A 57671-nucleotide genomic window follows, 5' to 3' on the forward strand; every position below is an offset into this window, starting at 1 on the left:
ATTGACTTGATGATGTTACTACACCAAGATCTTTTTTCGGGAAGCTTTCTTGTAACGCTAATGTTAATGTTGGCATAACAAGACCCATTCCTAAACCGATAACCATCATGTAAGAAGTAGCAGTTAGCTTCGTTGTGTGCATATCCATCGTTGTTAATAACCAGAATCCACCAGCCATAATTAGCATTCCTGTAATAATTTGTGGTTTCACACCAACTTTTAATACAAGTTGACCACCAATAATACTCATCACAATCATTGTAATCATCATCGGTGTCATAATCGTTCCTGATTCAGCAGCACTTACTCCTACAATACCTTGCATAAAGAATGGCACGAACATAATAGCACCGAACATTCCGATACTCATAAAGAATCCAATCGCATTTAGTAATGTAAATGTGCGATTTTTAAAGAAATGTATCGGTAAAATTGGCTCTTCAGCTTTCGTTTCAACAATAACAAAACTAACGATACCAATTACTGATAGTGCAAATAAACCGATAATTTGCCAAGAATCCCACGCATAATCTTTTCCGCCAAACGTTAATGCCAGTAATAAACTTACGACACCGAGAATCATCGTAAAGATTCCAGCGATATCAATTTTAATTGGTCCTGTTTGTTTATGTGATTTTAATCCCATTGCGATAAAGATTGTTGCTAAAATACCAACTGGTAAGTTAATGTAGAATACCCATCTCCAGTTCACTGCGTCTACAATCCAACCACCAACTTGTGGTCCAATTACAGAAGCAAGACCATATAACGCACCAAAAATACCTTGCCATTTCGCACGTTCTTTTCCCGTAAACATATCTCCGATAATAATCATAGCCATTGGCATCATAATACCGCCACCAAGACCTTGAATACCACGGAAAATAATTAATTCTGTCATACCATTTGCCATACCACATAACGCCGAACCAATCATAAAGATAACTAGCCCTGTTATATATACGTTACGACGACCAAGTAAATCCGCTAATTTACCTGCAATTGGTACAACTGTCGTTGATGTTAACATATAAGCTGTTGTTAACCACGTCATTAAGCTTAATCCGCCTAGTTCACCGACGATACGTGGCATTGCTGTACCGACGATTGTTCCATCTAATGCAGCAAATAGCATCGCGATTACTAAACCGACTAACAACAACTTTCTATTCTGATTTTCTTGTTGCTCCATGTAATCTCCTCAATTCCTCTTAGTTTTTCTCTTTTTTCTTTGGTATCTCGCAAATAATTGTTTCTAGCTTCTCAAAAAGGCGTAACAAATCTTCTCGTTCTTGTAATTCTAATTGTGAGAAGTATTTGGCGATATGCTCATTACGAGCCGCCATAGCCTCTTCTACTGTAGCTTTCCCCTTTTTCGTTAGCTCAATGACGACAACGCGGCGATCATTATTGTCGTGATAACGCTCTACTAGCCCATGATCGATTAAACGATCAATCATTACTGTAATCGCGCTCGGTTTCACGTACATTTTCTCCGCCAATTTTGTCGCTCTTGAGGCTCCGTGATGATCTAAAATCTTCAAAATATAAAACTGTGGTGGTGTAAGTCCTGATGCTTGCATTTGTTCCAATAGCTCTGTTTGCATTTTCTTTCCTATAGCGAATGTAAGAGCTTGAATCTTATCAATATGAGTCATGTCATTTGGCATATTATCCACCTCTTATTTAAACACTAAAATATTTAACGTATTTAAATATTAATCGCACGAACAAATTCCGTCAATACCTTTTATCCATAAAAACGTTTACATTTCTGACACAAAGTTGTATACTTTTCGTCGAAGTTAATATTGACAGTCACGGTGAATCGGAGTATAGGGCTATGAATCATAAAAAAGGAAACTTTTTTATATTTCATGGCCTTTTTATATTCTCTATGACTTACAACACTTCGAATTAATTAGGGGAGGATTTTCATTTTATGTTTTTCACACAATTATTTAAACCTGCGCCCCACGCAGAACGCTTACCAGCTGATCACGTCGATAGCGAATACCGTAAATTACGCTTACAAGTATTTTTAGGTATCTTCATCGGTTATGCAGGGTATTACTTTGTTCGAAAAAACTTTTCACTGGCAATGCCATATTTAATCGAACAAGGATTTAGTAAAGGAGAACTTGGAGTTATCCTTTCAGCGGTATCTATCGCTTACGGATTAAGTAAATTTCTTATGGGGATTGTATCCGATCGTTGTAATCCTCGCTACTTTTTAGCAGCTGGGCTATTTTTATCAGGTATCATTAATATTATTTTCGGTTCATTCTCTTTTATTACAACGAGCATTATACTTATGTTTGTACTTCAATTTTTAAATGGATGGGTACAAGGTATGGGATGGCCTCCTTGTGGTCGTACGATGGTTCACTGGTTCTCCATTAGTGAGCGTGGTACAAAAATGTCTATTTGGAACGTCGCTCATAACGTCGGCGGCGCACTTATGCCTTCACTCGTTACATTAGGCCTATATTTCTTTGCAAATGACTGGAAAAGTATATTTTACTTCCCAGGTATCCTTTCAATTCTAGTTGGGATTTATGTATTAATTACGATGAGAGATACACCTCAATCTTGCGGATTACCTTCTATTGAAGAACATACTGGGGAATACCCGTCAGATGAAAAAGTAAAAGATCGTGAACGCGAGCTTTCGGTAAAGGAAATTTTATTTACATACGTACTAAACAATAAGTTTTTATGGTACATCGCTATCGCGAATGTTTTCGTATATTTCGTACGTTACGGCGTTGTAGACTGGGCTCCTACTTATTTAGTAGAGGAAAAAAGCTTTACTCATAGTAGCTCACGTACAGCTTATGCGCTATATGAATGGGCTGGTATTCCAGGTACACTTCTTTGCGGGTGGATGAGTGATAAACTGTTTAAAGGGCGCCGTGCACCTGCTGGTATTTTATTTATGGTCGGTGTATTCATTGCCGTTCTCGTTTACTGGCTAAATCCTGCTGGTCACCCAATCATTGATAGTATTGCTCTTGTTTCCATTGGATTTTTAATTTACGGACCTGTTATGTTAATTGGGCTACATGCTCTGGACTTAGCACCTAAAAAAGCTGCCGGAACTGCAGCAGGATTAACTGGCTTCTTCGGTTACCTAGGCGGGGCTACTTTTGCTAGCGCAGCTATGGGCTTTATCGTGGATGCATTCGGATGGGATGGCGGATTCATTTTGTTACTTGTATCTTGCGTACTTGCAATGTTCTTCCTTGCCCTCACTTTAAATACAGGATCGGCAAAGTCAAAACAAGCTTAAACAAAATATAATATGTAAAAAAAACATAAAAATAGCTCTTAGCGTTTACATACATGCTAAGAGCTATTCTTTATTTACAGCACTTTTCTTACTAGTTATGACAATCAATTCCTTCCCTACTATAAAATTAAAATATTTGATGAAACACCTTTATTAAAACAGCCAACATAACAGATCCTGCAAATCCACCTAAACAAATAAGGCTTACTCCTTGACTATACGACAAATTTTGAAATGATTTCATACCTTCCATCCTCCCTATCTCCCCTTTGATACTCTTATTTTATCAATGGGAAAAATTTCATAACATCGATTTCTCTAACAACTAACTTACAAATTTGTAAGTTAACTTCTTTTTAACTTATATATCTAGTATTTCCACAAATGAGAGTTATTTATACATAAAGTGAAACTTTAATCAGTGGGGGTTTTGTTCATCCCCCACTGATTATTAGCCTTCACCAATCGGGCATTTACGGGAAGTTGATCTCCCACCTAACTTCTTTGCACCAGCCGAATTTTGAGGTGGGAGTTTTACTGCCCGCAAATAGAGGGATAAAAAAAAGACCACGGCTATTTCAAGGTCTTTTTTACATTCTATTTCGTTTTATTTTATAATCATTACTGGACATTTCACTCGTTTTGCTATTTTATGACTTACGCTACCAAGCACCATTTCTTGCAATGTATTTAATCCTCTACTACCAGCAATAACAAGATCTATATCTCCTGTATTTACATATTGAACGAGCGTATCCCCAGGATCACCATGTAATATCGTAAATTCATAAGAAATCTTCTCTTTCTTTAATAGTCCTTCAATTTCTTTTAATTTATCTTTTCGACTAGCTGATATTGTTTCTAAATCTGTTTGTCCATGTATAATATCTGATTTTGCTGTCCTATTATCTACGACATATACCACTTCAACATTTACTTCCTCGCTAAATTTCGCAATATGTATTGCATGCTCCGCTGCCCGAAGTGCATGTTCAGAACCATCACATGCTAATAGAATTTGTTTGTACATATGTTGAATCCCCTTTTCGTTATCCTACTCGTATTATATAATAAAGCCTCCTAAAAAGGAGGCTTCTAACCAGCAATTCTTTTATTATAAATAGCTAAATTTGTAACGAGTTTCGAGCTACGTTCATTTAATCCTGTTATCCTTACTTTCACACCACTTCGTTCATACTTCATGATAACTTTATCAATTTCCGCTACTGCTGAATCATCCCATACATGTGCGTGAGTAAAATTCATCTCAATTTCTTTCACATTTTCATCGAAAGAAAAATTCTTTATAAAATCGGCCGTAGATGCAAAAAAGAGTTGACCATGAATTTCGTATATTTTCTTATTTTCAATATATAAATGTTTCACGTGAATCTTTGCCATATTGAATGCAAATAAAACAGCACTAATTACCGTTCCAATAATTACACCTAATCCTAAATTGTGAGTAATCAAAACAACGACAACTGTTACGATCATAACAAAGGCATTCCCTTTTGGCACTTTATGAATCGTCGCTACAGAGTTCCAATCAAATGTTCCGATTGAAACCATGATCATAACAGCAACTAAAGCACCCATCGGAATATGAACAACGTAATCGCCTAAAACAAATAGCAATACGATTAAAAAACCACCGGCTAGAAACGTCGATAATCTCCCGCGATCACCTGATTTAATATTAATAACAGATTGACCAATCATTTTTTATCTTTTGAAACAAAGTATCACCCTCTACTCTTCTATTGTTTGATTCTCTCCGCAAGAGAATTAAGGCCGACTGCACGAAGGCTATTATATAACGAGCAAAGGATTTTGTACTATGCAAAAATTCCCTAAAGAAAAAGACGCCACTTTAGTAGCGCCTTTTCTCATTTCATTAATGTCCACCATGCCCCTTACCACTTTCTTGAACAATCTCTAATCTATCATCTAATATTCCTTGTGTTTCAAATGAAATATCACTCGTACTGCCTAAAAGGAAACCATGGTTATATGGTCCCAGTGTTGGGTCATCTTTAAACTTCGGCTGGATCGTAGCAAGGAAGTCATAAACTGGTTGTGAAGCTTTACCTTCCTCTAGCAAGACAACAGGTGCATGTTTACCCATATGTGAAAATGGTGCGCCAGCAACTGCTAAATCCGGTGTTGCACTCGAAACAAATGACACACCGTGACCAGGTTTTGTGAATCCCCAACCAAATTTTGTTTTCTCATCTTTAAATTTCGCAAATGCAATTGAATTCTCTGTCGGTGTCCCTCCACTAATGCGAGTTACTTTTCCATATTTACTTAACTCTTTTTCTACTTCTTTTGAAACAATCCTTTCTGGTCCTAATACATATATATTTGCTTTGTCTTTTCTCATTTTTAATGCTTCTATTGTCGCTTCTGGTACTTTATTTTTCTCTGTATATAGAAGCGGTTCTGGCATGTGAGAAATCCAGTTTACCGCTGGTGTTGTATATAAACGCCCTTCTTCTTCAGACGAACCGATAATAACGCTATTTGGATAACTTCCTGTTATATCGGCGTATTCTTTATCAACATCTTTCGCAAATGTAGCTGGATCTGTTTCTTTTATTTGTTTTACTTTATAGTCTTTTAATTGTTCAAGAACAGCTGCACCTACATCACCCATCACCATAATTTGTGTTCCATCTTTCGTTCCGAGCGGATTTAGTCGTTTTATTTCTTTTAACGTCATGTCAGGTACCTGTTCTTTTTCTATAAATAAAATCGGCCCGTTATTCGGATGATGAATAAGATCCGCACTTGCAATACCTAATTGCCACTCGCTTACTGGTACTAAAATAACCGCGCCTGGCTGATTCTCTTTATGAGTTGCTGGCCATATTGTTTGCGAAGCTAATACTGCCATTTTAAGCGGATCATTTGTATTTAATCTCGTTACGTTTTTTAAACTTGTCGTTAATACATCATTCGATGCTCCTTGATTCATTTCTTTCGGCGCAGTTACCCCTTGATTCATTTTCATTTCCTTTTTCTCTGTTTCCTTCTCTTTTGTAGATTCATGCTTTGTATGGTCCATATTCGTTTGTCCACATGCAGCAAGACCCACTGCTGTAATTATCGTTACGCCCAAAATGCGAGTTACTTTTTTCATTATATCGCCTCCGTATTCGTCGTTATCGAGCCAATATCATTCCCTAAAGTAGAAGTTCAACTAAACAATAACAAGCAATTCTGAAGAAATTATGCAGATGCATGATAATCTGCACCATTTCTTCATGATTTTGACTTACAATTTAAGTAACGATTATAAAGATGGGGGGCTCTCTATGATTGATATACTGCTCGTAGACGATGAGCCGAGAATGCTTGAATTATTAACACTTTATCTTACTCCAATCGGATACAACTGCATATGTGCAGTGTCCGGAGAAGAAGCTATTTCACATATAGAGAATCGACACTTTAAGTTTGTTTTACTCGATATTATGATGCCAAAGATGGACGGATGGGAAACATGTAAAAGAATTCGATCATTTAGTAACGTTCCTATCATTATGGTAACTGCTCGTGATCAAACGGTAGATGTCGTCCAAGGATTAAAACTTGGAGCAGATGATTATGTAACGAAACCTTTTCATGAAGAGGAGCTCTTTGCAAGAATTGAAGCTGTTTTACGGCGTACGAATCAACATGCCAAAATCGAATATCACGGCATTTTATGGGATGAAACAAAACATTTCGTGTCTGTCCATGATGAAGAACTTCTTCTCACTCCAATCGAATTCTCTTTGCTCGGGTTATTTTTACGCCATGTGAACTACGTATTAGGCCGTGATCAACTCATTGAACGAATTTGGGGATTCAATACAAATACAGAAGATAGAACAGTCGATTCACATATTCGTAATTTACGTGATAAATTACGGAAAGGAAATTTCCCTATTGATCATCATTTAAAGACTGTATACGGAGTTGGTTATCGGTGGATTGATATGGAAGAGTAAGGAGCAAAGTGATGAAACGAATCTCTATTCAATTCGGATTTTATTTTTTAATTGTTACACTTTTAATCGAAAGCGTCCTCTTTGTTTTGCTCTATTATAGCCTTGTCAACAATAGAGTAAATGAAGAAATGACCGCTTTATTAAAGCGTGGCAATAGTCACCGAGATGTCCTTGAAAAGTATTATGACAGGCAAACAATCTCCCATGTTGCTTTAATGGAATCCGAAGCTGAAACAACTGTCGTTATTACAGATGCGAATAAAGAAGTATTAGCAAAATCCAACGAACTAGATACTACTATAAAGAAACATATTACAGAGATGAATACGCGGACAAATCATAACGGAGCAATTATAGAAAATCATTGGAAAACCTCTAATTATATATGCACAATTAGCCCAATTGTAGTAGCAGGAAAAATAGAAGGCTATGTATATATGTTTCTCGGGACGGAATCAATCGAAGAAATGGTTAACGGGGTGACGAAACAATTTATTATTGCTGGAGTCATTACTTTCCTATTAACAGCCATTACCATTTTTCTATTATCGCGTTTATTAACAAAACCATTGTTACACATGAAACATGCTACCGAAAAAATGAGTAAAGGAGATTTATCAGTATCATTAACGACTACTCGAAATGACGAAATTGGTGAACTAGCATCATCTATTCAAACGCTCGCAAATGATTTACATTATATGAAAACAGAGCGAAGTGAATTTCTAGCAAGTGTTGCTCACGAATTACGAACACCTTTAACGTACGTAAGAGGTTATGCGGACATCGCATTAAAAGAAAGCACATCTCCTGAGCAACGTTTACGATACTTATCCATTATTAAAGATGAATCTGATTATATTACAAACTTAGTTCAAGACTTATTTTTACTTGCACAGATGGAAAAACATAGCTTTTCTATCGAAGTAAAAGAAGTTCAGTTACACTCTTTTCTTACTCGTATAACTGAAAAAGTAAACGCCATGTATAAGGAAAGACACGTTAAAGTTTCTTTTACTTGTCCTCCTTCCCTGCTAGTAAGCTTAGATGAACAGCGATTCGAACAAGTTGTAGTGAACATTTTAAATAACGCTTATAGACATTCAAAGGAGCATTCTCATATCAACATTTCTGTTACAGAAGAAACCAAACGTATTTCCATTACAATTGAAGATGAAGGCGAAGGTATTCCGCCTGAAGACCTCCCTCACATTTTCGACCGTTTTTATCGCGTTGATAAAGCAAGAACACGTGCTACAGGCGGAACCGGTTTAGGACTATCTATCGCGAAAGAAATCATAGAACTACACGGCGGGAATATTACTGTCACAAGTAAAGTTGATCACGGGTCTTGTTTCACCATTTCATTACCATATATAAAGAAACACGACTACCATCAGTAGTCGTGTTTCTTTATCCTTAAGATTTTACTTTATAGTATAAATTTACAAATTGCCCAAAACGTTTCGTATCCGTTAAAGTTAAATGAATTTCCGGATTCTTTTCTTGAAATAATGGAACTCCAGAACCTAATATATGAGGTGTAATCGTAACAACATATTCATCAATTAGATTATTCTTAAAGAACTCTCTCAGTAGATCTCCTCCACCAACCATCCATATTTTAGATCCTTCCTGTGCTTTTATCCTTTTTGTAAACTCCACTATATCTTCATTTACAAACTCCAGATTTCCATTTGAACCTTTTTCGGAACGAGAAAAAACATAACATTTTTTATCTAGGTACGGAAAGGTTTCCGTATGCTCTACCACATAATCATAAGTTCTCTTTCCCATAATTATTGTATCAATTGTTTCGTACATTTCTGTATAGCCGTTGTCTCCCTCTCCTTCCGTTTCCATTAACCACTCTAAATCATCGTCTTCTTTCGCTATATATCCATCTAAACTAGCTGCAATAAATAAAACAATTTCACGTGACATATATCTTCCTCCTTGCATCTCATCTTGATAACAGTATGATGTAAACAATATACTAACAATAAAACATGACAATTTACGTCATGTTAAAAAAGAAAAAAGGTGATGTATTTGTCAAAAGCAAAACGTTTGTTAGATATTCTTATATTTGCTTCTGCGAAAAAAACATTTACAGCTCAAGAAATAGCTGATGAATTTAATATTTCCGTTCGTACTGTCCATAGATACATTTTAGATTTAAGCGATATGGGATTACCGATTTATGCTGAACAAGGTCGCAATGGAGGATATAAAGTATTAACGAATAGAGTAATTCCCCCTATTTTATTTACGGAAGAAGAAGCGGTCTCCATCTTTTTTGCCTTTCAATCTTTAAGCTACTACCGAGACTTGCCTTTTAACACAGAAATCAGTTCTGTTACTCATAAACTGTATAGCTCTCTACAAAATGATGCGAAAGCGAAAGTTGATACAATACGTTCTTATATCGCTTTTTGGAATCCGAAGAGAGCAATTGAGACACCACTTTTAAACGAAGTGTTAACTGCCGCTATTGAAAATAAAAATTTACACTTTCAATACGAATCTAAATCGGGAGTAAAAACAAAACATGTTCATCCTATCGGTGTATATGCTCACGATGGTTTATGGTATTTGCCGTCCTATGACTATGGCAGGAAAAAAGTATTACTGTATCGTGTTGATCGTATTCTTTCTATATTATCAACAGAGGAAAATGAAGATACGTTCATGAATTTAGAAGAATGGTTTGCCTCTAACTCTAACGTAGTACACATTCCTACTCAGCTACATGTTTTATTAACGACTGAAGGCGTGCGCCAATGTAAAAGCGTCCCTTACCTTGAAGAGTTCGTTTTAATAAATGAAGACGGGACAGGATATATACATTCAACAATTGATAAAGCCGAAATCAATTTTATTACGCCTTTATTTTATAGACTTGGAAAAGATGCAAAAGTTTTAGAACCGAAAGAATTGATAGATGGTTTACGTATACGTGCGAAAGAAGTTTTACATATGTATGGGGACGAAAAAAGCTGCTAAATATAAGCAGCTTTTTTCTTCTTCGTTTGCTAATTTACAACCTAAACATTTCATAATACTTCCCCCTCTGTTAAAAACATAAAAACGTGAGCGCCCTACTCTCACGTTTTACGTTTCACTTCACTAATTCAATTGTTTCCGTAACCTTTATACTATCTTTTACAGATTGAACAATTGTGCAATTTTTCACTGCAAGCTGCAACGCCTTGTCCAACTGCTCTTCTGTAATGTTTTCCGCTTTAATTTTATAGTGCAAATGAATACTTTCAACTGGTTTCGATAAAGCTTCACTTCTCCCAATTTCAGTTTCAATTGTAAACGTATCGTATGTAATACGTTTTTTCTCTAAAATTGTGCGAAAGACAATTGCACTGCATCCCGCGATAGAAGAAACGAGTAATTGTAACGGTGAATACCCGTTTTCTTTTCCTATCGCTAATTGACCATACGATAAATCTGCTTCTATATCATCGTGTTTGATTGTTATTTTCATATGTTTTTTCCATCTCCACTTTCATCGGTTTCTTCCGTTTCTTACTCATATAATAATATATGTAGCAGAAAATGATAAATGGAATACCACAATATAACGCCATTCGTTGTTCTGGAATGAACGCTAAACTAATAACAACGATACTATTTGTAACTAAAGCTAAAATTGGAACAATTGGATATAAAGGCGTTTTATACTTTAAATCCTCTAATTTCCCTCCGCCTTTGATATACTGACTTCTAAAGCGTAGTTGCGATAAAGCAATAATGATCCAACTCGATACAGCTGATAAACCAGCTATAGATAATAAATACATATATACTGTATCTTCTGCAAGGAAGCTTGTTAATAAAGATAAAGCAGCTACTGCAATCGTTACAACTAATGCTGTAATTGGAATACCACGTTTATTTACTTTCTTGAAAGAAGTTGGTGCCATTCCTTCATTTGCAAGTGACCATAATATACGAGTTGCCGCATATAATCCTGAATTCGCTACAGATAATAAAGCAGTAATAATAACGAAGTTCATAATATCAGCTGCATATGGAATACCGATTTTATCAAATACAACTACGAATGGACTTTCAATTACTCCTGCTTCTTTCCAAGAAATTAACCCTACTAAAATTGTCATTGTTAAGATGAAGAATATCATAATACGCCATACTGTATTACGAATTGCACGTGGAATTGTTTTTTCAGGCTCCTGACTCTCTCCTGCTGCAATCCCGATTAACTCTGTTCCTTGGAACGAGAAGTTAACTGTAATCATCGTAAGTAATACCGCAGCTAGTCCGTTCGGGAAAAGTCCGCCATCACTTACAAAGTTAGAGAAAAGAGGTGCTGCTTCTTTTCCGTCATATGGTATAAATCCTAATAATGCACTACCACCAAGAACAATAAATGCAAGAATTGTAACTACTTTAATACTAGAGAACCAAAACTCTAATTCAGCATAACTTTTCGCTGATATTGCATTTGAAGCATATAAAATAACTCCGAATACGAGACACCATACCCAAACATCAACATTCGGAAACCATCTTTTCATCATTAAACCAATCGACGTTAATTCTAATCCTACTGTTACTGCCCATCCAATCCAGTATAGCCAGCCGATCATAAACCCTGTTCCCGGTCCAATAAACTTTGTCGCATACTTTTGGAAAGACCCTGAAACCGGCATCGCTACCGTTAGCTCTCCAAGACAAAGCATTGTTAAATACATAATAAATCCGCCCACTAAGTAAGAGAGAATTGCTCCCCCTGGTCCAGCTTGATTAATGGTATAACCTGATCCTAGAAAAAAGCCTGTCCCGATTACACCACCAAGTGCGATCATAAATAAATGTCTACTCTTCATCGTACGATGTAATTTCTCATTCGTTGTTTGCTGCATCTTAATCCTCCCCTACAAATACCCCTATCTCTTTTTAAAATTTTCTGATAATAAAAATATACACGAAAGCGATTACAATTTCCATATAAAATTAACACTTTTCTGATAAAACAATATAAAAATCGAATTATTGCAAGATTTAGATTCTATTTAGAGGAAAATAAGGATAAACAAGGAAAAACCCTTACATATATTGTAAGGGTTACCTAAGTTCTAGTCTTCTCGATAAAATTGATAAACTGTAATTCACTATAAAATACATACAAGCGACTAATATAAACGTTGGAATCATATAGTTTACATTTTGTCCGCTAATAATTTGAGCATTATGCATAAGCTCCGGCAATGATATAACAACCGCTAACGACGTGTCTTTCAGCAATGAAATAAATTGACTGACAAGCGGCGGAACCATTCTTCTTAATGCTTGCGGTAAAATAATATGCCAAAGCGCTTGAACATACGTTAATCCTGAAGATCTCGCGGCCTCAACCTGTCCTTTTTCAATAGACAATAGACCACTTCGAACAATTTCAGATATCATAGCCGCTTCAAATATCGTTAAAGCAACTATTGTAGCGGTTATAATTTCTAACTTCAATCCCGCTTCTGGAAGAGCAAAATAAGTAAAAAATATAATTAAAAGTAGCGGTAAATTTCGAATGACTTCCACAATAAAACCTAATACTTGTGAGACGACAGGTATTTTCGTGTAGCGTAATGTTCCTATTACACTCCCAATAATAAAGCTAAGCACTATCGCTACGAGCGCTACCTCTAACGTTATGAGTAATCCTTTTAATAAAAAAAGGATATGATCACCTGTTATCGCTCCCTTAAAATCCATTTATACCGCCTCCTTTGCCAAGCGTTTTTCTAAATAACGCACTAGCATACTGAGCGGAATTGTTAATACTAAGTAGAGCATCCCGACAAATATATACACATCAAATGTAACAAACGTCTTCGTTGAAATTAAGTCTCCTTGATACATTAAATCAGCCCCAGCAATAATTCCAAGTATAGAAGAGTTTTTGACTAAATTGAGAAATTGATTTCCTAAAGGAGGGATTACGATTTTCATCGCTTGGGGTAAAACGACATGATACATCGCTTGCGTATATGTTAATCCGGAAGAACGTGCCGCTTCCATTTGTCCTTTCGCAACTGATAAAATACCAGCACGAATTACTTCTGCAATGAAAGCCGCCGTATACACCGTCAGTGCAACTGTCCCTGCTACAAAACCATTTAAAGTAATTCCTATTACAGGTAAAGCGAAATAGAATATAAATGCAATTAATACAAGTGGAATATTTCTTACAAACTCTACAATAGCGGATCCCATCCAATTCAAAATACGAATAGGCGCAATGCGCATTACTGCCAAAATTATTCCTAAAATAAAACTTCCTATTAATGCGATTACACTAGACATAACCGTATATTTAAAACCTTCTAAATACATATCAGCGTTATTTGTTAATATAGAAAAATCAGGCACATATTCTCCCCTCTTTCTTTACAAGAAGAGGATGAGCATCCCTCATCCTCTTACTATGTCTCACTGAGCATAAAGCCCCACTTATTTAATTTTCACTTTACTTCTCTTGTTTTTGACCAATCCATTTTTCATATAATTTGTCGTACTCTCCGCTCGCTTTCATATCTTTTAGTAAGCTATTAATCTCTTTCGTTAAATCATCTGCGCCTTTTTGCACTGCGATTCCGTACGGTTCATCCGTAAAAATTTTCCCTACAACTTCATAATTAGAATCTTGTTTTGCCATGCCGTAAAGAATTGCATTATCTGTCGTTAAAACATCACCTTTTCCTGCTTTTAACGCTGTGAATGCCTCACTGTAATTTTCAAATTCTAATACAGTTGCTTCTGGAGACTTTTGACGTATATTATTTGTAGACGTTGAGCCTTTTACAGCCAATACTTTCACACCTTGTTTCACATCATCAATGTTCTTAATGTTGCTTCCTTTTTTCACAAGTAACGATTGCCCTGCTTTGAAATATACGTCTGAAAAATCCACTTCTTTTTTACGCTCTTCCGTAATGGTCATTGTCGCAATAATCGCATCAATATCACCATTTTTCAGCATTGGAATACGTGTTTTAGACGTTACTTCTTTCAGCTCTAATTTCTTTTCATCACCAAGGATTTTTTTCGCTAGCGCCTTTGCGATATCAATATCAAATCCTTCTACCTGCCCTGTTGAAGGATTCTTTAGTCCAAATAAGTTCGTGTCATTCTTCACCCCAACTACTAATTTTCCGCGCTTCTTAATTTGCTCTATAGCTCCGTTCTGCTTCGTATTTGTTTCTTTCGCTTCATCTTTTTTACTTCCACATCCTGCTACAACAAGCACAAATAAACATGAGAATACGATTAAAGTAAACAGCTTTTTCATTTTAAGCATGAAATTCCTCCTTTAATGATTTAACACTCGGCTTAAAAATAGACGCGCTCTTTCTTGTTCAGGGCTTGCAAAAAACTTTGCTGGTGTTGTATCTTCGATAATCTGACCGTTATCCATAAATAAAATCCGATCTGCTACTTCCCGTGCAAATCCCATCTCATGCGTGACGACGACCATCGTCATCCCTTCTTTAGCTAGCGTTTTCATAACATCAAGCACTTCTCCAATCATCTCCGGATCAAGAGCGGACGTCGGCTCATCAAACAGCATAATTTCAGGCTGCATCGCAAGTCCCCTAGCAATTGCTACCCTTTGCTGCTGTCCTCCGGATAATTGGTGTGGGTATACATTAGCCTTTTCCGGGATTCCTACTTTCTCTAAATAAAACATCGCTGTTTTCTCTGCTTCTTCTTTTGAAATTTTATTTACTTTAATTGGTGCTAGTGTAATATTTTGAAGAACCGTTTTATGTGGATATAAATAAAAATGCTGAAAGACCATCCCAATATTTCGGCGTAATTCGTTCATATCCGTCTTCTTATTGTGCACCTCTGTCCCTTGTACAATTAATTCTCCATCTGTAATTATCTCCAATTGGTTTATACACCGAAGCAACGTGCTTTTTCCTGATCCTGAAGGGCCGACAACTACTACTACTTCACCCTTTTGTACTTGAAGATTAATATCTTTTAAAACTTGAAAGTCACCATAATATTTATTTACATTACGAAACTCAATCACCATACTCCCCCCTTCCCCTAACAAAGCATGTACATTCTTTTTATATTCGAAAATAATCAAAAAAATAACTTTCACCTGCATTTTGTCCATAAAAAAGAGCAAAGGAAAATCCCTTTGCTCTTTCATTCCTATTCTATTAAGATACTTCTTCTTTCTTATCTTTTCCGTATTCGTGCTCCCAGAAATCAGCATTTTTAATTCCTAATTCCTGCGGATCAAATACTGGATCTTTTCCTTCTTTTTTCTGCTTTTCATAATCCTTCAATGCAACTAATGCAGGTTTTTGTAATAGTAGAATCGCAATGATATTTACCCAAGCCATAATACCTACACCGATGTCCCCTAAAGCCCACGCTGTTGCTGCCGTCTTTACACAACCGTAGAATACAGCTCCTAAGAATACAAATTTTAATACGATAGATAGCCAAGGACGATCTTTATCTCGGTTTAAATACGCTATATTCGTCTCTGCAATGTAGTAATACGCCATAATTGTTGTAAATGCAAAGAATAATAGCGAGATCGCGACGAAACCGTTTCCAAAACCAGGGAAAACAGATTCTACTGCAGCCTGTGTATATCCAGGCCCTGGCTGAGCTCCATTTAATTTATTAACGATAAAGTTTTTTCCGCTTGCATCAAATACGTTATACATGCCTGTAATAATCATCATAAATGCTGTTGCTGAACAAACAAATAATGTATCAATGTAAACGGAAAATGCTTGCACTAAACCTTGCTTAGCTGGATGTGATACTTCAGCAGCTGCTGCCGCATGTGGTCCAGTTCCTTGTCCTGCTTCATTGGAATAAATACCACGTTTTACTCCCCAAGAAATTGCTAAACCGATAATACCACCAAAAGCAGCTTCTAATGCAAATGCACTTCTTATAATTAACATAAATGCTTCTGGCAATTTTTCAATATTCATAGCAACAATAACGCAAGCTACTGCAATATAACCAACTGCCATAAACGGTACTACAACTTGAGCTACATTAACAATTCGCTTTACTCCGCCGAAAATGATAAGAGCTAATACAACTACTAATACAGCTCCTGATACTGAAGTATTAATTCCAAAAGCCGTTTCTAAACTTACAGCAATACTATTTGCTTGAACACCTGGTAATAAAAGTCCTGTTGCAAGAATTGTTGCTGCAACGAATACTAAAGCGTACCATTTAACACCTAGACCTTTTTCAATGTAATAAGCAGGACCGCCTCGGAACTGCCCTTGATGTTTCGTCTTATATATTTGCGCTAGCGTAGATTCTACATAAGCAGAACCTGCTCCTAAAAAGGCTACTGCCCACATCCAAAATACAGCTCCTGGTCCACCAAATGCAACCGCTGTTGCTACCCCAGCAATATTCCCTGTTCCAACACGTCCTGATAACGAAAGTGCTAACGCCTGGAATGAAGAAACACCAGCCTCTGATTTTTCGCCTTGAAATGTCAGCTTCACCATTTCCCCTACATGCCTTACTTGTAAAAACCTCGTTCGAATGGAAAAATATAAACCTACTCCTAAACATAAATAAACAAGTGCAGGACTCCAAATAATACTATTTAACCAATTTACGAAAGCTTCCAATATTCCCCCCCCTTTTTATAAAGAATATTCAGAATATATAAAAAGTATAAATGCATACCGAATCTATGACAATATTATTTTAATAAAACAAACATATTTTTGTATAAAAAAACAAAGTATATATTTATTTTATATACTTTGTTTCACACTAAATGTATTATATATTCACAATCGCTTCGTTTTTTATAATTCTTTCATATAGCTCTTCTGATAATTTCCGGAAGTTATCTGGCATATCTTTCCCCTTAAACTTCTTTTGGAGCGTGCCGTATAAACCTATATCACGTAAACGTAAAAATAACGGTAACGATTCATACCAACTATCCGCCAACCTGTGTTCATATTCGTATCCTTTTCTTAACACTTGTAACTGTTTACGAGCGAATGTCATCCTCTCCTCCGCTGTCCACGGTGTAAAAAGAACCGAGTAATAAAGAACCATTGCTAAATCGTGGATAAAGTAATTATAGGTTGCATCATCAAAATCAAAGATTGTTAACTCTTTTCCATCGTAATGAAAATTACCTGGATGAATATCACCATGCATAAGCCCGAACGTTCCCTTTTCAATTGGAAGAGTCTTTATTTCATCCATTAATACAGTAGCAATCTCTTTCACTTTCTCATCTTCTAATTCATTAACTATGCTATTTTCATCCTCTTCCCACGTATCACGATAGTCTGTTTTAGGATAATCCCTTGTAAGCCGATGCAGTTGTCCAATCGCCTTTCCCCACGCTTCAAAATAAGTATTTCCCCAATAAAGCGATTCTTCTCCCTTTACTTGCTCTCCTTTTGCATATGTAAATAAGGAAGCAAAAAAGGAAGTCCCCTCCTCTGCTACGATTTCTTCTACAAGATTTTGAGATGGTGAGTAAAGAGGTCCTGCTACCTTTGCCCCGTTTCCCGCAACATATCGTAAAAAATCTAGTTCAGCTTCTACTTCTTTTTTAGAGCGATGAGAAGAATGTGTTAAACGTAATACGTAATCTTCATCATTTTCACCCTTCGCCTTAAAAATATAATTTTCAAAATCACCAATTGGGGTTTCTTCCACTGTCACATGAAATGCCTTTGCTGCTCTCGCTAAAATCCCGTTCGTAAAAACTCGTTCTACAGCTATTTCCATATATATCCCTCCTATATATCCTTTATTTTAATTCGACATGAATGTGAGAAGTACTGCTATGAAATTGAATGATACGAGCATAAATTTCTCACAAACAACAGTTGCGATTGTTTATATGCAAAATTTAGCTAACGATGATCTTGTTACGGAAGTAAAAAGAAGGTTAAAATGGAAGAAAAAATCGGAAGAAAGATTATGCGAAAGTAAAGTTTAAACCAGAAGTAGAAGTAGATATTTTGTATAGTGGCGTCTTAAAATAAAAAGGTTGCATGCCTATGTGGCATACAACCTTTTATTTCGTATATCGCTATACAATTGATTCATATGGTCTTAAGTTAAGATTTGTAATTATAAATCGACGCAGTTGCAATTTCTCTCGTTAATCCTGGAATATATTCCGGTACAAAATGGTTTATATCTAAAATCACTTTTCTCTATTTTTCCAATAAAAGAAAAATATAGGTGAATATTTAATCAATGATACGTGTTTTTATAAATTTTTTTATGTTTTTCTTTTCATTCAAAAAAACATGTAGTATACTAACTTCAAAATCAGAGGAGAAAGGGAGCAAAGAACTATGCTTACTTATACAACTGTAGTTACATTTGCACAAAAACATCATCATCATACTTAACCCTTGAAACCTAGCGGAAAAATTACGCGTAGGTACAAGGGTTATTCCCATTGTACCTACGCTTTGGCAAAGAGCCATGTAGGTATTTTTTATCTACATGGCTCTTTTTTTATTGCCAAAAAGCTAGTAAAAAATGATGTTTAAGCAAAACTTACTACAAAGGAGTTAACAAAATGGAAACGAAAAAATGGGGATTATGGATTTTAACAGCTTTTGTTATCGGAAATATGGTTGGCGGTGGCGTATTTATGCTCCCGGCAAATTTAGCACAAGTATCAGGTCCAATGGGTTCTACACTCGCATGGAGTATTACAGGCCTTGGCGTATTTATGATTGCACTCGTCTTTGGAAATTTAGCAATTCGGAAGCCAGAATTAAAAGCTGGACCACAAAGTTACGCTCAAGCAATGTTTTCTTCAAAAAAAGCAGGTAAAGTTGCAGGATATAGTATGGCATGGGGATATTGGGCTGCTAACTGGGCTGCAACAGCATCTGTTATTATTTCTTTTGCTGGGTATTTATCAACATTCTTTCCCGTTTTACAAAGTAAGCAACCTCTCTTTTCAATAAACGGATTTTCACTTGAACTCGGAAAATGCTTAACTTTTATGGTATGTAGCCTTATGTTATGGGGAATTCAATATATTCTTTCTCAAAATATCGATCGAGCTGGAAATATGAATCTACTTGCTACCATTGCAAAGATTATCGGATTTACCATGTTCATTGTGATCACATTATTTATTTTTAATGCTTCTAATTTTGGGGACGGTCAAACGTTTATGAATGAAGCTGGACAATCTATTTCGTTAGGTGGACAAATAAATTCAGCTGCTATTGCAACACTTTGGGCATTTATCGGCATTGAGTCAGCCGTTATGCTTTCTAACCGCGCAAAATCTCAGCGCGATGTTAAGAAAGCTACGATTTTCGGATTAATTATCGCTCTTCTTATTTACATGGCAATTACTTTACTGACAATGGGTGCTCTTCCACAAGATGCTTTAAAAGAGTCTCAAAAACCATTAGTAGATGCTTTAAATTTAGCGATTGGTACGAAAGGTGCTTATATAATGGCACTACTTGCGCTCGTATCTTTATTTGGATCCACTGTAGGCTGGATCGTTGTTAGCTCAGAAGTTCCTTACCAAGCAGCAAAAAATGGACTTTTCCCTAAGATTTTTGGAAAAACAAATAAAAAAGGAAGTCCGTCAAAATCATTACTGATTACAAATGTGATGACGCAAATTTTCTTATTCTCAACAATTTCTGGCACTGTTTCAGAGGCATATAATTTCGCTATCGTTGTAGCAACATTAGCATATTTAATTCCATACCTTGTTTCTACCCTGTACCAATTAAAATTAGTTATTACAGGCGAAACGTATGATGTACTGCCAGGATCTCGAATAAAAGATGGGATTATTACCGCATTAGCGTTGGTATATTCTATTTGGGTTATCAAAACAGGAACTGCTGATTTAAAAACATTCTTCTTAGGAATTGGATTATTTGTATTAGGTCTTATTCTTTATCCAATATTAATGAAAAACTCACAAAAGATGAACTGAAAAAAGAGGCCGTCTCAAAATGTATTTTGGGACGGCCTTTCTCTTATTAATAGCTTGCGTAGTGAAGTCAATATAATGAACGTTATATTCGATACAATTTCATATACTTCTGTTGCTCAATAATAAAAAAGACTGTCCAAAATTCGATTTTTTGGACAGTACCTTTCTATAAAGTGAAACTTTAATCAGTGGGGGTTTTACAGGCAGCCCGCCCCCCACCTAACTTCTTTGCTCTCGCTGAATTTTGAGGTGGGAGTCTTACTGCCCGTTAATGCGGGATAAAGAATCCGTAATTAACTTTTCTTTTAAATCTCCTACGAATAAAGGTTTTGCATAATAAAATCCTTGTACGTAGTCGCAGCCCATGGATTGTAATAAACTTTCTTGTTCTACTGTTTCTACCCCCTCAGCAACTACTGCTAAATTTAAACTATGGGCAATTTCAATAACAGATTTTACAATCGTTCGCTCTGGTTGTGCGTGATCATAATGAAATTCACGAATAAAATTACGATCAATTTTTACGATATCAAGTGGTAGTTGTTTTAAATAATATAAGGAAGAATAACCCGTCCCAAAATCGTCTAAAGCAATTAAAACACCCATACTCCTTAATTCTTGTAATGTAGCGATAATATAATCAAAATGTTGAACAGCAATACTTTCCGTTATTTCTAAAATTAAGCGATTCGGAGGAAAACCTGTTCTTCTTAAAATACTACGTACAGACAAAATAAAACGCTTTTGCATTAATTGTTGTATCGATAAATTAACAGATAGTCTTAATCCGTCTTCATACTCTGGCAATGTTTTAAACAATCGACATGATTTTTCTAACACCCAGTCGCCTAACTTTATAATAAGCCCACACTCTTCAGCTACAGGAATAAATTCGCTTGGTGAAATAGGACCTTCTTCTGTCGTACAGCGTACTAAAGCCTCAACGCCAGTATATTTCTTCGTTTTCAAATCAATAATAGGCTGCAATGCCACGTCTAATTCTTCATCACGAATTGCCTTTTGCAAAGCAAACTCAATTTTCATTCTACGATTTATTTTTGCACGTAATTCATCCGTAAAGAAACACGCAGCGTTTCTTCCTTGTTCTTTCGCACTATACATAGCTAAATCCGAATTTTTCAATAGTGTTTCCACATCTTGTCCGTCTTGTGGGTATGAACAAAGTCCTAAACTAGCCGAAATGTATACTTCATGACCTTCAAGCATAAATGGTGCCTGAAAACACGACAACACAGATGTCGCTAACTGCCTCATCTCATCTTGTGTATGACTTTTTGTTAACAGCACAAATTCATCACCACCCAGCCTAGCCAGAACATCTGCCTCTCCTAGTACATAATGCAACCGTGAAGCAACTTCGCTTAAAAGTAAATCTCCTATCATATGGCCTAACGTATCATTTACTAATTTAAAACGATCCAAGTCAAAGTAAATCATGCCGAATTCTATTTTCCCTGTAATCAGTTCGTTAACAGTCGTTATTAACTGTAAACGGTTTGGCAAACTCGTTAAAGCATCATGATACGCAAGTTCTCTATAACGACTTTCGCTTAACCGCAACCTCTGTTCGGCTTCTTTTCTACTACTAATATCATTTCGAATCGCGATAAATTGATATGGATCTCCTTTTTCATTCAAAAAAGGAACAATCGTTGTTTTAACCCAATAATATGTACCATCTTTTGCTCGATTTCGAATCTCACCGCTCCATACTTTTCCATTCAAAATACGCTTCCATAAATTTTGAAAAAACGCTTTCGGATGATATCCTGAATTTAAAATACGGTGATCTTTTCCTATTAATTCTTCTCTTGTATATTTAGATATTTCACAAAACTTATCATTTACATATGTAATAAGACCTTTTCGATCTGTAATTGCAACAATTGAAGACTCATCTAATGCTAACTTTAAATCTCGCAATGAAGAGTCATATAATGCATGATCTCTTTGTTCTAGCATGCGCCTCTCTCCTTGCTTCCTATATAACTAAAACGCAACTTGTTTCTCTTCATAGAAATAGAGACATTTCTTTTTCTCATAATAGGCCTTTACATAAACCACATTTTTAAATAGGCCGGTTAAAATAACATAATATTATTTGTAATAAAAAGCAATATTATACCCCTTCAATTATGAGCAGTAGTTCCCTACCTAATTATCTTGCTCTATTATACCGTCTTTTTCTACAGCCCTTTAATTCGTGAAGCGATAGTTTTCTCTTTACAACCACTATTTCTTACTAATTCTATCTTGCCTCTAACCTCTGTACTTGCATGAAATGTTAAGATGTAAATCTAACTGCCAACAAATAGCGAAATAAAAATTAAAACCTACTATATAATTTTCTAAGAATAATAATATAAATTGATATCTACGTTTTTGAATTGCAATAACAAAATATTAACATATTTCCACCTTAATTTTAGAAGTATTTTATAAATAAATACATTATTAAACTAAAAAAGAGGATAACCTCTTTTTTAGTTTAATAATATGAATACGGTATTTGTTGATATGCTGGATATGGACTTGGATAAGGCGCTGGATATGTTACTGGATATGGAGCTGGATAATACCCTCCACTTGCTGCACCTGTTAATGCACCAGCTGTAAGCCCGCCTAACATTCCTCCTGCAAAACTCCCAGGGAAAAACCCGCCGCCCCAGCCCCATCCACCACCGTGATGATTATGGTGATCATAATGATTGTGTCCACCATAATGATTATGTCCGCCGTGATTATGATGCCCTCCATGATGATTACGATAATATACTCCGTTATTTTCTATATAATTCATTATTACCCTCTCCTTTTCCATTTTCTCACTTTAATAATTGTTGTATGAATAATATGGATCTTGTTGATAACCTGTATAGTATGAATAATCCTAGTAATAAGGATAACTATATCCCCCGTGTCCAAATCCTCCAATTGGACGACTATACATTTTATTCAACTCCTCTTTTATATAAAAACGTCACAATATACTGTATGTAGGACAAATGCGGAAAGTATAGGGAAATACCTACATTTTGTAAAAAACACAAAACACTTTATAATAAAGATGTAACATTACATCTCCTATTGAAAAAGTCTATATTTAAGAAAGATTAGAGGAATTATATAAAAATGAAGAAGCCTATCGTTCAATTATTATTAGTATTTACAATTGTATCTATCGTTCTCTTACTTTTAGATATATCGGCTATTTCGTTATATACATTTGCCGGTGTTCTATGGTCTATCACAATCGTAGGGATTTCATTCGTTATTTTTATCGAAAATAGGTCTCCCCAAAGCACATTAGCTTGGTTTTTAGTATTAGCGCTTCTACCTATTATCGGTGTACTTTTATACTCTCTTTTCGGACGTAGCCGTTGGAGAAGAAAAAAGCATCTCCATCGTTCAGAAGAGCAAAGAAAACTATTCCGTGAAATTTTAGAAGGAAGACGACTTGAATTATCACTTACAGTTCCATTACATGAACATTCTATTCATTTAACAGAAGTAGTACAAAAATTTGGAGGCGGTCCCGCCGCAGATAGAACGAATACAAAACTTTTAACAAACGGCGATCAAACATTTTCAGAAATCTTGCAAGCGATCGATCACGCACAACATCATATACATATTCAATACTATATTTATAAATCTGATGAGATTGGTACAAAAGTTCGAGATGCTTTAATAAAAAAAGCAAAATCTGGGGTTATTGTGCGCTTCCTTTATGATGGACTCGGAAGTAATACGTTAAGAAGACGATTTTTACAACCGATGAAAGAAGCTGGAATTGAAATTGTAGAATTTGATCCTATTTTTTCAGCTTGGTTACTTGAAACAGTCAATTATCGTAACCATCGAAAAATCGTTATTGTAGATGGAGAAATTGGTTTTACCGGGGGACTCAACGTCGGTGATGAATATCTTGGCCGTTCAAAAAAATTCCCGGTTTGGCGTGATAGTCATTTAAAAATAGAAGGAAAAGCGTTATATAAATTACAGGCAATTTTTCTAGAAGACTGGCTCTATGCCTCTAGTGGTTTAAATAACTATTCTTGGGACCAATTTATGAATATACAATACTTCCCAGGTAAAGAGATTTCGAATGCAGAAGGTGCTGTTCAAATTGTAGCGAGCGGACCGAGCTCAGATGATAAAAGTATTCGCAATACATTACTAGCTGTTATGGCTTCTGCAAAAAAATCTATTTGGATCGCAACGCCATACTTTATTCCAGATCAAGAAACGTTAACATTATTACGCTTAAGTGCGATTTCTGGAATAGATGTACGAATTTTATATCCAGGTAAAAGTGATAGTATTATTAGTGATCAAGCATCTCAATCCTATTTCACTCCACTTTTAAAAGCTGGTGCTTCCATTTACAGTTATAAAGATGGTTTTATGCATGCAAAAATCGTACTCGTTGATGATAAAATTGCAACAATCGGAACAGCTAATATGGACGTGCGCAGCTTTGAATTAAATTATGAAATTATTAGCGTACTGTATGAATCAGAAACCGTACATGATATTAAGCGCGATTTTGAAGAAGACTTTACACATTCCACTGAAATTAAATGGAACTCGTTCCAAAAAAGAAGTATCAAAAAAAGAATATTAGAGTCCTTTATGCGACTCATTTCTCCTTTACTATAAGCAATCAATGTGATATTGATTGCTTTTTCTTTTCTATTTCCTCCCTCTCCTTTTCTTTGCATACCATATTAAAACGAGTTATCATAAGATGTATTACTTTATGAAAATAATGTTAGGTGGGAAATACATGTTAGAACAATTTCATATACATGCTGATTTAAAACAGCAACTTTCTACAATTCATGAAAAAAATAAACAAGAAGCTGGGGAAAATGCTCATTTAATTGGAACGAAAATATATAAAGCATCTGATAACAGCATTATCGAAGATGCTATTACAGCTCTTCTTCTTGGAAAAAATATTCTATTAAAAGGACCGACTGGTAGTGGTAAAACAGTACTCGCGGAAACTCTTTCTTCTTTATTCCAAAAACCAATGCATAGCATTAACTGTTCTGTCGACTTAGATGTAGAAGGTATTTTAGGATACAACACATTACAGACGAAAGATGGCGCATCTGAAGTTACATTCGTTAACGGTCCTCTTATGAAGGCAATGAAGAACGGTCATTTCCTATATATTGATGAAATCAATATGGCAAAACCTGAAACGTTACCACTACTTCACGGTGCATTAGATTACCGTAAAATGATTACCAACCCATTTACACAAGAAGTTGTATACGGTGATAACGAATATCGCGTAATTGCGGCAATCAATGAAGGTTACGTTGGGACAAGTGAACTAAACGAAGCATTAAAAAACCGTTTTGTTATTATTGAAGTTCCTTACATTCAAGGTGACACATTAAAAGAACTATTACTATCTGAATCAAAATTAAATGATGTTGCAACAATTGAAAAGTTCGTTGCATTTGCAAGTGATCTTATGCCTTTAGCTCGTGACGGACGCGTAAGTGAAGAAGCAGCAAGTATTCGTGGTATTATCGATGCATGTGATTTAGGTGTATACATTCCTGTTATGCGCGCTATTGAGCGAAGCATTATTGCGAAATTAAACGATGAAACAGAACAAATGACTGTCCGTGAATTAGCAGAAAGTTATTTCTTTGAGGGATAATTTATGAGACAAATTTTTAGTGACAAAAAAATTGATGCGTCGCTGTTTCTACAAATGGAAAACTTAATGTATGCCCTTCTAAAGGAAGACGATGCCTACCTTGAATATGGCTATAAAGCATACTACGACGAAATTGAAAAAAAGGTTGTCATTAGTCACTTTTGGGATGATCGAAAAGAAGAAGATACAGTAATCGGATTAAAAAGCGAAGTGTTCTTAAAAGCACTTGGTAATAAACATTACTCGGACATGACTTTAATTCGTTCTTATGCGATTGAATTACAAAAATCGCCCCTAAAAAAGTTCTTAACACAATTATTTGTTCTATTAGAAGATTTACGTGTTGAGGAAATCGTAAAAAACTTACGCCCTGGCACAAAGCATGTTTTTAAACGCCGAAAAGAAATGTACCGCAATTACTTCGGCTCACAAAATGAAATCAATCGCGTTCGTAACTATCATGGTGATCGTCTATTTTGTCTATGTTACCTTTCATTAACGAGCGATAAATATGAAATGTTTAATAATGAATATTTTGAGCACATCGAAACAATTTTGCATGAAACATTCCAAGCACGTAATACGGAAGATATTATGTATATCGTTGAGAAAATTCGCTACCGTTTAGAGGAGCTTCTTGAAAGTGATATGCTTAACAATTATTTCGGCCACGCTCCGCTTTATTTATCTGTCATTGCAGATGAAAAAAACTGCCGCGTCGAAGATCTAGCAAATGATGATACGCAGCTTATAGATGACGATGACAATAAAAACAAAATGGATGAAAGCTTCTCCACGTGGCATCGTGAAAATAAAAATAACGAAAACGAGAACTTTTTACGCTTTGAATTAGAAAGCGGCACAAAAACAAATATGATGGGTGATACTGCTCGCGAATCAGAAGATGGTGATCAAGCTCTTGGTTCTGTACAAGGTACTTCTCAAAAAAGTACACAATCTAACTTTGATGGCGCTGATACAGAAGAAGCAAGAGCTTCACACGCTTCTAGCCAAAACGAGGGTGCATACGGTAAGTATAATGTAGGTGCCTCTCATATATTTAAAGAAGCTCGTAAAGCAAATTCTGATGAGAAAAAACATTACCAAGCTATTAAATCAGTCGTTAATAAAGATGTAAAAGAATTAAAAAAAATTATCGAAAAAACGATTGAAAACAAAACGAATGCACATAGTGATAAATATTACGGAAGACTTCGTAAGAAATTCCTTCGTATTTATACAGAAAAACAGCCACGCATGTTTTATAAAAAAGGACAAGAGTCACAAGAGCTTGACGTTGCATTCCAACTGTTAGTGGACTGCTCTGGTTCTATGTATAACAAAATGGAAGAAACGAAAAAGAGTGTTGTACTATTCCATGAAGCTTTAAAATCTTTAAAAATCCCGCACGCTATTAGCGGATTTTGGGAAGATGCTTCTAGCGCTAAGCCTGAAGATAAACCAAACGTTATCCATGAGGTTGTAAATTACAAAAACTCAACGTTACCAAACGTTGGTCCAGAAATTATGCAACTTCGTGAAGAAGAAGATAACCGCGACGGATATATTATTCGTATCGTTTCTGAAAAGCTTGCGAAAAGACCAGAAAAACATAAATTCCTACTAGTCTTCACAGACGGTGAACCTTCTGCATTAGACTATCAACAAGATGGAATTTTAGATACGCACGAAGCTGTGAAACTCGCGCGTAAAAGTGGTATGGAAGTAATCGGAATCTTCATCGAAGAAGGTGAAGCGAAAGAAGCGACTTATCAATTAATGAAAAACATTTATAATCATCACTTCTTAGTGGCTAATCACGCTGAAGATTTACGATTGAAGATTAAACCATTATTGAAAAAGCTATTACTGAAGACGATTGAATAGAAAACAGGAGCCACGCGGCTCCTGTTTTTTTTCGTTCACTCACTTTGTTTCTGGCTGAAACTTGTATGGAATGGCTACTTCTAATAATGACTCGAATCCTCCATCGTAGTATGGAAAGCGTTCATTTGCGATTTTTCTATCCACCCACTCAATTGCAGAAATTTCATCTTTATCTTCTGCACGAAGTTCACCAGTTACTACATTTGCTCGGAATGTAAAAAATAATGCATGATGTCCTTTCTCCTCAAAAAACTTCTCATTTAATGCAACAAATCCACTGAGTGCGGCAGTTAAACCTGTCTCTTCTTTCACTTCTCTTACTAGTGCTTCCTTTAATGTTTCACCTTTTTCAACAGCCCCGCCTGGTAATGACCAAACATTCTGTTCTATATTATGTACCATTAATATTTTATCTTTTTCTTCATCATGTATTAGTGCATATACGACATCAACTCTTTGCATGTTCTTCTTCTCCCTCACAAAAAGAATGAAGAGCCAATTCCTAAGAATCGGCTCTTCCTATTAATTCATTACTAACTCAGATGCGAGCTTTTTTTTTAACTTCGCCAGCATATCAGTTGTCATTTTGTCTAAATCATATTCAGCTTTAAAGCCCCACTCTTTCATTGCTGCTGTTGCATCAATAGAGTTTGGCCAGCTATCAGCAATTGTTTGACGAGCAGGGTCTACTGCGTAATCCATTGTAAACGTCGGGATGTGTTTACGAATTGACGCTGCGATTTGCTCTGGCTCAAAGCTCATTGCTGTAATGTTAAACGCATTTCTATGCACTAATTTAGTTGGATCAGCTTCCATTAATGAAATGATCGCTTGTAAAGCATCAGGCATATACATCATATCCATGTATGTTCCTTCTGCAATGTATGAGGTGTATGTGCCTTTTTTAATCGCCTCATAATAAATTTCAACTGCATAGTCAGTTGTGCCGCCTCCAGGAGGAGCTACGTAAGAAATTAAGCCTGGGAAACGTACACCGCGCGTATCAACACCAAACTTTTGATGATAATAATCACATAGTAATTCTCCTGCTACTTTGTTTACCCCATACATCGTAGTAGGTCGTTGAATTGTATCTTGTGGTGTATTATCTTTTGGCGTTGATGGGCCGAATGCACCGATAGAGCTTGGCGTGAAGAACTTACAGTTTAATTCACGAGCTGCTTCTAGAGCATTTACAAGTCCGCCCATATTTAAATTCCAAGCAAATAACGGATTTTTTTCCGCTGTTGCTGAAAGTAAAGCTGCTAAATGAATAATTGTATCTACTTCATTACGCTTTGCAATGTCATGTAATTTTTGGCCATCCGTTACATCTAACGTTTCAAATGGACCAGACGTTACTACTTCACTATCTGTTTCACGAATATCTGTTGCAATAACGTTTGATGCCCCATATACATCACGAAGTTTCATTACTAGTTCAGAACCAATTTGCCCTAAAGAACCGGTTACTAGAATTTTTTTCATTTTCCCCACTCCTCATTTGCAAGCTATTCAAAAGATGTCTTTACTTAAATGATACCCATTTCTTTCCCTACTTTTTCATACTTACGAATTGCTTCGTCTAGCATTTCTTTCGTATGAGCTGCTGTAGGCATATTACGAACGCGACCCATTCCTTTTGCTACAGTTGGGAACACGATAGATTTTGCATATACGCCTTCTTCATTTAGACGTTTACTAAATTCTTGCGTTAATACTTCATCACCAATAATACAAGGCGTAATTGGTGTTTCACTTTCTCCAATGTTAAAGCCAAGTTCTTTTAGCCCTTGTTTTAAATAGCGACCATTTTCCCATAGGCGATCGTGTAACTCTGTGCTTTCCATTAAGATTTCAATTGATCTCATGCAAGCTGCTGCATCAGCTGGTGTTAATGCTGTAGAGAATAAGAATGGACGTGAACGAACTTTTAACCAATCAATTAAGTTTTGTTTCCCTGCTACATATCCACCAATTACCCCAATTGCTTTTGACAATGTACCAATTTGGAAGTCAACTTTATCAGAAAGACCGAAGTGTTTTACAGTTCCCGCACCTTTTCCAAGTACACCTGAACCGTGTGCATCATCTACATATGTCATTAAATCTAGCTCTTCTGCAATCTCAACAATTTCTGGTAATTTTGCAATATCTCCATCCATTGAGAAAACACCGTCTGTAATAACCATTAATTTATTGTAAAGACCTGATTCTTTCGCCGCGATTGCTTTTTGGCGTAGATCTTCCATATCAGAATGTTTATAAACAATAATTTTTGCTCTTGATAGACGACTACCATCGATAATAGATGCATGATTTAATTCATCTGAAAGAATCGCATCATTTTTATCCATAACGGCTGAAATCGCTGCCATATTACAGTTAAACCCTGATTGATAAGCAATTGCTGCTTCTGTATGTTTAAACTTTGCAATTGTTTCTTCCAATTTAATATGCAAATCTAAAGTACCGTTAATTGTACGAACAGCTCCTGCACCAACGCCGTACTTATGAATCGCACCAATTGCTGCTTCTTGTAAGCGATTATCAGTCGCTAATCCAAGATAGTTGTTTGAAGATAAGTTAATATATTCTTTTCCGCCAATTGTAATAATCGGTCCATTTGGACTTTCAAGCGGATCAATTACGTTATAAAGTCCCTTTGATTTTAAATCCTCTAAATTTGCTTCCAAAAATTTCGCAAGTGTTTTACTAGACATTGTGAAGCCTCCCATCGTTCATGTAAGCGAATTATTATCTTAATAGTTCTAATAATCCCTCTACTAGCTTAACACGTTTTCAGAATTTATTATAGAAAAATAGTTTAAAGAAACCGCTTACAATTTTAGATTATATATGATTCCTTACAAGAAATCTATCATTTACTTTTCATATTTGATAGAATGAAAAAAATATTCAGGAGGGGTTTCAAACATGGCATTTACAGAATCTGATGTATATAATAACGAAGTATTTTTTGAACAATATATGAAGCGAAGATATCGAGAAAATAGCCCGAATGAATCAATTGAGAAGCCAACATTCTTTCAGCTCATTGGCGATGTAAAAGGAAAACAAATTCTCGATTTAGGTTGTGGTGATGCTAAGTTTGGTGTGGAATTATTAGAAAAGGACTGCCACTCTTACACCGGCATTGAAGGCTCCGAGCTCATGTATGAAAAAGCTAGTAAGCACCTAGAAAATAAAAATGGATCTGTTCATTTTATAAACCTCAAAGACTATACCTATCCTCCTTCGACTTTTGATTTAGTAACATCTAGACTCGCCTTACATTATATTGAACATCTTGATATCATTTTTCAAAATGTGTTTCAAACTTTAAAAACAAACGGGACCTTTATCTTTAGCGTTCAACATCCCGTTATTACCTCTTCGTTTGAAAGCTTACAAACAAGTGGTAAAAGAACTAGCTGGCTCGTCGATGATTATTTCAAAACAGGAAAACGAGTTGAGCCGTGGATTGATCAAGAGGTTATTAAATATCATCGGACAACGGAAGAATATTTTACATTATTACAACAAGCCGGATTTACAATTACAAACTTAAAAGAAGCCACACCAAATCGAAACTGTTTTCAGGGAAAAGAAGAATATGAACGTCGCTTACGTATTCCCCTTTTCCTACTATTTTCTTGCAAAAAATAAAAAAAACGATGAATTATTCATCGTTTTTTTATCTCATCGCCTGAACAGCTTCTTTTCGTACACTTCTTCCTCTTCCATGCGGAATACAGAGCGGTGTTCCAAATAATGGATCAGCGCTTATTTGACACTCCATACGGAATACATCACGAACTAACTTTTGATCAACAACTTCTTCTGGTTTACCTTGCGCATATATTTGTTTATCTTGAATAGCTACAATGTTGTCTGCATAACGGCATGCCAAGTTCAAATCGTGTAATACCATAACAATCGTTCTTTTCTCTGTTTCATTTAATTCGAACAATAAATCTAGCACTTCAATTTGGTGAGTCATATCTAAATATGTAGTTGGCTCATCCAGTAAAATAATGTCTGTATCTTGTGCAAGCGTCATTGCGATCCAAGCTCGCTGACGTTGTCCACCTGAAAGAGCATGCACATCACGCTCTGCAAATTCTGTCATCCCGGTTGCTGCAAGTGCCTTCTGTACCATTTCCTCGTCTTTTTCTGACCATTGCTTCAGCCAAGTTTGATATGGATAACGCCCTTGTTTTACAAGTTGCAATACGGTAAGGCCTTCTGGCGCTTGTGGCCCTTGCGGTAAAATCGCCATTTGACGAGCGATTTGCTTCGTTTGCATATTTTGAATCGCCTTATCGTCTAATAAAATATCACCTGATGTTGGCTTTAACAATCTAGCCAGTGAACGTAATAAAGTTGATTTTCCACACCCGTTAGAGCCGATAAAAATTGTAATTTCACCTTTTGGAATTTCTAAATTCAACTCATCAATAATAATTGTTTCACCATAAGACAACGTTAAGCGTTTCGTTTCCAATGCTTTTTGCATATTCATCTCCCTTTATGAATTCCCACTTTTATAAAGTAAATATATAAAATAAGGTGCACCAATCGCTGATGTAAATACCCCTGCTGGAATTTGGAGTAGAGTAAAGAATGTATACAGCAAGTACCTAATCTACATCTACAATTTACGCCTTAGCAGACGCACCCTGTGAATGATAATCTGTTCATTAAAATAAAAAAATACAGCTAAAGCTTATTTTCAATTCATATTAATACACACGAAAATAACACTTACAAAATACAAGTAAAAACTGCAATGATTCAAAAAATAAACCAACCCATTTTGCTTCATTTTTTATAGTATGCAGCACTTTTCTTTCAATATAATGATACGTTTTTAGTGTATTTCAACTTAATTCTCATTGTCAATGATAATGAGAATTACTTTCATTTGTTCCTATTATAAATTAACCATTAAAGCTTTACTATCGCACTCTTAATCGAACAAATATCCTCAACGTGGAGGGAGTGATATAATACAGGAAAAACTTTAATCAGTTAGGCTTTTACGGACAGCCCCACTCCCACAAATAGTGGGATAAAGTTCATCCAAAAGGAATCGTTTACAGTATTTGTATTCCCCCTGCTTCTAAGTTCCTATGGAAGGTGAAATCGCAATGCAGGAACGACAACAGAAGGCATTGAAAAGTTGATAATTTTAATTGGAATACAGCTAGACGACATTGAAAAACGCTTTGTTAAATAATATTTCTAACCAGCTCCCTCTTTTATGGAGCTGGTTTTTTCATTTCACTGAAGTGTCACATTATTTCATTTTGTATTTTTATTCCCAATATGTTATATTATAAAAGTAAATAAAATATATTTTCTCTATATCAGAATAGATTTTTTAATCTAAATTTTCTGATTAATCATTATTTTACTTTCTTTTAGAATTCAATTACTACATTTGAAAACGCTTATTATCTCGTTTTCAGGGAAAAATACAATAACGGTTGAAGAAAAATAGATTTTTTTAGAAATTTTCTTTCTATTTCCATATAATTCTATTGACTTCTAAATATTTTGTGAATTAAAATAATTACATAAATATCCGTTATACAGGATTAGGGGGAAACAAAAATGGATGCAGCTTTAAAATTAGAAAAAGCTGGAGAGCAACAATCACCAAAAAAACATCCACCAGGATTGTATTTGTTGTTCTTAACAGAAATGTGGGAAAGATTTAGTTATTATGGAATGCGTGGTCTTTTAGTTCTTTATTTAACAACTGCTGCTGTTAGTGGCGGATTAGGATTTGATAAAGCAGTTGCTGTACAAATTTACGGTATTTTCACAATGTTAGTATACTTCACACCGATTATCGGTGGTTGGTTAACTGACCATTTCATTACGAAACGACATGCCATTACTCTCGGCGGAATTATTATGGCAATTGGTAACTTTGTACTATTCTCAATGAATACAAAAACAGGACTATTCCTTGGATTGATATTATTAGTTATTGGTAATGGATTCTTCAAACCAAATATTTCTACACTGTTAGGTGAATTGTATGGAGAAAATGATTCACGTCGTGACAGTGCATTCACTATCTTCTATATGGGTATTAACGTAGGTGCTTTCTTCGCTCCACTTATTTGTGGATTTTTAGCAGAAGATTTCTTTAAAACAAGCGCTGATGGCGTTATGGTTATGGGATATAAATACGGATTCTTAGCAGCTTGTATCGGTATGGTTATCGGACAAATTGTTTTCAACTTATTGGCTCCTCGCTACCTTGGTACAGCAGGAACAACAGTTGTTGGTAAAAAATCAAAAAATCAACCTGCAATCGAAAAGAAACCTTTAACAAAACAAGAAAAAAATCGCACTTGGGCAATTGTAATTTTAACTTGTTTCGTAGTATTCTTCTGGGCAGGATTTGAGCAAGCTGGTAGTTCTTTAACGCTTTATACAAATAATTTTGTTGATCGTACAATTTTCGGTTGGGAAGTTCCAACATCTTGGTTCCAATCAGTTAACCCAGCATTCATCGTAATACTTGCACCATTCGTATCTATGCTATGGTTAAAACTTTCTAAAACAAAACGCGGTGATTTAAAAGTGCCAACAAAAATGGCATTAGGTATGATTTTACTAGGAGTTGGATATTTAATTCTAACTTTAGCTGTTTTAAAAACTGGTAGCGATGAAAGTAACATTACAATAAAAGCAAACTTACTGTTCATTGTGTTCACTTACATGTTCCATACAATTGGTGAGTTATTCTTATCACCAATCGGATTATCTATGGTAAGTGCAATCGCTCCTGTTAAATTAGCATCTTTATTAATGGGTGTATGGTTAGCTGGTACTGGCTGTGCAAACTTATTAGCAGGACAATTAGCTGCTTTCACTCAATCTTTAGGATATTTAGAAGTATTCGCAAGCATCGGTGTTATCGTAATCGTGCTAGGATTAGTACTTCTTATGTTCTCTAAGAAAATTGCACATATGATGGAATAACACAAAAAGACGCTTCTAAAATTAGAAGCGTCTTTTTTATTACTTCTCTTCTAACGCCGTCACGTCCACATGAACGCTCTCACCAGGATTAGATACGTCATATACTTGAGCACTGCCCTTCTGCTCATCACAGCTCTCGATCCATACTGGTACGCCCTCGTATGTAACGTCAATTCTACTTGAAGAAGATAAGATTTGTTTCACACGTTGCACATCCATTATATTATTCCTCCTTTAGCTTACAACACTCCTTTCTATCTTTTCATATCCCTTCAGAATATATTCCATCAATTCAGCACTTCAATCGATAGTTTGTTTCTTTTTCACGCGCTAATATATACGCTCTCAATTCTTCCTATTCTTACTTCCTTTACAAATAAAAAAAGACGTATATTTCACACGCCTTCTTCCATAATATTCAAAAATTAAGAAAATAATGTTTTTACTACTTCACTTACTTTATCGTTATGAATTTGATAGTACACTTCTAACCCACGTCTCTCAAAGCGTACTACTTTATTTTGTTTTAATTTCGTTAAATGCTGTGAAACCGTTGATTGCGGAATTTCTAATACCTCTTGTAATTGTGTTACATTGCATGTTCCACGCTGCATTAGTTCCATTACTAAACGTAGACGTAGCGGATGAGCTAATGCTCTTAACATCTGTACGTCTTCTTCTGAAATACGACAGTCAAATTGGTTTTGGCTCATAAAGTTCCCCTCATTTTCATTTTTTAGTTTCTTTTTATTTATTTATATATCTGTTCTTATATTTCCTGTTACGACATAACTTTATCAACCTATAATGCTGAGAAAATTTTCCGATTTTTATCAGCACACAGTTCAAGAAGAAATCCCCCCTGATTTTGAATATTATACTATATGATATAAGAAAAAAGCAAAACAAAGGGCTAGCAATACTTTGCTTACAAACGTTGTTTTATCAGGCTTTTTGTTATATTTTCACCTTACTGAAATGTACAGTAATGATATTGTAAAATATCGTCCATAATTGATAACCTATCGTAAAGTAATTTGACCATATTTAACCACGTTGGTACGATAACAAGGAAATTTAAGGAAGTCGGATGTAGTATTAAAATGGTTTAATATTGCGGTTGGCTGGACTATTATCGATAACTTCCTATTAGATCAGAAAGGACAGGCAAGTGCCGCATATCCAATCATTAGCATTCCAACATCTTTTATCATCGATACAAACGGTGTCATTCAATATAAGCATGTAGGACCAATGACATATGAGCAAATAATAGAATATGTCATTATTTCAAAAAACATATTCAAATCAATTTGATTACATATTTTGTCTACTTTATGAACAAAATGTTGCTTTTAATACTATTATGGAATAATTATACTTTTTTACGTTGACAATAGTGTTGAAGGCGAATATACTAAGCATGTAAGTTGATTGTGAATAGTTTCACAAATAATGTGAATTTCTTCACATATAATAGATAGGAGTTGTCATTATTATGAGTACTTGGACACAAATTTATGACCCGTTAAACAATATTTGGTTATCTGCACTAATCGCAGCACTGCCAATTTTCTGCTTCATCATTTGTTTAATGGGACTAAAAATGAAAAGTTACATTGCTGGGCTTTATAGTGTGATTGTCGCTATTATTCTTGCTATATTTGTTTATAAAATGCCCGCAACTGTAGCAGTAGCATCTGCCGGATTCGGTGTTTTATCTGGATTTTATCCAATTTGTACTATCGTTATCGCAGCAATTTTCCTTTACAAATTAACTGTTAAAACAGAGCAATTCAACATAATTCGTGATAGTATTTCAAGCATTACAAATGATCAACGTTTACAAGTATTATTGATCGCTTATTCTTTCGGTGCTTTCTTAGAAGGTGCGGCTGGACTAGGTGTACCAGTTGCTATTACAGCTGCATTACTTGTAGGTATGGGCTTTAATCCATTAAAAGCAGCAGGTATTTGTTTAGTAGCGAATATCGCTGGTGGTGCTATGGGTGCTATGGGTATCCCAGTTACAGTACCTGCACAATTAACTCAATTAGATGCATTAACTATAGGTCGTCAAACTGTTATTATTTTACCTTTCATTAGCATTATTTTACCTTTCTTACTTGTTTCAATGGTCGATGGAATGAAAGGTATTAAAGAAACTTGGCAAGGTATTCTTGTAAGTGGTGTTTCTTTCGCAATTACTCAGTTCCTTGTAACTTACTTCTTAGGTGCGGAACTTACTAATATCTTCGCAGCCGTTGTAAGTATGGTATCACTTGCATTCTTCTTACGTGTTTGGCAGCCAAAATCTTCTACTAAAGAAGAAAAGCAAGAAGCACAAGAATCTCATACATTCAATCAAATTTTATATGCTTGGTCTCCATTCGTATTCTTAACTGCATTCGTAACAGTCTTTAATTTAAAACCGATTAAAGCTTTATTTGCTCCGGATGGTCCATTAGCAAACTTAGTATTTAATATTCAGTTCCCTGGTCTTCATAATATGGTTATGAAAACTACACCAATTACAAAGGTCGATACACCTTTCGCAGCAATTTTCAAATTCGATGTATTCTCTTCTACAACTACTGCGATCGTACTAGCAATTATCGTTTCACTTTTCGTGTACCGCGTAAAAGGTAAAATGGTTAAAGAATTACTGATTGAAACAATGAAAGAATTAAAAGCTCCAGTATATACAATTTGTAGTGTTATCGCTCTAGCTTACGTAGAGAACTACTCTGGTATGTCATCTACACTTGGACTTGCATTCTCTTCTACTGGTAATGCATTCCCAGTTCTTTCTCCAATCTTAGGATGGATTGGCGTATTCATTACAGGATCAGTAGTATCAAGTGGTTCATTATTCGCACCACTTCAAGCAGTAACTGCAGATCAATTAAACATCGTTCCTTCTACACTCGTTGCATTAAACGTAGTAGGTGGTACAATGGCGAAAATGGTTTCACCACAATCTGTAGCAGTTGCTTGCGCAGCAGTTGGATTAGTTGGTCAAGAATCTGCACTATTTAAAACAGCAATGAAATATAGCTTAATCTTCTTAGCTGTTATTAGCTTACTCCAATTAAATTCTGTATTTAATATCTTTTAAAAAGAAAACACCGATCCAAATGGATCGGTGTTTTTCACATTACATTTTTTTATCTTTCAATAAAGAAGCTCCCGCAATTTCAGGATGTGTCATTTCGTATGGATCTAAAATAATATCCAATTCTTCAGCTGTCAGCACACCATGTTCTAAACATAGCTCCCTAACAGATTTTCCTGTTTTAATTGCTTCACGTGCAATACGTGATGCTGCTTCATAACCAATATGAGGATTAACCGCTGTAATAACACCAACACTTTTCTCAACATATTGTTTAAGTAACTCTTCATTCGCTGTAATTCCTTTAATACAATACTCACGGAATACACGGAATCCGTTATTCATAATACTTATAGATTGGATTAAATTAAATACAAGTACGGGCTCCATTACGTTTAACTCTAATTGCCCAGCTTCTGACGCTAAACAAATCGTGTGATCATTTCCAATTACTTGGAAAGCAACTTGGTTAATCACTTCTGCCATAACAGGGTTTACTTTCCCTGGCATAATAGATGAACCTGGCTGACGGGATGGTAACTGAATTTCTGCCAATCCAACACGTGGCCCAGACGCCATAATACGAAGATCATTTGCGATTTTAGACATATTCATCATACATACTTTTAAAGCTGCAGATACTTCCGTGTATGCGTCTGTATTTTGCGTTGCATCAACTAAGTGCTCTGCACCAACAAGCGGGAACCCACTAAATGTTCGTAAATGTTTTACCACTTGTTCAATGTACGTAGGATTTGCATTTAATCCCGTTCCAACAGCTGTCGCCCCCATATTCACTTCATATAAATGTTGACGAGACTGTTTAATTCTTTTTATATCACGCGCAAGCACTCGGCTATACGCTTCAAATTCTTGTCCAAGACGAATCGGAACTGCATCTTGTAAATGTGTACGACCCATTTTTATAACATGATCGAACTCTTTTGCCTTTGCACGGAAAGCAGAATGAAGTTCTTCCATTGTAATAAGAAGCTCTTCTAACATCATAAGAGTAGCGATATGAATTCCCGTTGGAAATGCATCATTTGTTGATTGCGCCATGTTCACGTGGGTGTTTGGACTAATTTTCGCATATTCACCTTTTTCATATCCCATACGTTCTAACGCTCTATTAGCAATTACTTCATTTGTATTCATATTGATGGAAGTCCCTGCTCCGCCTTGAATCGGATCCACGATAAATTGATCATGGAACTTTCCGTCAACAATTTCTTGCGCCGCTTCTGCAATTTCTTGTCCAATATCTTTAGCTAAATAACCGGTATCCATATTCGCAAGTGCCGCCGCTTTTTTCACAATTGCCATTGCTGTAATGAGTGACGGATGAATGCGATATCCTGTAATCGGGAAGTTTTCTACAGCACGTAACGTTTGTACACCATAATAAGCTGCACTTGGTACTTCTTTTTCACCTAAAAAATCTTTTTCTATACGTATATCCTTCGTTGCTATCATTTTCATCACCTATACTTTTTCATTCTAAATCCTTTTTTGAAAAATCCACCCTTTCAAAATACGAGTATTATTCAGAAGAATTTTTCAGTATCCACCTTCACTATAAAGCACCTTTTTTGAAAGCGCAAACATTTAGTTTTCTATATATTTATTTTATTAAAATTTACAGAAAATCATTCTTCTATTTTCTTTATTTCCACTCGTTTAATTTGATGCATATCTTTTTTAAGGACTTTAAAATAAAAACCATGTTTCTCCATAACATCGCCTTCAGCAACGACTTGTTTTTGTACCATAATCCAGCCACCGATTGTATCTACATCATCCGCGATCAAATGTATACCAAATAAATCATTTACTTCACTAATAAGTACTTTTCCCTCAACGATTTTATACCCTTCACTTATATGTTCTATCGGTGAATGCTCGTCTTCATCATATTCATCCCGAATTTCTCCAACAATTTCTTCTAAAATATCTTCTAACGTCACAATCCCTGCTGTACCACCATATTCGTCATATAAGACAGCTAGCGGAATATGTCTTCTCTGCATTTGTAATAATAAATCATGAATTGGGATATTTTCTAGCACTTCAATAACAGGCCGTGTATATGGTGTAATCGAACATTCTTCATCCTGATTACCATCCATATAACGAATAAATAAATCCTTCACATTAACCATTCCAATAATTTCATCTTTATCTTCACCAAATACAGGATATCTCGTATATTTCTCTTGCGCGATTACTTTAATATGTGTTTCAAATGGTTCATCCTCATACAATCCTACAACCTCCGTACGCGGTACCATAATTTCCTTTGCAACTCTATTATCAAATTCAAAAATATTATTTACGTATTTAAATTCTCTTTGATTAATCTCTCCGCTTTCATAACTCTCGGATAAGATTAATCTTAGTTCTTCCTCTGAATGAGCTACTTCATGTTCAGAAGCCGGATGTAAACCGAATAAGCCTGTTACAAGCCTTGCAGAACCATTTAAAGCCCAAATGAAGGGATACATAACTCGGTAAAAGTAAATAAGTGGTTTCGATAATAACAAGCTAACCTGCTCTGCCTTTTGTATAGCAAATGTTTTCGGAGCAAGTTCCCCAATAACAACATGTAAAAATGTAATCGTTGCAAAGGCAATAATAAACGAAACTGTACTAGCAATTGTAGGAGATACATGTAATTTTAAGAACAATGGCTCAAGTAAATGTTTAATCGTCGGCTCTCCTAACCACCCAAGCCCTAAAGCAGTAATCGTAATACCTAACTGACAGGCTGATAAATACTCATCTAAATTTGAAGTTACTTTTTTTGCTGCCAATGCTCCTCGTCTTTTTTCACTAACGAGTTGATCAATACGACTGCTACGCACCTTAATGATTGCAAACTCAACAGCCACAAAAAAACCTGTTAGTGCAATAAGGATGGCTACCAACAATAATTTTAAAATATCCACATATATCCTTTAGCTTTCTTAGCTAAAGTTACACCTCCTTTAAAAAAGAAGTTTCACTTTAGTTTCTTCATTTACTTGAAAGCAACCCTATATAAAATTCACCAATTTTCAGCTCTCATACAATTCTAAAGGCAAGCCATCAGGGTCTTGGAAAAAGACGAATTTTTTATCCGTGATTTCATCAATACGTATCGACTCAGTCTCCACACCATATCGATTTAAATGTTTCACAGCTTCTTCTATATTTGTAACAGCAAATGCTAAATGCCTAAGTCCAGCCGCTTCTGGAAAGCTTTTACGCTCTGGTGGATGTGGAAATGAAAATAATTCGATTTGATACTCTTCTCCTACACATAAATCTAACTTATAAGAATCTCGCTCCGCTCTGTATACTTCATTTATCGCTTTAAAACCTAATATTCTAGTATAAAAATACTTTGACACTTCATAATTTGAACAAATAATTGCAACGTGATGCACTCTACATATATTCATGATTTCTCTATTCCTTTCTTTACCAAAGATGCATATTCTCCCTTAAAATGAAAAACATATATAGCAGAATATCTCTTTTAGGGGGCTTATTATGAAATTCATCACTTTTTTCGTCGGACTTATCGTCGTTTTTTTCCTTGCTTATATCGCTAGCAATAATAAGAAACATATTAAATTTAAGCCGATTTTTATTATGCTTATTATACAATTAATTTTAACCTATTTATTATTAAATACAGAGATCGGCCTCATACTTATTAGGATTATTTCTAGCCTGTTTACAAAGCTACTCGCGTATGCTGCTGATGGTATAAACTTCGTATTTGGCGGTCTTGCAAATAAAGGTGAAATGCCATTTTTCCTTACTGTATTATTACCCATTGTCTTTATTTCTGTCTTAATTGGTATATTACAACATTTCAAAATACTACCATTTTTTATTCATTGGATTGGTTATTTTCTTAGTAAAATAAATGGTCTTGGGAAGTTAGAATCTTACAACGCTATCGCATCTGCCATTGTTGGCCAATCAGAAGTATTTATTACAGTAAAAAAACAATTAGCTCAAATTCCAAAACATCGTCTTTATACACTTTGTGCTTCTGCTATGTCCACCGTATCTATGTCTATCGTAGGCGCCTATATGACGATGATTGAACCTAAATATGTCGTAACCGCACTCGTTCTCAATTTATTTAGCGGCTTTATTATCATTCTCATCATTAACCCTTACGACGTTAAAGATGATGAAGATATTTTGGAGATAAAAGGTGAAAAGCAAAGTTTCTTTGAAATGCTTGGAGAATACATTCTTGATGGTTTTCGTGTAGCCATTGTCGTTGGTGCTATGCTCATCGGATTCGTCGCATTAATGAGTTGCATTAATGACCTATTCCTCATTATATTCGGCATTACTTTCCAGCAATTAATCGGCTACGTATTTGCTCCTATTGCATTCCTGATCGGTGTACCAAGTTCTGAAATCGTTGCAGCTGGTAGCATTATGGCAACGAAGCTTGTCACAAATGAATTTGTAGCAATGATGGACCTTAGCAAAATTTCTAATAGCCTTTCTCCTCGTACTGTTGGTATAATTTCTGTCTTCCTCGTTTCTTTTGCCAATTTCTCTTCCATTGGAATTATTTCCGGTGCGGTAAAAGGATTAAACGAAGAACAAGGAAACGTCGTTGCACGATTTGGTTTAAAATTACTATACGGTGCTACTCTCGTTAGTATTTTATCTGCGATTATCGTTAGCATTATGTTGTAATTAGGTAAAATTTTATCATTTTCTTATCCCTGTCTTTTGTATACAATAACGAATAGATGTCTTATAAATAGTTAAGATGTCTATTTTTTATACATGTACAATCTCTTTTATTTAGCGTACAATATTTTTTATGTGTTTGAATACGCTTCTAGATGTATACACTTTGATAGTTTTAAAGGAGAAAAAATGATGAAATCCGACATGAACAACAATACGCGAGCCAAAAAAGGACGCTCAAAGAAAAAACGCCTACTTTGGTTCCTTCTTATTCCATTGCTAATCGTAGCACTCGGAGCTGGAGGATACTCCTTCCATATATACAGTAAAGCAAAATCCGTTTTAAGTAATGCTTATTCTGAGCTAGGCCGCGGAGATAAATCCAGCAAACGTGAAAAAGCTGTTAAACCTATGACTGATAACATTTCCGTACTTATTATGGGTGTTGATGAAAGTGATATTAGGGAAAAAGATTACGGAAAAGCAACCCGTACGGATGCTTTATTACTTGCAACAATTAATAAAAACGATAAATCAGTTAAACTTGTCAGCATACCGCGTGACTCACGCGTCTACATTAAATCACGTGATAAATATGATAAAATTACGCACGCACACGTATTTGGTGGTGTAGACAGCACCATTGATACAGTAGAGAACTTTTTAGATGTCCCAGTCGACTACTATGTAAAATTCAACTTTAAATCCTTTATCAAAATCGTTGATTCCCTCGGCGGTATTACTGTCGATGTTCCAGTTGAGTTCACAGAACAAAATAGTAAAGACGAAGCAAATGCAATTCATCTTGAAAAAGGACGCCAACATTTAAATGGAGAAGAAGCACTTGCACTAGCGAGAACTCGTCATATCGATAGTGATTATATGCGCGGTCAACGACAACAGCTTGTTTTAGAAGCTATTGCCGAAAAAGCATTATCTCTTAATTCCATTAATAAAATCGGTGGCCTACTAGATGCTGTCGATAACGACTTAAAAACTAATTTAACTTTTGATGATATGATGGCAATCGCAAAAAATTCAATGGGTTCAGATTTAAAAATGGAGAAAATGCAAGTAGAAGGTACTGATAAATATATAGGTGGTATTTATTATTACGTTCCAGACGAAAAAAGCGTCAATGATATATCGACAACCCTTCAAGAACATCTCGGTGTTACGAATAAAAATGAACATAAAAAATTATAATAAAAAGGCTNNAGCCTTTTTATTATAATTTTCAACATATTTTTCACACAAATTGTGACAAAAAGAGACAATTATTACAACAATGTAACATTTTTTATAAAAACATTACACGCACAGTGAAAATAATAGTATACTAGTACGTATATATTGTTATTTTCATCATTTTTATACAAAAAATGTAATACATATATTTATACAAAAATTTCTGGGGGGAAATCAATGAAGCTAAGTAAAATACTGATCGGTTCAGCAATTGCTGGTGGCATATTACTTTGTGTAGGAGGTATTGGTGGATATCAATATGTATCCAAATTAAATAATCAATTAGATACCACTGCATTACCAAATACTACGTTTGAAGGTATTTCTCTTGATGGAAAAAACAAAGCAGATATTCAAGCAATCATTAATCAAAAGGTGACTGAATTAGATCAAAAATCCCTTACTTACATATCCCAAGGTAATAAACAAGCTTACACATGGAAAGATTTAGGAATAGATTACAAAGAGGAAGATATTATCAAGAAAATTTTTAACGAACAAGAAGGAAACGTAATAAATCGTTATAAAATGCGAAAACAAGCTGAAAACGGTGAAGTAAAACATGATTACAAATTAACACCTCAATTAAATACAACAACGTACGAATCCTTTATGAAAGATAAATATAATGAAACATTAAAAAATCCTGTTAATGCAGAATTAAGTATTGACGGCACTACCGTAAATATTAGTCAAAGTCAAAATGGAGAAAAAATTGATAAAGAAAAACTGAAAAATTTAACAAACGAAGCTATTACTACAGGTAAATCAGATATTACATTACCCGTTACACTCCTAAAACCAGAACGATCTACGGAAGACGTACAAAAAATGGGGATTAAAGAAGTCATTGCTGAATATTCTACTCCAATGGCTGGTCGTAATGGCAATCAATCTTTTAACGTAAATAAATCAGCTAATACTTTAAGTGGAGTTATTGTAGCACCTGATGAAACGTTTAGTTTTAATGGCCGCGTTGGCGTAACTGATGCTGCACATGGTTATAAGTCCGCAGCAGTATATTCACAAGGTAAAGTTATACAAAGTGCAGGCGGAGGCGTTTGCCAAGTCAGTAGTACGTTATATAGCGCAGCTTTAAGAGCAGATTTAGGAATTGTTTCTCGGAGTAATCATTCTATGCCCGTAAATTACTTACCACTTGGGCAAGATGCAGCAGTGGCAGATTATGGTCCAGATTTAAAATTTAAAAACAATACAGGTAATCATATTTATATTCAAGCATTTTCAAATGGAGGTAGTATTACTACGCGCATTTTCGGTACAAATACTGGTAAAAATGTTGAAGTTTCTTCTCAAGTAATTAGTAATACTGGTGATAAAATAACAGCAGTTACGTATAAAAAAGTAACACAAAACGGTGAAGTAATCTCAAATGGACAAATTTCAAAAAGCGTATATAAAAGTGCCCCAAAACAATGAGATACTATCAAACAGACAAATTTCAAAAAACATAAAGAAAAAGGCGTGATCTACTCACGCCTTTTTCTTTTGCAATAATAGTATAAAAGTTTCCAGATGGTCTTTCGTTTCTTCTAAAGACCACATACGATTTCCTTGCTTCGTAGCTAATACGCATGCTGCTTCCCACGCGTTCTTTTTTTTCATAGTTACTAACTCATCGCGCAATTTCAAAACAATTTCTTCGTCTTCTTGTTCTATAAACTCTTCCATCACGCTTACTATTTCATCCTCATGAATACTTAACGTACAGTATGATTTAAGAAAGTATTGCAATGTCGTATACATATGTACTCCCCCTTCTTATTTATCAGATGGATAAGAAGTAATGATCTTATATCCTAAATCTCCCGACTTATCTCTCGCTAACACCGTAACAGTTTTTACTAACTTGTCTTTTACATTCATGTTTTTCTTTATTACCGTTTTTCCAACCGGGAATGAATGAGTTGTATTTAATACGAGACGAGCCTCTTTAGAATTTTTTAACCAATCCTGAATTTCCTTATCATGTTGCTTCAAACTATCTTTTACAGCTTTCGTCGCTGTTTCCTTATCATAATATGTACTTGCCGCCGAAACTTTATCTGTACTCAAACGTTTTTTCAGCTCTTCTTCTGTTTTTCCAACATGCCTTTCAATCGTATGACCATTTTTAGGTGGTCCTTCCATTTCGTCTAAAATATTATCACTAATTTTTTCTACTGATGTAGTTTGATTCCCTGTTTGTTTTTCTGTTTGTTTCTCTGTTTTTTGTTCTTTTCCTGCACAACCACTTAAGATCAGCATTAGTGCCAGTAAACTACTCAGGAAAAGACCGCTTATTCGTTTCATCATATCACCTCTTCCATGATTATTATCGTAACTTCACTAAAAGTCAATTTCACAACGAAAAAACGTATACAGTTTTAAAATTCCTCATCCATTTTGCGGTATTCGCCTACATACTTTCACCAAACCACTGTTTTTCGCACTTTTAAAAATATACCCCCTATTTTTAAAAATTATTTCCCGGATAAAAACTCGAATTAATATATCATATAAACCCTTTAAATAAAGGGTTTATATGCATTTTTACAAAACTCAAAATATACCCCCACATTCATATACCTAATACCTATATGAGGTATATAAACCTCCGTTTATCAACGTTTTCTACATTATGTAAATTTGTACTTGCCTATACAATTGAAATATGGTGTAATGCAAAAAAAGATAAAGGATTTTATACGATGGCAGAAACAATTCAAAACTTCTTAACAGACTATTATTCAATCGCAATTCCACTTAGTATCGTAATTAATATCATCATTAGCCTTGCAGGTTTTATCCCTAGCATCTTTTTAACCGCCATTAATATACAGCTCTTCGGTGTAACAAATGGTACAATCATTTCAATTGCAGGTGAAGCCTTAGGGGCTATTATCTCGTTTTATATTTATCGCATAGGCCTTCAAAAGTTCACTCACGATAAAGTAAATAAGTATCCAAAGGTAGAACGTCTTCTTTACGTAGAAGGTAAAGAGGCCTTTCTACTCGTTCTATCTTTTCGTTTTATCCCTTTCATTCCGTCCGGTATCGTTACTTTATTCGCAGCTCTAGGTAAAATGTCATTACTCTCCTTCAGTATTGCCAGTACAATAGGTAAAATACCGGCCTTGTTGATTGAAGTATATTCGGCATACCAAGTTATAAACGGAACAAATGAAGCGAAGTGGATTATAACAATCGCAGGTTGCATCGGATTGTTTTATTTGTGGAAAAAATGGAGAAAAAAATAAAGAAGGAGCATAGGCTCCTTCTTTATTTTTGAGGTATATTCTATTAATACTTATCTCTTACGGATAAAAAGATCTTAGTTTACCCCAACAGCACTAAATGATTGCTTAACTGCTGTTACTTCAGCAGAATTCGCACCATATAAATCAGCCGCAGCTTGTACTAAGCCAGCACGTGCTTGGCTAAATGTAGTAGATTGCGTAAAATACTGTGTATTTGCACGGTAGTAAATCGCACCTAATTTATCTTTTCCGATACCAGTTACAGTAACACCGTAATGTGTGCCACCGTTCGCTAATAAGTACGCTTGTTTGTTAATAATACCACTGTTTGTATGAACCCCACCATTATCACTTGAACCCGTGTAACGCTTAGAATAATGATCTGGGTCACCATACTTCGTTGGATCGCTCATAGAACGCAGTGCATCTCCCGCTTTACCAGGCGTGTAAATATCTTCACCAATCTCCCAATCTGGGTTACGATTATCGTAATACTCTACTAATGTACCAAAAATATCAGAAACAGCTTCATTTAACGCTCCTGATTCATTTTGATAAATTAAATTCGAACTATTTTCCGTAACAGCATGCGTTAATTCGTGACCAATTACATCAATACCACCAGATAATGAAGTGAATGTTACACCATCACCATCTCCGTATACCATTTGTGAGCCGTTCCAGAATGCATTGTTATACTTACTTCCGTAATGAACAGTTGATTTCAATGGCGCTCCTGCATCATTAATAGAGTTTCGGTTAAATGTAGCTTTATAATAATCATATGTTCTACCAGCATAGTAATGGGCGTCTACTGCTGCTGCATCATACGCTGCATTGAAAACATTATCTGCATCTGCCCATAATGTTCCTGGCAATGTTGAACGGTTTTTTGCATCATACGTGAAAATTGTTGCTCCACGCGTACTATCTTGTAAATAGTAAGACGATCCGGATAACGTTGTATTAAGCGATTTCGTATCACCTAATACCCCTTTACCTGTCCCTACTTTATTTGTTCCAGTTACAGGTTTTCCAACTGGTTTTGCTTCCTGTTTAGGAGCATCTTGCTTAACTGGTGACTGATCATCATTTGTCACATGATCAATTGTATTGTATTTATTTAATACTTTACCGCTTTCTGCCTCAATGAAATAATAATAGTTTCCTGGACTTGGATCTAAAAAGTTTAAATTTACAACATATGCGTACGTTGTCTCTTCACCGTTTTGATATACATATAAGTCCGCTTTTGGCTCCACCTCATATTTCGGTGTTACCCCTAAATCCTTTTGTGCAATTTCAATTGCTTTTGCACCTTCAATCTTGTTTTTATTTTTCAACTTTTCCTTCTTGTCCAAATCAGGCGCAACCGTTCCAGATAATACTTTTAAAGAGCCATCCTTACTTACATGAGCTACTTGAGTAGACCCCCATACAGGTACTCCCTCGTAAACTTGTTGCATACGTACTACTGTTGAATCAGTTACAGAGTCTTTTTTCACTTGTTTCACTTTGAAAGAATCTTGCGCACTCTTTTCCCCTAGCTTATAATCACCTTTTGCTGCATTTAAGTAATCAAACACAACAGATTCTGCTTTCTTGCCAGTCGCTCCAGTTAAATCACCAGAAATAAACTCAGGTGACTTCACCGTCTCATTGTACTTCTTCGTAGAGAGCACATTTTTAGAATCCGCAAATGCAGAGCCTGTCCCTCCAAACGTAGTAACTGCCATTCCTGCCGCTAATACTAAAGCTAAACTCTTCTTTTTCATATAACCTTCCCCCTAATAAAAAATTTTTGAAAAAGAGTAGTTTCATATTAGCATTATGTTTTCACTATTAATATACTAAAAATTCAAATAATTAATTTCTCAAGTTTTGTAGAATTTTGTGGAACAAATATTGAGAAACCCCTTTCCGGTTGGAAAGGGGTTTCCTTATTATGAATTAATTTGTTGAACTGTTTTAGCTTCTTGACCAAGAGTATCTGGTTTCCAAGCATACTGAATATCCAAAACTACTGCTGCAATTGCCATAACAACAAATGTTCCTGCGATTAATTTTTTCATACTATCCCTCCTCTTTATTCTTCTAATAAGTTAATCGCTAATTTATAATAGCGGTTACTTTCTTTAAAATCCAAACATTCTTCTAAGTATTCAGCTAATTCTAAGTATACTTTCTTTAAATCCTTTATATTTTCCTCTGTCTTAAAGAAAGGAACTACTTCTGTTTCTAGAAATTTTTTATAGACATCTCTTTCTTCAAAATACTTATATCGTAAACTTAATAATAAATATAACATCCCTTTGTATCTATCATCTTGCCTTGCAACAAGGATACCTTTTTCAATCCAGTCAGCCGCTTCCACAAGTTCTCCCAATTGAATACATTGTAATGAGATCTCATACATGGCATCAACATAATTCATATCCTCTTCTTTTTTATATTTTAAGCATTCTATATAATATTCTTTCGCCTTAGCATAATCTTGTTGTCGATAGTACAGATAACCAATATTATTTAAAGCAATAGAAAGTATATTATCTTTATCAGCAAAAGAATTTGCTTCCCTTATGATATGATTATATATTTCCATAGCTTCATTATATTGTTTTTTTCTAGTATAGCTAAACGCAATCAAAAACTTACAATTAATTATATTTCTAAACTTATATTCACTCTTGAAACCTTCCAGTGCAACATTAGCAAAGTATAATGTCATATGGTCTATTTCCATCTGACTATATGTCAATGCTAAATTATAATATATTCCTGTTTCATAATATCCTAACTCTTTTGCCATCGCTTCCGTCTTTAACAAATATTCTAATGCCTGTGTATATTTGTACTGCACAGAATATAATAACGCCTTATTATACGTATATAACATCTTCTGAAAAGGTGAGTATTTCTTATACACTTTCTTCAACTTATCCAATTCTTCTTCAACAGCAGGTAGATCTCGCTTCATCATTAAATATCGCGTATAAAGTAACTTATAATAATTTATAATTTCAAAATCCAACACATGCTTCATTTCATCTTGTAACTCTTCATAAATGCGTTCTACCTGTTGCTTGTCCAAATGAACTAGTGCATTCAACCATTCATCAAGCTTCACTTTCACATCTTCTTCTACATCTCTCAAATCCGTCACGGCAATTTCTAGCCTTGTGCAGAGCAATTGTAGAATCTCTTCTGATGCATCGATCTTTCCATTTTCAATCTTACTTAAGTATGAGACAGAACAAATGCCCTGACATAATTCTTCTTGTGTCATTTTTTGCTGTAGCCGTTTGTAAAAGACTTGTTTGCCTATTTTTTCTAATGTTTGTTGCATTGTCCTCCTCCATTCTCATTCCCCCCATTACTCTAATAATACATAAAATCTAGAGAAATATAAATTGATAAATGCTAATTTTCTAAAAAATATGCATTATTTCATTTTTTTCTCTCTTGACTTCATTTCTATATTCCTTCTTTGCTACGAACATCAAAAAATTGGTATACTATAACCAAATTATGGAGGTGTTTTCGCAATGAATTATTATAAAGACGATAGTTATGCCTTACATACAGATTTATATCAAATCAATATGGCTTATACATATTGGAAAGATGGTATTCATAATCGCCGTTCTGTTTTTGATTTATATTTTCGAAAGCTTCCATTCGAGAACGGTTATGCTGTTTTCGCCGGTCTCGAAAAAATTGTAGAGTACATAGAAAATTTCAGATTTACCGAAAGCGATATCGCTTATTTAGCAGAATTACAATTTGAAGAAGAATTCCTTCATTATTTACAAAATATGAAATTCACCGGAACTATTCGTAGTATGCAAGAAGGTGAAGTTGTTTTTAATAACGAGCCTTTATTACGTGTCGATGCACCTCTCGGCGAAGCACAAATTATCGAAACTGCCCTGTTAAACATTGTGAATTACCAAACATTAATCGCAACAAAAGCAGCTCGTATGAAGCATGCTGCAAATAACGATGAACTTTTAGAATTCGGAACAAGACGTGCCCACGAATTTGATGCTGCCCTTTGGGGTACACGAGCTGCCTTTATCGGTGGGTTTTCATCTACAAGTAACGTTCGTGCAGGAAAACGTTTTGGCATACCTGTAGCTGGCACTCATGCCCACTCTTTCGTTCAAGCCTATCGTGATGAATATGTTGCGTTTAAAAAATATGCTGAGACACATACAAAGTGTGTTTTTCTTGTTGATACGTACGACACTTTAAAATCAGGTGTTCCAAATGCAATTCGTGTCGCAAAAGAATTCGGAGATCGTATCGATTTCTATGGTATTCGTCTTGATAGTGGTGATATGGCTTATTTATCTAAAAAGGCAAGAAAACTACTAGATGAAGCTGGGTTTACAAATACAAAAATTATTGCTTCTAGTGATTTGGATGAATACACGATCATGCACTTGAAATCTCAAGGAGCAAAAATTGATGTATGGGGTGTTGGAACGAAATTAATTACGTCATTTGAGCAACCTGCACTAGGAGCTGTCTATAAGCTAGTGGCGATTGAAGATACTGACGGAAAACTAAATGATACAATTAAAATTTCATCTAATCCGGAAAAGATTACTACTCCAGGGCTTAAACGAATTTATCGTATTATCAACCGCGTGAATAATCATGCAGAAGGCGATTATATTGCATTAGATTCTGAAGAACCAGGAAAAGAAAAGCGCTTAAAAATGTTTCATCCCGTTCACACGTATATAAGTAAATTTGTAACAAACTTTGAAGCGCGTGAACTGCATAAAGATATTTTCGTTAACGGTGAAAGAACATACGAATTACCAAGCATATTAGATATTCAAAAATATAACGAACAGAGCCTCGCACTATTTTGGGAAGAATATATGCGCACTTTAAATCCCGAAGAGTACCCTGTCGATTTAAGCCAAGAATGTTGGGATCATAAAATGAATTACATTCAAACAGTTCGAGAACAAGTTGAAAAAAACATACAAAAATAAAGTGACACTTTCATCAGTGGGAGTTTTGCCCATCCCACTGATTATTAGCTCACACCAATCGTGCTTTTACGGGCAGTTAACTCTCGCTAACTACCTCGCATTCACCGAATTTTGAAGTAGGTGTCTTACTACCCACAAATAGCGGGATAAACAGAGAAGTTTCTCCTTCTCTGTTTTTTCAATACTATATGGATATTTATAAAAAATATATTAAGATAACAAGACGAATGTTATTCGTTTGTAAATTTTAATATTATGTTATTTAAAAATAAAATAATATTTGGTATTATTTTATTGAGTCAATTTCAACAAAATAACCAATAAAAAAGAGGACGCAATCGCGTCCCCTTTTTTATAAATCTTTCACTCGTAATACACGCATTGCATTTAATACTGCAATTAACGTCACACCCACATCTGAGAATACTGCTTCCCACATTGTTGCAATACCAAAAGCACCAAGTAATAAAACTAATCCTTTTACCCCTAATGCAAATATAATATTTTGCCACACAATGCTTCTTGTACGTTTTGCAATTTTTACAGCCGTAGCAATTTTTGAAGGCTCATCAGTCATAATAACGATGTCAGCCGCTTCAATTGCCGCATCCGATCCTAAACCACCCATTGCAATACCAACGTCTGCTCTTGCTAATACTGGCGTATCATTAATACCATCACCGACGAATGCAATATTTTCTTTACCGCGTTTTGCTGCATCAATTTTTTCGATTTCTTCTACTTTTTGGTGTGGTAATAGCTCCGCATGAACTTCATCTAAACCTAATTCTTTACCAACAGCTTCACCAACTGGTTTTGCATCACCTGTTAACATCACTGTCTTCTTAATGCCTAGTTCTTTTAACTTTTGGATCGCTTGTTTTGAATCCTCTTTCACTTCATCCGAGATAACAATATAACCTGCATATTTACCATCTACAGCAACATGAACAAGTGTACCTACTGTTTCTGGTTGCTTAAATGTAATATTTTCTTTTCTCATTAATTTTGCATTACCTGCAAAAATTTCTTTTCCTTGAACCTTTACAACCGTACCATGACCAGAAATTTCACTATAGTCTTCAATACTATTTTCATCAATTGATTTTCCATATTCATTTCGAATAGATTGTGCAATCGGATGATTTGAATACACTTCAGCAAACACTGCATACTCTAAAAGTTCTTCACTAGTAGTACCTTCACTTGGTTCCATTTTTGTAACTTTAAAAACACCTTTTGTTAATGTGCCTGTTTTATCAAAGACGATGTATTTCACATCATTCAATGCCTCTAAATAGTTACTTCCTTTTACTAGAATTCCACTTTTAGATGCGCCGCCAATACCTCCAAAGAAGCCAAGGGGAATGGATACAACTAACGCACACGGACAAGAAATAACTAAGAATACTAACGCTCTATAAATCCATTCAGAGAATGTAGCCCCTTCTAAAATAAGCGGTGGAATAAACGCCATAATCGCCGCTGTAATAACTACAACAGGAGTATAGTAACGTGCAAACTTCGTAATAAAGTTTTCTGTTGGCGCTTTTTTACTACTTGCATTTTGTACTAAGTCTAAAATTTTTGATACAGTAGATTCACCGAATTCTTTTGTAACTTCAATTGTTAATACACCATTTTGGTTCACAAAACCACTTAATACATCGTTTCCTACTTCCACTTCACGTGGTACAGATTCACCTGTTAGCGCTGAAGTATCCATCATGGATGTTCCCTCAACTACTTTTCCGTCTAATGGTACTTTCTCGCCCGGTTTCACGATAATATAATCGCCGATTTGCACATCTTCTGGTGATACTTGTTTCGTTTCATTTCCAACTTTCACATTCGCATAATCAGGACGAATATCCATTAATGAAGTAATAGATTTTCGAGAGCGATTTACCGCAATACTTTGGAATAGTTCCCCTACTTGATAGAATAACATTACCGCAACAGCTTCTGAATATTGTTGAATTGCAAAAGCACCTACAGTTGCAATGGCCATTAAAAAGTTTTCATCGAACACTTGGCCACGAGTTATGTTTCTTATCGCTCTCCAGACAATATCTCCACCTATTAATATATACGCAAGGACGAATAACGAAATTGTTATCATTTGTGGTAATCCAGCTAATGCAGCTACTGCTGTCAAAATTCCACCGACTACTAATCGTCCTATCATCTTTTTCACATTTCCATCACCGTGATCATGACTGTGGTCGTGTCCATTTTTTTCTTCACGAACAACTTTTACATCTGGCTCTAACTTTTGAACGACATTTTTTATATCTTCTACAGTCGCTTCTAATTCTCTTTTATTCGCAACTTCTACTCGTAATTTCTTTGATACAAAATCCACTGTTGCTTCTGAAACTGTCGGCATTTCCTTTACCTTATTTTCAATCTTCATTGCGCAGTTCGCACAGTCTAAACCTTCTAATATAAATACTTCTTTTGCCGATTTTGTTTTTTGTTCTTCTTGCACTTTAATATGCGGTTCTAATTTTGTAACGAGTTGCTTCGCTTCCATAACAACTTCGTTTTCTTTATTTTGTGGTGTTTCTAAAACCATCGTCTTTGTTGCGAAGTTTACAGAGCAAGAATTTACTCCTTCTATATTCCCAACACCTTTTTCAATTTTCATTGCACAGTTCGCACAATCTAAACCTTCTAACATCAGTTTCTTTTTCACTAACGCCTCAGCCATCGTACTCCCTCCTCGCGTTTTTTATTCTTCTTCGTTTACGTGTTCAAACGCTTGCTCGAAGATATGAATTACGTGCTGGTCAGCTAACGAATAATAAACGACCTTTCCTTCTTTACGATTTTTTACAAGTTTCGCTTGCTTTAATACACGCAGCTGGTGCGAAATAGATGATTGTGTCATTCCTAATAAATAAGCTAAATCACAAACACACATTTCAGCTTCAAATAACGCATGTAATATTCTCGTACGTGTACGGTCACCTAATACTTTAAATAATTCTGCTACTTTACTTAAACTTTCATCAGTTGGAATTGTTTGTTTTACTTGATCAACGACTTCTTCATGAATTATTGTTTGAGAACATGTCTCTTGTGGTGTTTCTACTTTATTTCTAGCCATTATAGCTCACCTCTTTAATTGAACATATGAACAATCATTCATATATCTTATACTTTTATTATATGAGCGCCCATTCATATGTGTCAATGAAATTTGCTACATTTTTTTGAACATTTCGTTCACAGTTTAAAAAGACGTACACATATTTTCCGCATCCATTATATTCTCATACAAAAAAGGATGTACAATTTGCACACCCTTTTTTACTTACTTTTCAATTTCACTGCATCCACAATTAACGAAGCAAATCCTAATTTACCATCTTGATTTCTATGATCAAAACGTTTCGATCGATAAACGAATCCTTTCTTTTCATCCCAATCATTATAATGAAATTCACCATTCTCATCACAATATTCTAAAAGCCTCACTTGAAAACCTGCTGATTCAAACATAGACGTGATCGTTTTATAGTTATGAACGACTCTATGACTTGCCGCTGGATGATCTAATGGACCTGGTCCACCTACTTGTACACCTTGTTGATATTCTTCATCTGGAAAAAATGCATCCGGCACTGCACAACGAATATATCCATCACCCGTTAAAAACTCATAACAAATTTTTGCCGCTTCTATTCCTTCTTCATACGATAAGTGCTCCCATACATGCTCCGCTAAAATTACCGATAAAGAATTAGGTTGAAATTTATTAAGCCAAGTTTCTCTTCGTAATAAATTTAATTCTTCTTCATTCGTATGTAACCAACCTGGGTTATTATTATATCCTTCGGCTCCAACAACAACTTTCCTCTCCATCTTTCCACCCCATTTTCATATTCCGACATAAAAATTCGACAAAATAACATGGCTTCCCTTTATTTCCGCAAAAGAAAAAGCCTTGTGCGCTCCCTAGACGCACAAGGCTTACTACTTTATATCCCTTTAATTAGCTTCTTCTAAATTATCCTGCGAACTTCCATCGTCTTTTAAATGACTATGTTTTTTCGAATAAACAAAGTATACAACTACACCAATTGCTAACCAAATACCGAAGTATATCCATGTTGTTAATGGTAAATTTAGCATTAAGAATAGACAACATGCAACTGAAATAATCGGTAAGATTGGTACAAGTGGTACCATAAATCCACGTTGTAATTTCGGATGCGTTTTACGAAGAATGATAACAGTTACACCCACCATAGCGAATGTTAATAATGCTCCAATATTCGCTAAATTCGACAATTCTTTTAAATCGATAAATCCAGCAATTAAAGCACTACCAACTCCTGTTATCCAAACTGAAAATGTTGGTGCTTCTGTCTTCTTGTTAATTTTCGCAAAAGATTTTGGCAATAAACCGTCACGGCTCATAGCGAAGAATACACGTGTTGTCGCATAAATGTAAGCGAAAATTACAGCCATAATACCAATTACAGCTCCAATAGCAATTACACCCGCTACTTTATCTTGCCCTACAACCTCTAGTACATATGACATAGCTTCTGGTACATCTAATTCCTTATAAGAAACCATACCTGTCATAACAAGACAAACTACAACATAAATGATTGTACAAATCACTAACGAAGTAATAATACCAATCGGTAGATCACGTTGTGGATTTTTTACTTCTTCAGCAGAAGTTGCTAATGCATCAAATCCTAAGAAAGCAAAGAATACTGCTGCTCCTCCGGCAAAGACTCCACTTAAGCCATACGGTGCAAATGGTATCCAGTTTTCTGGTTTCACGTAGAATACACCAACTGCAATGAATAAAACAACAATACCAATTTTAATTAATACCATTATGTTATTCACACGCTTACTTTCTTTCGTACCTCGTGATAATAACCAAGTTATCACCAACGTAACGATAACTGCAGGTAAGTTCACGATACCACCTTGCGCTGGAATCGTTAACAATGCTTTTGGAATTTCAATTCCTAATCCACTCACTAAATTATTGAAATAACCTGTCCATCCGCCAGCTACCGCGGCAGTTGTTACGACATATACGGATAGTAATGTCCACCCCATTAAATGGGCAACAAATTCACCAATTGTCGCATATGAATAGGTGTACACACTACCTGAAACAGGAAGTGTAGAGGCAACCTCTGCATAACATAAAGCTGCAAATCCACAAACAATTGCTGCAATCATGAATGAAAAAATAACTGCCGGACCAGCATCTCTTGCTGCTACTATTCCAGTTAATACTAAAACTCCTGTACCAATTATCGCACCAATCCCTAGCATTGTTAGGTCAAATGCCCCTAGCGTTTTCGTCAAAGTTTTACTTTTACTTTCCCCTAACAATTGCGTAACGGATTTCTTTTTAAATAGGTTGGCCACGATGAATGCCCCCTTTTACCAAGAA

Annotated in this window: 51 protein-coding genes and 5 pseudogenes (1 of these 56 only partly in view); 18 read left to right on the forward strand and 38 right to left on the reverse strand. The window is 35.3% G+C overall.

Annotation, left to right across the window (positions count from 1 at the left end; translation table 11 throughout):
- Positions 1 to 1192 carry the 5' portion of an MDR family MFS transporter gene (locus COI75_RS02860; RefSeq protein WP_000437652.1) on the reverse strand. 422 nt of this gene lie to the left of the window's left edge, so 1192 of the gene's 1614 nt are visible here — the first part of the coding sequence; its start codon is at positions 1190 to 1192; its stop codon lies off the left edge, out of view.
- A gap of 19 nt (positions 1193 to 1211) precedes the next feature.
- Positions 1212 to 1670: a MarR family winged helix-turn-helix transcriptional regulator gene (locus tag COI75_RS02865; RefSeq protein WP_001132368.1), complete on the reverse strand. Its 459-nt coding sequence runs from the start codon at positions 1668 to 1670 to the stop codon at positions 1212 to 1214.
- 272 nt (positions 1671 to 1942) lie between these two features.
- On the opposite strand from COI75_RS02865, the gene glpT reads away from it, so the two are divergent.
- Positions 1943 to 3292, forward strand: a complete 1350-nt coding sequence (gene glpT, locus COI75_RS02870; RefSeq protein WP_000466378.1) for a glycerol-3-phosphate transporter — start codon at positions 1943 to 1945, stop codon at positions 3290 to 3292.
- A gap of 127 nt (positions 3293 to 3419) precedes the next feature.
- Here the strand turns inward: glpT and COI75_RS02875 are convergent, their stop codons facing one another.
- From COI75_RS02875 to COI75_RS02890, 4 genes and pseudogenes are all read right to left on the reverse strand, one after another.
- The gene (locus tag COI75_RS02875) at positions 3420 to 3536 is read right to left on the reverse strand and encodes a DUF4027 family protein (protein WP_002095900.1); all 117 of its coding nucleotides are present in this window, start codon (positions 3534 to 3536) and stop codon (positions 3420 to 3422) included.
- Between the two features lie 363 nt (positions 3537 to 3899).
- The gene (locus COI75_RS02880) at positions 3900 to 4322 is read right to left on the reverse strand and encodes a universal stress protein (protein WP_000278008.1); all 423 of its coding nucleotides are present in this window, start codon (positions 4320 to 4322) and stop codon (positions 3900 to 3902) included.
- A 65-nt stretch (positions 4323 to 4387) separates the two neighbouring features.
- Positions 4388 to 5014, reverse strand: a pseudogene (locus COI75_RS02885) (SulP family inorganic anion transporter); the annotation flags it as partial.
- A gap of 175 nt (positions 5015 to 5189) precedes the next feature.
- Positions 5190 to 6437 carry a cell wall-binding repeat-containing protein gene (locus tag COI75_RS02890; protein ID WP_098448223.1) on the reverse strand — a complete coding sequence of 416 codons (1248 nt, stop codon included), beginning with the start codon at positions 6435 to 6437 and terminating at the stop codon, positions 5190 to 5192.
- Between the two features lie 175 nt (positions 6438 to 6612).
- Here COI75_RS02890 and COI75_RS02895 point away from each other — a divergent pair, with 175 nt between their 5' ends.
- A complete protein-coding gene (locus tag COI75_RS02895) occupies positions 6613 to 7290 on the forward strand; it encodes a response regulator transcription factor (protein ID WP_098380840.1) in 678 nt (225 codons plus the stop codon).
- Between the two features lie 11 nt (positions 7291 to 7301).
- On the forward strand, positions 7302 to 8693 hold the full coding sequence (locus COI75_RS02900; protein ID WP_098448224.1) for a sensor histidine kinase: 1392 nt from the start codon (positions 7302 to 7304) through the stop codon (positions 8691 to 8693).
- Positions 8694 to 8709: 16 nt separating this feature from the next.
- On the opposite strand, the gene COI75_RS02905 is transcribed toward COI75_RS02900, so the two are convergent.
- Positions 8710 to 9234, reverse strand: a complete 525-nt coding sequence (locus COI75_RS02905) for a dihydrofolate reductase family protein (RefSeq protein WP_000085759.1) — start codon at positions 9232 to 9234, stop codon at positions 8710 to 8712.
- 102 nt (positions 9235 to 9336) lie between these two features.
- Here COI75_RS02905 and COI75_RS02910 point away from each other — a divergent pair, with 102 nt between their 5' ends.
- Positions 9337 to 10296 (forward strand): helix-turn-helix transcriptional regulator, encoded by a 960-nt coding sequence (locus tag COI75_RS02910; RefSeq protein WP_141535079.1) that lies wholly within the window; start codon positions 9337 to 9339, stop codon positions 10294 to 10296.
- A gap of 15 nt (positions 10297 to 10311) precedes the next feature.
- Here COI75_RS02910 and COI75_RS27180 read toward each other — a convergent pair.
- The 9 genes and pseudogenes from COI75_RS27180 to COI75_RS02955 all read right to left on the reverse strand — a co-directional run.
- A pseudogene (locus tag COI75_RS27180) lies at positions 10312 to 10401 on the reverse strand (HIT family protein); the annotation flags it as partial.
- 10 nt (positions 10402 to 10411) lie between these two features.
- A complete protein-coding gene (locus COI75_RS02920) occupies positions 10412 to 10789 on the reverse strand; it encodes an OsmC family protein (protein WP_000704768.1) in 378 nt (125 codons plus the stop codon).
- Positions 10764 to 12191, reverse strand: coding sequence for an amino acid permease (locus tag COI75_RS02925; protein WP_001187999.1), 1428 nt, complete (start codon positions 12189 to 12191; stop codon positions 10764 to 10766). Before COI75_RS02925 ends, COI75_RS02920 begins: the two co-directional genes overlap by 26 nt.
- 202 nt (positions 12192 to 12393) lie before the next feature.
- On the reverse strand, positions 12394 to 13038 hold the full coding sequence (locus tag COI75_RS02930) for an amino acid ABC transporter permease (RefSeq protein ID WP_000345990.1): 645 nt from the start codon (positions 13036 to 13038) through the stop codon (positions 12394 to 12396).
- Positions 13039 to 13695: an amino acid ABC transporter permease gene (locus tag COI75_RS02935; RefSeq protein ID WP_098448225.1), complete on the reverse strand. Its 657-nt coding sequence runs from the start codon at positions 13693 to 13695 to the stop codon at positions 13039 to 13041.
- A 97-nt stretch (positions 13696 to 13792) separates the two neighbouring features.
- Entirely contained in the window at positions 13793 to 14623 is an 831-nt protein-coding gene (glnH, locus tag COI75_RS02940) for a glutamine ABC transporter substrate-binding protein GlnH (protein ID WP_000916494.1), read from the reverse strand.
- A gap of 12 nt (positions 14624 to 14635) precedes the next feature.
- Complete coding sequence (locus COI75_RS02945; protein WP_170958508.1) at positions 14636 to 15364, reverse strand: amino acid ABC transporter ATP-binding protein; 729 nt, start codon at positions 15362 to 15364, stop codon at positions 14636 to 14638.
- 136 nt (positions 15365 to 15500) lie between these two features.
- Positions 15501 to 16961 carry an alanine/glycine:cation symporter family protein gene (locus COI75_RS02950; protein WP_000387182.1) on the reverse strand — a complete coding sequence of 487 codons (1461 nt, stop codon included), beginning with the start codon at positions 16959 to 16961 and terminating at the stop codon, positions 15501 to 15503.
- 157 nt (positions 16962 to 17118) lie between these two features.
- The gene (locus tag COI75_RS02955; RefSeq protein WP_098448226.1) at positions 17119 to 18090 is read right to left on the reverse strand and encodes a phosphotransferase enzyme family protein; all 972 of its coding nucleotides are present in this window, start codon (positions 18088 to 18090) and stop codon (positions 17119 to 17121) included.
- 58 nt (positions 18091 to 18148) lie between these two features.
- Between COI75_RS02955 and COI75_RS27185 the strand changes: the two genes are divergently transcribed.
- Complete coding sequence (locus COI75_RS27185; RefSeq protein ID WP_002097607.1) at positions 18149 to 18304, forward strand: spore germination protein; 156 nt, start codon at positions 18149 to 18151, stop codon at positions 18302 to 18304.
- A 130-nt stretch (positions 18305 to 18434) separates the two neighbouring features.
- On the opposite strand, the pseudogene COI75_RS26400 reads toward COI75_RS27185, so the two are convergent.
- Positions 18435 to 18521 (reverse strand): annotated as a pseudogene (locus COI75_RS26400) (trehalose operon repressor); the annotation flags it as partial.
- 377 nt (positions 18522 to 18898) lie between these two features.
- Between COI75_RS26400 and COI75_RS02960 the strand changes: the two are divergent.
- Positions 18899 to 20296, forward strand: a complete 1398-nt coding sequence (locus COI75_RS02960; RefSeq protein ID WP_000448434.1) for an amino acid permease — start codon at positions 18899 to 18901, stop codon at positions 20294 to 20296.
- A 258-nt stretch (positions 20297 to 20554) separates the two neighbouring features.
- Here the strand turns inward: COI75_RS02960 and COI75_RS02965 are convergent, their stop codons facing one another.
- Positions 20555 to 22279, reverse strand: coding sequence for a putative bifunctional diguanylate cyclase/phosphodiesterase (locus tag COI75_RS02965; protein ID WP_000893338.1), 1725 nt, complete (start codon positions 22277 to 22279; stop codon positions 20555 to 20557).
- Positions 22280 to 22805: 526 nt separating this feature from the next.
- A complete protein-coding gene (locus COI75_RS02970) occupies positions 22806 to 23117 on the reverse strand; it encodes a cobalt transporter (RefSeq protein ID WP_098448227.1) in 312 nt (103 codons plus the stop codon).
- A 332-nt stretch (positions 23118 to 23449) separates the two neighbouring features.
- Here COI75_RS02970 and COI75_RS02975 point away from each other — a divergent pair, with 332 nt between their 5' ends.
- The 3 genes from COI75_RS02975 to COI75_RS02985 all read left to right on the forward strand — a co-directional run bounded on the left by COI75_RS02975 (position 23450) and on the right by COI75_RS02985 (position 27887).
- Positions 23450 to 24979, forward strand: coding sequence for a cardiolipin synthase (locus tag COI75_RS02975; protein ID WP_000743055.1), 1530 nt, complete (start codon positions 23450 to 23452; stop codon positions 24977 to 24979).
- A 127-nt stretch (positions 24980 to 25106) separates the two neighbouring features.
- Entirely contained in the window at positions 25107 to 26000 is an 894-nt protein-coding gene (locus COI75_RS02980; RefSeq protein WP_000892980.1) for an ATP-binding protein, read from the forward strand.
- Positions 26001 to 26003: 3 nt separating this feature from the next.
- A complete protein-coding gene (locus tag COI75_RS02985; RefSeq protein WP_001248880.1) occupies positions 26004 to 27887 on the forward strand; it encodes a vWA domain-containing protein in 1884 nt (627 codons plus the stop codon).
- 39 nt (positions 27888 to 27926) lie between these two features.
- Here the strand turns inward: COI75_RS02985 and COI75_RS02990 are convergent, their stop codons facing one another.
- From COI75_RS02990 to COI75_RS03000, 3 genes are read right to left on the reverse strand one after another with little or no spacing between them, the layout of a single operon-like run.
- A complete protein-coding gene (locus COI75_RS02990; RefSeq protein WP_001189929.1) occupies positions 27927 to 28349 on the reverse strand; it encodes an NUDIX hydrolase in 423 nt (140 codons plus the stop codon).
- 60 nt (positions 28350 to 28409) lie between these two features.
- A complete protein-coding gene (locus COI75_RS02995) occupies positions 28410 to 29375 on the reverse strand; it encodes an L-threonine 3-dehydrogenase (protein WP_000723146.1) in 966 nt (321 codons plus the stop codon).
- A 44-nt stretch (positions 29376 to 29419) separates the two neighbouring features.
- Entirely contained in the window at positions 29420 to 30610 is a 1191-nt protein-coding gene (locus COI75_RS03000) for a glycine C-acetyltransferase (protein ID WP_000095894.1), read from the reverse strand.
- Positions 30611 to 30824: 214 nt separating this feature from the next.
- Here COI75_RS03000 and COI75_RS03005 point away from each other — a divergent pair, with 214 nt between their 5' ends.
- Positions 30825 to 31556, forward strand: coding sequence for a class I SAM-dependent DNA methyltransferase (locus COI75_RS03005; protein ID WP_000885963.1), 732 nt, complete (start codon positions 30825 to 30827; stop codon positions 31554 to 31556).
- Between the two features lie 28 nt (positions 31557 to 31584).
- Here COI75_RS03005 and COI75_RS03010 read toward each other — a convergent pair whose 3' ends face one another.
- The gene (locus COI75_RS03010) at positions 31585 to 32406 is read right to left on the reverse strand and encodes an ABC transporter ATP-binding protein (protein ID WP_001167954.1); all 822 of its coding nucleotides are present in this window, start codon (positions 32404 to 32406) and stop codon (positions 31585 to 31587) included.
- A 12-nt stretch (positions 32407 to 32418) separates the two neighbouring features.
- A pseudogene (locus tag COI75_RS27545) lies at positions 32419 to 32496 on the reverse strand (hypothetical protein); the annotation flags it as partial.
- Between the two features lie 1010 nt (positions 32497 to 33506).
- Between COI75_RS27545 and COI75_RS03015 the strand changes: the two are divergent.
- Positions 33507 to 34892 (forward strand): peptide MFS transporter, encoded by a 1386-nt coding sequence (locus COI75_RS03015; RefSeq protein ID WP_000338333.1) that lies wholly within the window; start codon positions 33507 to 33509, stop codon positions 34890 to 34892.
- Positions 34893 to 34931: 39 nt separating this feature from the next.
- On the opposite strand, the gene COI75_RS03020 is transcribed toward COI75_RS03015, so the two are convergent.
- Together COI75_RS03020 and COI75_RS03025 are read right to left on the reverse strand one after the other, a co-directional pair.
- Positions 34932 to 35111, reverse strand: a complete 180-nt coding sequence (locus COI75_RS03020) for an acid-soluble spore protein H (protein ID WP_000383125.1) — start codon at positions 35109 to 35111, stop codon at positions 34932 to 34934.
- A 206-nt stretch (positions 35112 to 35317) separates the two neighbouring features.
- Positions 35318 to 35605: an ArsR/SmtB family transcription factor gene (locus tag COI75_RS03025; protein WP_000081426.1), complete on the reverse strand. Its 288-nt coding sequence runs from the start codon at positions 35603 to 35605 to the stop codon at positions 35318 to 35320.
- A gap of 433 nt (positions 35606 to 36038) precedes the next feature.
- Here COI75_RS03025 and COI75_RS03030 point away from each other — a divergent pair.
- Together COI75_RS03030 and COI75_RS03035 are read left to right on the forward strand one after the other, a co-directional pair.
- A pseudogene (locus tag COI75_RS03030) lies at positions 36039 to 36209 on the forward strand (TlpA family protein disulfide reductase); the annotation flags it as partial.
- A 181-nt stretch (positions 36210 to 36390) separates the two neighbouring features.
- The gene (locus COI75_RS03035) at positions 36391 to 38010 is read left to right on the forward strand and encodes an L-lactate permease (RefSeq protein ID WP_000109122.1); all 1620 of its coding nucleotides are present in this window, start codon (positions 36391 to 36393) and stop codon (positions 38008 to 38010) included.
- A 39-nt stretch (positions 38011 to 38049) separates the two neighbouring features.
- Here the strand turns inward: COI75_RS03035 and aspA are convergent, their stop codons facing one another.
- The 3 genes from aspA to gloA2 form a co-directional block, all read right to left on the reverse strand.
- On the reverse strand, positions 38050 to 39483 hold the full coding sequence (gene aspA / locus COI75_RS03040) for an aspartate ammonia-lyase (RefSeq protein ID WP_000562142.1): 1434 nt from the start codon (positions 39481 to 39483) through the stop codon (positions 38050 to 38052).
- Positions 39484 to 39656: 173 nt separating this feature from the next.
- A complete protein-coding gene (locus COI75_RS03045) occupies positions 39657 to 40955 on the reverse strand; it encodes a hemolysin family protein (protein WP_000353287.1) in 1299 nt (432 codons plus the stop codon).
- A 108-nt stretch (positions 40956 to 41063) separates the two neighbouring features.
- Positions 41064 to 41450, reverse strand: a complete 387-nt coding sequence (gene gloA2 / locus COI75_RS03050) for an SMU1112c/YaeR family gloxylase I-like metalloprotein (RefSeq protein WP_098448228.1) — start codon at positions 41448 to 41450, stop codon at positions 41064 to 41066.
- 91 nt (positions 41451 to 41541) lie between these two features.
- Here gloA2 and COI75_RS03055 point away from each other — a divergent pair, with 91 nt between their 5' ends.
- From COI75_RS03055 to COI75_RS03065, 3 genes are all read left to right on the forward strand, one after another.
- Entirely contained in the window at positions 41542 to 42720 is a 1179-nt protein-coding gene (locus COI75_RS03055; protein ID WP_000668852.1) for a NupC/NupG family nucleoside CNT transporter, read from the forward strand.
- Between the two features lie 186 nt (positions 42721 to 42906).
- Positions 42907 to 43923 (forward strand): LCP family protein, encoded by a 1017-nt coding sequence (locus COI75_RS03060; RefSeq protein WP_002095902.1) that lies wholly within the window; start codon positions 42907 to 42909, stop codon positions 43921 to 43923.
- A gap of 219 nt (positions 43924 to 44142) precedes the next feature.
- Positions 44143 to 45405: a VanW family protein gene (locus COI75_RS03065; RefSeq protein WP_000777334.1), complete on the forward strand. Its 1263-nt coding sequence runs from the start codon at positions 44143 to 44145 to the stop codon at positions 45403 to 45405.
- A gap of 54 nt (positions 45406 to 45459) precedes the next feature.
- On the opposite strand, the gene COI75_RS03070 is transcribed toward COI75_RS03065, so the two are convergent.
- Both COI75_RS03070 and COI75_RS03075 read right to left on the reverse strand, forming a co-directional pair.
- Positions 45460 to 45732: a hypothetical protein gene (locus COI75_RS03070; protein WP_000288807.1), complete on the reverse strand. Its 273-nt coding sequence runs from the start codon at positions 45730 to 45732 to the stop codon at positions 45460 to 45462.
- 15 nt (positions 45733 to 45747) lie between these two features.
- On the reverse strand, positions 45748 to 46278 hold the full coding sequence (locus COI75_RS03075; RefSeq protein ID WP_000822483.1) for an RNase A-like domain-containing lipoprotein: 531 nt from the start codon (positions 46276 to 46278) through the stop codon (positions 45748 to 45750).
- 398 nt (positions 46279 to 46676) lie between these two features.
- On the opposite strand from COI75_RS03075, the gene COI75_RS03080 reads away from it, so the two are divergent.
- Positions 46677 to 47225, forward strand: coding sequence for a TVP38/TMEM64 family protein (locus tag COI75_RS03080; RefSeq protein ID WP_000852214.1), 549 nt, complete (start codon positions 46677 to 46679; stop codon positions 47223 to 47225).
- 74 nt (positions 47226 to 47299) lie between these two features.
- Here COI75_RS03080 and COI75_RS03085 read toward each other — a convergent pair whose 3' ends face one another.
- The 3 genes from COI75_RS03085 to COI75_RS03090 form a co-directional block, all read right to left on the reverse strand.
- A complete protein-coding gene (locus COI75_RS03085; protein WP_000730358.1) occupies positions 47300 to 49000 on the reverse strand; it encodes a M4 family metallopeptidase in 1701 nt (566 codons plus the stop codon).
- A gap of 168 nt (positions 49001 to 49168) precedes the next feature.
- On the reverse strand, positions 49169 to 49297 hold the full coding sequence (locus tag COI75_RS26405; RefSeq protein ID WP_000733137.1) for an NprX family peptide pheromone: 129 nt from the start codon (positions 49295 to 49297) through the stop codon (positions 49169 to 49171).
- A gap of 14 nt (positions 49298 to 49311) precedes the next feature.
- Positions 49312 to 50571: a helix-turn-helix domain-containing protein gene (locus COI75_RS03090; RefSeq protein WP_001187923.1), complete on the reverse strand. Its 1260-nt coding sequence runs from the start codon at positions 50569 to 50571 to the stop codon at positions 49312 to 49314.
- 199 nt (positions 50572 to 50770) lie between these two features.
- On the opposite strand from COI75_RS03090, the gene COI75_RS03095 reads away from it, so the two are divergent.
- A complete protein-coding gene (locus COI75_RS03095) occupies positions 50771 to 52234 on the forward strand; it encodes a nicotinate phosphoribosyltransferase (protein ID WP_001110352.1) in 1464 nt (487 codons plus the stop codon).
- 352 nt (positions 52235 to 52586) lie between these two features.
- Here the strand turns inward: COI75_RS03095 and COI75_RS03100 are convergent, their stop codons facing one another.
- The 4 genes from COI75_RS03100 to COI75_RS03115 all read right to left on the reverse strand — a co-directional run bounded on the left by COI75_RS03100 (position 52587) and on the right by COI75_RS03115 (position 57646).
- Positions 52587 to 54947, reverse strand: coding sequence for a heavy metal translocating P-type ATPase (locus COI75_RS03100; protein WP_098448229.1), 2361 nt, complete (start codon positions 54945 to 54947; stop codon positions 52587 to 52589).
- A gap of 21 nt (positions 54948 to 54968) precedes the next feature.
- Positions 54969 to 55346: an ArsR/SmtB family transcription factor gene (locus tag COI75_RS03105; RefSeq protein ID WP_000113518.1), complete on the reverse strand. Its 378-nt coding sequence runs from the start codon at positions 55344 to 55346 to the stop codon at positions 54969 to 54971.
- Positions 55347 to 55549: 203 nt separating this feature from the next.
- Positions 55550 to 56104, reverse strand: coding sequence for a class I SAM-dependent methyltransferase (locus COI75_RS03110; protein ID WP_098448230.1), 555 nt, complete (start codon positions 56102 to 56104; stop codon positions 55550 to 55552).
- 126 nt (positions 56105 to 56230) lie between these two features.
- Entirely contained in the window at positions 56231 to 57646 is a 1416-nt protein-coding gene (locus COI75_RS03115; protein WP_001284874.1) for an amino acid permease, read from the reverse strand.
- Positions 57647 to 57671: the final 25 nt, after the last annotated feature.

It is taken from the genome of Bacillus cereus, assembly GCF_002564555.1.
In the GTDB taxonomy this organism is placed as follows: domain Bacteria; phylum Bacillota; class Bacilli; order Bacillales; family Bacillaceae_G; genus Bacillus_A; species Bacillus_A cereus_K.

What these genes read in the sequence shown, in the direction of transcription:
- COI75_RS02900 (WP_098448224.1), top strand. Translation starts at nt 7,302, where the DNA reads ATGAAACGAATCTCTATTCAATTCGGATTTTATTTTTTAATTGTTACA.
- COI75_RS03035 (WP_000109122.1), top strand. Translation starts at nt 36,391, where the DNA reads ATGAGTACTTGGACACAAATTTATGACCCGTTAAACAATATTTGGTTA.
- COI75_RS03015 (WP_000338333.1), top strand. Translation starts at nt 33,507, where the DNA reads ATGGATGCAGCTTTAAAATTAGAAAAAGCTGGAGAGCAACAATCACCA.
- COI75_RS02925 (WP_001187999.1), bottom strand. Translation starts at nt 12,191, where the DNA reads ATGCAGCAAACAACGAATGAGAAATTACATCGTACGATGAAGAGTAGA.
- COI75_RS03060 (WP_002095902.1), top strand. Translation starts at nt 42,907, where the DNA reads ATGATGAAATCCGACATGAACAACAATACGCGAGCCAAAAAAGGACGC.
- COI75_RS02905 (WP_000085759.1), bottom strand. Translation starts at nt 9,234, where the DNA reads ATGTCACGTGAAATTGTTTTATTTATTGCAGCTAGTTTAGATGGATAT.
- COI75_RS02910 (WP_141535079.1), top strand. Translation starts at nt 9,337, where the DNA reads ATGTATTTGTCAAAAGCAAAACGTTTGTTAGATATTCTTATATTTGCT.
- COI75_RS02880 (WP_000278008.1), bottom strand. Translation starts at nt 4,322, where the DNA reads ATGTACAAACAAATTCTATTAGCATGTGATGGTTCTGAACATGCACTT.
- COI75_RS02920 (WP_000704768.1), bottom strand. Translation starts at nt 10,789, where the DNA reads ATGAAAATAACAATCAAACACGATGATATAGAAGCAGATTTATCGTAT.
- COI75_RS02980 (WP_000892980.1), top strand. Translation starts at nt 25,107, where the DNA reads ATGTTAGAACAATTTCATATACATGCTGATTTAAAACAGCAACTTTCT.
- COI75_RS02970 (WP_098448227.1), bottom strand. Translation starts at nt 23,117, where the DNA reads ATGAATTATATAGAAAATAACGGAGTATATTATCGTAATCATCATGGA.
- COI75_RS03000 (WP_000095894.1), bottom strand. Translation starts at nt 30,610, where the DNA reads ATGTCTAGTAAAACACTTGCGAAATTTTTGGAAGCAAATTTAGAGGAT.
- COI75_RS02990 (WP_001189929.1), bottom strand. Translation starts at nt 28,349, where the DNA reads ATGCAAAGAGTTGATGTCGTATATGCACTAATACATGATGAAGAAAAA.
- COI75_RS26405 (WP_000733137.1), bottom strand. Translation starts at nt 49,297, where the DNA reads ATGAAAAAATTAATCGCAGGAACATTTGTTGTTATGGCAATTGCAGCA.
- COI75_RS03075 (WP_000822483.1), bottom strand. Translation starts at nt 46,278, where the DNA reads ATGAAACGAATAAGCGGTCTTTTCCTGAGTAGTTTACTGGCACTAATG.
- COI75_RS02865 (WP_001132368.1), bottom strand. Translation starts at nt 1,670, where the DNA reads ATGCCAAATGACATGACTCATATTGATAAGATTCAAGCTCTTACATTC.
- COI75_RS02995 (WP_000723146.1), bottom strand. Translation starts at nt 29,375, where the DNA reads ATGAAAAAAATTCTAGTAACCGGTTCTTTAGGGCAAATTGGTTCTGAA.
- COI75_RS02960 (WP_000448434.1), top strand. Translation starts at nt 18,899, where the DNA reads ATGGAAACGAAAAAATGGGGATTATGGATTTTAACAGCTTTTGTTATC.
- COI75_RS03100 (WP_098448229.1), bottom strand. Translation starts at nt 54,947, where the DNA reads ATGGCTGAGGCGTTAGTGAAAAAGAAACTGATGTTAGAAGGTTTAGAT.
- glnH (WP_000916494.1), bottom strand. Translation starts at nt 14,623, where the DNA reads ATGCTTAAAATGAAAAAGCTGTTTACTTTAATCGTATTCTCATGTTTA.
- aspA (WP_000562142.1), bottom strand. Translation starts at nt 39,483, where the DNA reads ATGATAGCAACGAAGGATATACGTATAGAAAAAGATTTTTTAGGTGAA.
- COI75_RS03005 (WP_000885963.1), top strand. Translation starts at nt 30,825, where the DNA reads ATGGCATTTACAGAATCTGATGTATATAATAACGAAGTATTTTTTGAA.
- gloA2 (WP_098448228.1), bottom strand. Translation starts at nt 41,450, where the DNA reads ATGAATATATGTAGAGTGCATCACGTTGCAATTATTTGTTCAAATTAT.
- COI75_RS02895 (WP_098380840.1), top strand. Translation starts at nt 6,613, where the DNA reads ATGATTGATATACTGCTCGTAGACGATGAGCCGAGAATGCTTGAATTA.
- COI75_RS02930 (WP_000345990.1), bottom strand. Translation starts at nt 13,038, where the DNA reads ATGGATTTTAAGGGAGCGATAACAGGTGATCATATCCTTTTTTTATTA.
- COI75_RS02875 (WP_002095900.1), bottom strand. Translation starts at nt 3,536, where the DNA reads ATGAAATCATTTCAAAATTTGTCGTATAGTCAAGGAGTAAGCCTTATT.
- COI75_RS03110 (WP_098448230.1), bottom strand. Translation starts at nt 56,104, where the DNA reads ATGGAGAGGAAAGTTGTTGTTGGAGCCGAAGGATATAATAATAACCCA.
- glpT (WP_000466378.1), top strand. Translation starts at nt 1,943, where the DNA reads ATGTTTTTCACACAATTATTTAAACCTGCGCCCCACGCAGAACGCTTA.
- COI75_RS03065 (WP_000777334.1), top strand. Translation starts at nt 44,143, where the DNA reads ATGAAGCTAAGTAAAATACTGATCGGTTCAGCAATTGCTGGTGGCATA.
- COI75_RS02965 (WP_000893338.1), bottom strand. Translation starts at nt 22,279, where the DNA reads ATGCTAGAACAAAGAGATCATGCATTATATGACTCTTCATTGCGAGAT.
- COI75_RS03095 (WP_001110352.1), top strand. Translation starts at nt 50,771, where the DNA reads ATGAATTATTATAAAGACGATAGTTATGCCTTACATACAGATTTATAT.
- COI75_RS02890 (WP_098448223.1), bottom strand. Translation starts at nt 6,437, where the DNA reads ATGAAAAAAGTAACTCGCATTTTGGGCGTAACGATAATTACAGCAGTG.
- COI75_RS03025 (WP_000081426.1), bottom strand. Translation starts at nt 35,605, where the DNA reads ATGAGCCAAAACCAATTTGACTGTCGTATTTCAGAAGAAGACGTACAG.
- COI75_RS27185 (WP_002097607.1), top strand. Translation starts at nt 18,149, where the DNA reads ATGAAATTGAATGATACGAGCATAAATTTCTCACAAACAACAGTTGCG.
- COI75_RS03020 (WP_000383125.1), bottom strand. Translation starts at nt 35,111, where the DNA reads ATGGATGTGCAACGTGTGAAACAAATCTTATCTTCTTCAAGTAGAATT.
- COI75_RS02985 (WP_001248880.1), top strand. Translation starts at nt 26,004, where the DNA reads ATGAGACAAATTTTTAGTGACAAAAAAATTGATGCGTCGCTGTTTCTA.
- COI75_RS03090 (WP_001187923.1), bottom strand. Translation starts at nt 50,571, where the DNA reads ATGCAACAAACATTAGAAAAAATAGGCAAACAAGTCTTTTACAAACGG.
- COI75_RS02955 (WP_098448226.1), bottom strand. Translation starts at nt 18,090, where the DNA reads ATGGAAATAGCTGTAGAACGAGTTTTTACGAACGGGATTTTAGCGAGA.
- COI75_RS03105 (WP_000113518.1), bottom strand. Translation starts at nt 55,346, where the DNA reads ATGGCTAGAAATAAAGTAGAAACACCACAAGAGACATGTTCTCAAACA.
- COI75_RS03055 (WP_000668852.1), top strand. Translation starts at nt 41,542, where the DNA reads ATGAAATTCATCACTTTTTTCGTCGGACTTATCGTCGTTTTTTTCCTT.
- COI75_RS03070 (WP_000288807.1), bottom strand. Translation starts at nt 45,732, where the DNA reads ATGTATACGACATTGCAATACTTTCTTAAATCATACTGTACGTTAAGT.
- COI75_RS03080 (WP_000852214.1), top strand. Translation starts at nt 46,677, where the DNA reads ATGGCAGAAACAATTCAAAACTTCTTAACAGACTATTATTCAATCGCA.
- COI75_RS02975 (WP_000743055.1), top strand. Translation starts at nt 23,450, where the DNA reads ATGAAGAAGCCTATCGTTCAATTATTATTAGTATTTACAATTGTATCT.
- COI75_RS03085 (WP_000730358.1), bottom strand. Translation starts at nt 49,000, where the DNA reads ATGAAAAAGAAGAGTTTAGCTTTAGTATTAGCGGCAGGAATGGCAGTT.
- COI75_RS03010 (WP_001167954.1), bottom strand. Translation starts at nt 32,406, where the DNA reads ATGCAAAAAGCATTGGAAACGAAACGCTTAACGTTGTCTTATGGTGAA.